General features: G+C 49.8%; 57 protein-coding genes (1 of these 57 running past the window's edge). 33 read left to right on the forward strand and 24 right to left on the reverse strand.

What is annotated here, in order from left to right; translation table 11 throughout:
• The first annotated feature begins 125 nt into the window (after positions 1-125).
• The 3 genes from AGRI_RS14395 to speD all read left to right on the forward strand — a co-directional run bounded on the left by AGRI_RS14395 (position 126) and on the right by speD (position 1872).
• Entirely contained in the window at positions 126-476 is a 351-nt protein-coding gene (locus AGRI_RS14395) for a DUF3802 family protein (RefSeq protein WP_008985618.1), read from the forward strand.
• A gap of 106 nt (positions 477-582) precedes the next feature.
• On the forward strand, positions 583-993 hold the full coding sequence (locus AGRI_RS14400; protein WP_008985619.1) for an OsmC family protein: 411 nt from the start codon (positions 583-585) through the stop codon (positions 991-993).
• 72 nt (positions 994-1065) lie between these two features.
• Complete coding sequence (gene speD, locus AGRI_RS14405; protein ID WP_008985620.1) at positions 1066-1872, forward strand: adenosylmethionine decarboxylase; 807 nt, start codon at positions 1066-1068, stop codon at positions 1870-1872.
• A 57-nt stretch (positions 1873-1929) separates the two neighbouring features.
• Here the strand turns inward: speD and AGRI_RS14410 are convergent, their stop codons facing one another.
• Complete coding sequence (locus AGRI_RS14410; protein ID WP_008985621.1) at positions 1930-2826, reverse strand: phosphoribulokinase; 897 nt, start codon at positions 2824-2826, stop codon at positions 1930-1932.
• 136 nt (positions 2827-2962) lie between these two features.
• Here AGRI_RS14410 and AGRI_RS14415 point away from each other — a divergent pair, with 136 nt between their 5' ends.
• Positions 2963-3355 carry an MAPEG family protein gene (locus AGRI_RS14415; protein WP_008985622.1) on the forward strand — a complete coding sequence of 131 codons (393 nt, stop codon included), beginning with the start codon at positions 2963-2965 and terminating at the stop codon, positions 3353-3355.
• Here AGRI_RS14415 and AGRI_RS14420 read toward each other — a convergent pair.
• From AGRI_RS14420 to AGRI_RS14430, 3 genes are read right to left on the reverse strand one after another with little or no spacing between them, the layout of a single operon-like run.
• On the reverse strand, positions 3352-5127 hold the full coding sequence (locus AGRI_RS14420; RefSeq protein WP_008985623.1) for an ExeM/NucH family extracellular endonuclease: 1776 nt from the start codon (positions 5125-5127) through the stop codon (positions 3352-3354). The two genes, AGRI_RS14415 and AGRI_RS14420, sit on opposite strands and share 4 nt — an antisense overlap.
• Before the next feature lie 56 nt (positions 5128-5183).
• Positions 5184-6473, reverse strand: coding sequence for a phosphoribosylamine--glycine ligase (gene purD, locus AGRI_RS14425; RefSeq protein ID WP_008985624.1), 1290 nt, complete (start codon positions 6471-6473; stop codon positions 5184-5186).
• A 33-nt stretch (positions 6474-6506) separates the two neighbouring features.
• On the reverse strand, positions 6507-7349 hold the full coding sequence (locus tag AGRI_RS14430; RefSeq protein WP_008985625.1) for a class I SAM-dependent methyltransferase: 843 nt from the start codon (positions 7347-7349) through the stop codon (positions 6507-6509).
• Between the two features lie 170 nt (positions 7350-7519).
• On the opposite strand from AGRI_RS14430, the gene trmJ reads away from it, so the two are divergent.
• The 21 genes from trmJ to AGRI_RS14535 all read left to right on the forward strand — a co-directional run bounded on the left by trmJ (position 7520) and on the right by AGRI_RS14535 (position 28961).
• Entirely contained in the window at positions 7520-8263 is a 744-nt protein-coding gene (trmJ, locus tag AGRI_RS14435; RefSeq protein ID WP_008985626.1) for a tRNA (cytosine(32)/uridine(32)-2'-O)-methyltransferase TrmJ, read from the forward strand.
• A 5-nt stretch (positions 8264-8268) separates the two neighbouring features.
• Entirely contained in the window at positions 8269-9072 is an 804-nt protein-coding gene (gene cysE, locus AGRI_RS14440; protein WP_008985627.1) for a serine O-acetyltransferase, read from the forward strand.
• Positions 9073-9155: 83 nt separating this feature from the next.
• A complete protein-coding gene (gene iscR, locus AGRI_RS14445; RefSeq protein WP_008608983.1) occupies positions 9156-9635 on the forward strand; it encodes a Fe-S cluster assembly transcriptional regulator IscR in 480 nt (159 codons plus the stop codon).
• 19 nt (positions 9636-9654) lie between these two features.
• Positions 9655-10869, forward strand: coding sequence for an IscS subfamily cysteine desulfurase (locus AGRI_RS14450; RefSeq protein WP_008985628.1), 1215 nt, complete (start codon positions 9655-9657; stop codon positions 10867-10869).
• 27 nt (positions 10870-10896) lie between these two features.
• Positions 10897-11280, forward strand: coding sequence for a Fe-S cluster assembly scaffold IscU (iscU, locus tag AGRI_RS14455; RefSeq protein ID WP_008985629.1), 384 nt, complete (start codon positions 10897-10899; stop codon positions 11278-11280).
• A gap of 6 nt (positions 11281-11286) precedes the next feature.
• The gene (iscA, locus tag AGRI_RS14460; RefSeq protein WP_008985630.1) at positions 11287-11610 is read left to right on the forward strand and encodes an iron-sulfur cluster assembly protein IscA; all 324 of its coding nucleotides are present in this window, start codon (positions 11287-11289) and stop codon (positions 11608-11610) included.
• 18 nt (positions 11611-11628) lie between these two features.
• Entirely contained in the window at positions 11629-12153 is a 525-nt protein-coding gene (hscB, locus tag AGRI_RS14465; protein WP_008985631.1) for a co-chaperone HscB, read from the forward strand.
• A 7-nt stretch (positions 12154-12160) separates the two neighbouring features.
• Positions 12161-14017, forward strand: coding sequence for a Fe-S protein assembly chaperone HscA (gene hscA / locus AGRI_RS14470; RefSeq protein WP_008985632.1), 1857 nt, complete (start codon positions 12161-12163; stop codon positions 14015-14017).
• Position 14018: 1 nt separating this feature from the next.
• Positions 14019-14357, forward strand: a complete 339-nt coding sequence (fdx, locus tag AGRI_RS14475) for an ISC system 2Fe-2S type ferredoxin (RefSeq protein ID WP_008985633.1) — start codon at positions 14019-14021, stop codon at positions 14355-14357.
• A 70-nt stretch (positions 14358-14427) separates the two neighbouring features.
• Positions 14428-14859 (forward strand): nucleoside-diphosphate kinase, encoded by a 432-nt coding sequence (gene ndk / locus AGRI_RS14480; protein WP_008950043.1) that lies wholly within the window; start codon positions 14428-14430, stop codon positions 14857-14859.
• Between the two features lie 108 nt (positions 14860-14967).
• Positions 14968-16095 (forward strand): dual-specificity RNA methyltransferase RlmN, encoded by a 1128-nt coding sequence (gene rlmN, locus AGRI_RS14485; RefSeq protein WP_008985634.1) that lies wholly within the window; start codon positions 14968-14970, stop codon positions 16093-16095.
• A gap of 23 nt (positions 16096-16118) precedes the next feature.
• Positions 16119-17783 (forward strand): type IV pilus biogenesis/stability protein PilW, encoded by a 1665-nt coding sequence (gene pilW / locus AGRI_RS14490; protein ID WP_008985635.1) that lies wholly within the window; start codon positions 16119-16121, stop codon positions 17781-17783.
• A complete protein-coding gene (locus AGRI_RS14495) occupies positions 17770-18723 on the forward strand; it encodes a RodZ domain-containing protein (protein WP_008985636.1) in 954 nt (317 codons plus the stop codon). Before pilW ends, AGRI_RS14495 begins: the two co-directional genes overlap by 14 nt.
• Complete coding sequence (ispG, locus tag AGRI_RS14500) at positions 18723-19823, forward strand: flavodoxin-dependent (E)-4-hydroxy-3-methylbut-2-enyl-diphosphate synthase (protein WP_008985637.1); 1101 nt, start codon at positions 18723-18725, stop codon at positions 19821-19823. Before AGRI_RS14495 ends, ispG begins: the two co-directional genes overlap by 1 nt.
• Before the next feature lie 93 nt (positions 19824-19916).
• Positions 19917-21182 (forward strand): histidine--tRNA ligase, encoded by a 1266-nt coding sequence (hisS, locus tag AGRI_RS14505; RefSeq protein WP_008985638.1) that lies wholly within the window; start codon positions 19917-19919, stop codon positions 21180-21182.
• Between the two features lie 19 nt (positions 21183-21201).
• The gene (locus AGRI_RS14510) at positions 21202-21831 is read left to right on the forward strand and encodes a YfgM family protein (RefSeq protein WP_008985639.1); all 630 of its coding nucleotides are present in this window, start codon (positions 21202-21204) and stop codon (positions 21829-21831) included.
• A 9-nt stretch (positions 21832-21840) separates the two neighbouring features.
• A complete protein-coding gene (gene bamB / locus AGRI_RS14515) occupies positions 21841-23028 on the forward strand; it encodes an outer membrane protein assembly factor BamB (RefSeq protein WP_008985640.1) in 1188 nt (395 codons plus the stop codon).
• 75 nt (positions 23029-23103) lie between these two features.
• Entirely contained in the window at positions 23104-24600 is a 1497-nt protein-coding gene (gene der / locus AGRI_RS14520) for a ribosome biogenesis GTPase Der (protein ID WP_008985641.1), read from the forward strand.
• Between the two features lie 10 nt (positions 24601-24610).
• The gene (locus AGRI_RS14525; RefSeq protein ID WP_008985642.1) at positions 24611-26866 is read left to right on the forward strand and encodes an arginine/lysine/ornithine decarboxylase; all 2256 of its coding nucleotides are present in this window, start codon (positions 24611-24613) and stop codon (positions 26864-26866) included.
• Between the two features lie 102 nt (positions 26867-26968).
• Positions 26969-28066, forward strand: a complete 1098-nt coding sequence (locus AGRI_RS14530) for a DUF2157 domain-containing protein (RefSeq protein ID WP_008985643.1) — start codon at positions 26969-26971, stop codon at positions 28064-28066.
• Positions 28059-28961 carry a DUF4824 family protein gene (locus AGRI_RS14535; RefSeq protein WP_008985644.1) on the forward strand — a complete coding sequence of 301 codons (903 nt, stop codon included), beginning with the start codon at positions 28059-28061 and terminating at the stop codon, positions 28959-28961. Before AGRI_RS14530 ends, AGRI_RS14535 begins: the two co-directional genes overlap by 8 nt.
• A gap of 52 nt (positions 28962-29013) precedes the next feature.
• On the opposite strand, the gene AGRI_RS16235 is transcribed toward AGRI_RS14535, so the two are convergent.
• The 4 genes from AGRI_RS16235 to AGRI_RS14555 form a co-directional block, all read right to left on the reverse strand.
• Positions 29014-30351, reverse strand: coding sequence for a TonB family protein (locus AGRI_RS16235; protein WP_008985645.1), 1338 nt, complete (start codon positions 30349-30351; stop codon positions 29014-29016).
• A gap of 84 nt (positions 30352-30435) precedes the next feature.
• Positions 30436-31038: a gamma-glutamylcyclotransferase gene (locus tag AGRI_RS14545; protein WP_008985646.1), complete on the reverse strand. Its 603-nt coding sequence runs from the start codon at positions 31036-31038 to the stop codon at positions 30436-30438.
• A 34-nt stretch (positions 31039-31072) separates the two neighbouring features.
• The gene (locus AGRI_RS14550) at positions 31073-32284 is read right to left on the reverse strand and encodes a GGDEF domain-containing protein (RefSeq protein WP_008985647.1); all 1212 of its coding nucleotides are present in this window, start codon (positions 32282-32284) and stop codon (positions 31073-31075) included.
• 1 nt (position 32285) lies between these two features.
• Positions 32286-32930, reverse strand: a complete 645-nt coding sequence (locus tag AGRI_RS14555) for a DsbA family oxidoreductase (RefSeq protein WP_008985648.1) — start codon at positions 32928-32930, stop codon at positions 32286-32288.
• A gap of 281 nt (positions 32931-33211) precedes the next feature.
• Here AGRI_RS14555 and AGRI_RS14560 point away from each other — a divergent pair, with 281 nt between their 5' ends.
• On the forward strand, positions 33212-34261 hold the full coding sequence (locus AGRI_RS14560) for an NAD(P)-dependent alcohol dehydrogenase (protein ID WP_008985649.1): 1050 nt from the start codon (positions 33212-33214) through the stop codon (positions 34259-34261).
• A 73-nt stretch (positions 34262-34334) separates the two neighbouring features.
• On the opposite strand, the gene xseA is transcribed toward AGRI_RS14560, so the two are convergent.
• On the reverse strand, positions 34335-35672 hold the full coding sequence (xseA, locus tag AGRI_RS14565; RefSeq protein WP_008985650.1) for an exodeoxyribonuclease VII large subunit: 1338 nt from the start codon (positions 35670-35672) through the stop codon (positions 34335-34337).
• A gap of 152 nt (positions 35673-35824) precedes the next feature.
• Here xseA and guaB point away from each other — a divergent pair, with 152 nt between their 5' ends.
• Positions 35825-37294 carry an IMP dehydrogenase gene (gene guaB / locus AGRI_RS14570; RefSeq protein WP_008985651.1) on the forward strand — a complete coding sequence of 490 codons (1470 nt, stop codon included), beginning with the start codon at positions 35825-35827 and terminating at the stop codon, positions 37292-37294.
• A gap of 106 nt (positions 37295-37400) precedes the next feature.
• On the forward strand, positions 37401-38978 hold the full coding sequence (gene guaA / locus AGRI_RS14575) for a glutamine-hydrolyzing GMP synthase (protein WP_008608957.1): 1578 nt from the start codon (positions 37401-37403) through the stop codon (positions 38976-38978).
• Between the two features lie 490 nt (positions 38979-39468).
• On the opposite strand, the gene AGRI_RS14585 is transcribed toward guaA, so the two are convergent.
• From AGRI_RS14585 to AGRI_RS14620, 9 genes are all read right to left on the reverse strand, one after another.
• The gene (locus AGRI_RS14585) at positions 39469-39771 is read right to left on the reverse strand and encodes a type II toxin-antitoxin system RelE/ParE family toxin (RefSeq protein ID WP_008985653.1); all 303 of its coding nucleotides are present in this window, start codon (positions 39769-39771) and stop codon (positions 39469-39471) included.
• Positions 39759-40016: a type II toxin-antitoxin system Phd/YefM family antitoxin gene (locus AGRI_RS14590; RefSeq protein WP_008985654.1), complete on the reverse strand. Its 258-nt coding sequence runs from the start codon at positions 40014-40016 to the stop codon at positions 39759-39761. Before AGRI_RS14590 ends, AGRI_RS14585 begins: the two co-directional genes overlap by 13 nt.
• A 137-nt stretch (positions 40017-40153) precedes the next feature.
• The gene (locus tag AGRI_RS14595) at positions 40154-40867 is read right to left on the reverse strand and encodes a hypothetical protein (RefSeq protein ID WP_008985655.1); all 714 of its coding nucleotides are present in this window, start codon (positions 40865-40867) and stop codon (positions 40154-40156) included.
• 66 nt (positions 40868-40933) lie between these two features.
• The gene (locus AGRI_RS14600; RefSeq protein WP_008985656.1) at positions 40934-42772 is read right to left on the reverse strand and encodes an AAA family ATPase; all 1839 of its coding nucleotides are present in this window, start codon (positions 42770-42772) and stop codon (positions 40934-40936) included.
• A gap of 145 nt (positions 42773-42917) precedes the next feature.
• The gene (locus AGRI_RS16240) at positions 42918-43802 is read right to left on the reverse strand and encodes a potassium channel family protein (protein WP_008985657.1); all 885 of its coding nucleotides are present in this window, start codon (positions 43800-43802) and stop codon (positions 42918-42920) included.
• Positions 43803-43972: 170 nt separating this feature from the next.
• Positions 43973-45676 (reverse strand): hypothetical protein, encoded by a 1704-nt coding sequence (locus AGRI_RS14610; protein ID WP_008985658.1) that lies wholly within the window; start codon positions 45674-45676, stop codon positions 43973-43975.
• Entirely contained in the window at positions 45673-46878 is a 1206-nt protein-coding gene (locus AGRI_RS14615) for a HEAT repeat domain-containing protein (protein ID WP_202800803.1), read from the reverse strand. The genes AGRI_RS14610 and AGRI_RS14615 overlap by 4 nt, the downstream gene beginning before the upstream one ends.
• Positions 46879-46974: 96 nt before the next feature.
• Positions 46975-47409: a hypothetical protein gene (locus AGRI_RS16625; protein WP_202800804.1), complete on the reverse strand. Its 435-nt coding sequence runs from the start codon at positions 47407-47409 to the stop codon at positions 46975-46977.
• 104 nt (positions 47410-47513) lie between these two features.
• Positions 47514-48596 (reverse strand): hypothetical protein, encoded by a 1083-nt coding sequence (locus tag AGRI_RS14620; RefSeq protein ID WP_008985659.1) that lies wholly within the window; start codon positions 48594-48596, stop codon positions 47514-47516.
• A 745-nt stretch (positions 48597-49341) separates the two neighbouring features.
• Between AGRI_RS14620 and AGRI_RS14625 the strand changes: the two genes are divergently transcribed.
• Entirely contained in the window at positions 49342-49800 is a 459-nt protein-coding gene (locus AGRI_RS14625; protein WP_008985660.1) for an SRPBCC family protein, read from the forward strand.
• Positions 49801-49834: 34 nt separating this feature from the next.
• The gene (locus AGRI_RS14630) at positions 49835-50350 is read left to right on the forward strand and encodes a GNAT family N-acetyltransferase (RefSeq protein WP_008985661.1); all 516 of its coding nucleotides are present in this window, start codon (positions 49835-49837) and stop codon (positions 50348-50350) included.
• On the opposite strand, the gene AGRI_RS14635 is transcribed toward AGRI_RS14630, so the two are convergent.
• The 4 genes from AGRI_RS14635 to srmB all read right to left on the reverse strand — a co-directional run bounded on the left by AGRI_RS14635 (position 50310) and on the right by srmB (position 53530).
• On the reverse strand, positions 50310-50750 hold the full coding sequence (locus tag AGRI_RS14635; protein WP_008985662.1) for a type II toxin-antitoxin system HicB family antitoxin: 441 nt from the start codon (positions 50748-50750) through the stop codon (positions 50310-50312). The genes AGRI_RS14630 and AGRI_RS14635 overlap by 41 nt on opposite strands.
• Before the next feature lie 11 nt (positions 50751-50761).
• Positions 50762-50944 (reverse strand): type II toxin-antitoxin system HicA family toxin, encoded by a 183-nt coding sequence (locus AGRI_RS14640; protein ID WP_008985663.1) that lies wholly within the window; start codon positions 50942-50944, stop codon positions 50762-50764.
• Positions 50945-51099: 155 nt separating this feature from the next.
• On the reverse strand, positions 51100-52158 hold the full coding sequence (locus AGRI_RS14645; protein ID WP_237713100.1) for a S66 peptidase family protein: 1059 nt from the start codon (positions 52156-52158) through the stop codon (positions 51100-51102).
• A 151-nt stretch (positions 52159-52309) separates the two neighbouring features.
• On the reverse strand, positions 52310-53530 hold the full coding sequence (srmB, locus tag AGRI_RS14650) for an ATP-dependent RNA helicase SrmB (RefSeq protein WP_008608947.1): 1221 nt from the start codon (positions 53528-53530) through the stop codon (positions 52310-52312).
• Between the two features lie 68 nt (positions 53531-53598).
• Here srmB and AGRI_RS14655 point away from each other — a divergent pair, with 68 nt between their 5' ends.
• Positions 53599-54324: a tRNA1(Val) (adenine(37)-N6)-methyltransferase gene (locus tag AGRI_RS14655; RefSeq protein ID WP_008985665.1), complete on the forward strand. Its 726-nt coding sequence runs from the start codon at positions 53599-53601 to the stop codon at positions 54322-54324.
• On the opposite strand, the gene AGRI_RS14660 is transcribed toward AGRI_RS14655, so the two are convergent.
• Both AGRI_RS14660 and fldB read right to left on the reverse strand, forming a co-directional pair.
• The gene (locus AGRI_RS14660) at positions 54309-55406 is read right to left on the reverse strand and encodes an alpha/beta hydrolase family protein (protein WP_008985666.1); all 1098 of its coding nucleotides are present in this window, start codon (positions 55404-55406) and stop codon (positions 54309-54311) included. The genes AGRI_RS14655 and AGRI_RS14660 overlap by 16 nt on opposite strands.
• A gap of 92 nt (positions 55407-55498) precedes the next feature.
• Positions 55499-56011 carry a flavodoxin FldB gene (gene fldB / locus AGRI_RS14665; protein WP_008950009.1) on the reverse strand — a complete coding sequence of 171 codons (513 nt, stop codon included), beginning with the start codon at positions 56009-56011 and terminating at the stop codon, positions 55499-55501.
• A gap of 181 nt (positions 56012-56192) precedes the next feature.
• Here fldB and xerD point away from each other — a divergent pair, with 181 nt between their 5' ends.
• Together xerD and dsbC are read left to right on the forward strand one after the other, a co-directional pair.
• On the forward strand, positions 56193-57104 hold the full coding sequence (gene xerD / locus AGRI_RS14670; RefSeq protein ID WP_008950008.1) for a site-specific tyrosine recombinase XerD: 912 nt from the start codon (positions 56193-56195) through the stop codon (positions 57102-57104).
• Between the two features lie 16 nt (positions 57105-57120).
• Positions 57121-57472, forward strand: the 5' end (the start) of a protein-coding gene (gene dsbC, locus AGRI_RS14675; protein WP_008985667.1) for a bifunctional protein-disulfide isomerase/oxidoreductase DsbC. Its footprint extends 380 nt past the window's final position; the window shows 352 of its 732 coding nt (coding positions 1-352); the start codon lies at positions 57121-57123; the stop codon falls past the right edge of the window.

Here is a 57472-nt window from a genome sequence, read left to right on the forward strand (position 1 = left end):
ATAAATCGGAGCTACGGCTCCGATTTGTTTTCCAGGCAAATATTTGCTTAAATGATTGAAAACCTTTCGCTGTTCGGGCAAGTTATCCGGCAGTCGCTTTTCAGTCAGTGGTGCACAGGTACACTATGGTTATTGATAAACCCGGATATGAACACCTGATCCAGTTTCTAACTGAACATCTGGCACTCTTTACTGCAACCGGGCCGGCGGCAGACAGTGGTAAAACCATAGGTGTGTTGCTGGAAGAAAAAATCGCTGAACAAATTATCGCTCTCTGTACCCAACATACCGAACTGGAAACCAACCACCGCTCGCTGATAATCCGCGAAGTCGATGGTATTATGTATGACTTTCAGGAAATCCTTTCTTCGGTGCTGGATAAACCGGCTACCCAACCGCAACAAGATCTGATCTATGAGATCGCGTTATTAATCAAAAATCTGTTCGATAACGCCATTGCCGCGTTATTTGACTAAGCCGTATCGTCGCTGACGCCTCTTGCTGACGGGGATAATTTTGCTGGCCTGTCTGCCCACTTTTCCGTAGAATACTCAGCCTTAAAATTGAGCTGGGGTCAGTCTGATGGAAGCAACCGTAAGCTGGGTAAATAATCTGACTTTTCTGGGGCGCTCTGGTAGCGGTCATGCCGTGGTGTTTGATGCCGACCGCGACAGTAATACCGCTCCAACGCCAATGGAAATGCTGTTAATGTCTGCTGGGGCCTGCTCCTCGGTGGATGTGGTCGGGATTTTGCAAAAAGCCCGGCAACAGGTGCAGCACTGTGAAGTACAGCTCTCGGCCGAACGGGCAGAGACGGTACCTAAAGTCTTTACCAAACTGCATTTGCATTTTGTGGTAACAGGTACAGATGTCAGTGAAAAGCAGGTTGAGCGGGCCGTTAATCTGTCTGCTGAAAAATATTGCTCTGTATCGATCATGCTGGCTCAAAGTGTCAAAGTAACGCATTCGTTCAGCATTAAACAGGCTGAATAATTAGGGTGACTGCAAGGTCAGGCTGAAAGTTAACTGCGGCGTCTGGTGCGTCGTTAGCGGAGAGCAAAGAAATTGGTTAAGCCTTTTGAAAAACTGAAACTACATGGTTTTAATAACCTGACCAAGAGTTTAAGTTTTAGTCTGTACGATATCTGTTATGCCAAAACCGAACAGCATCGGCAGGAATATATTGAATATATTGATGAGCAATACAATGCGGATCGCCTGACTGATATCCTGACTGAAGTGGTGGATATTATCGGCGCCAATATATTGAATATCGCCCGGCAGGACTATGATCCGCAAGGTGCCAGCGTCACCATTCTGGTTAGTGAAGAGCCGGTATTAATCGATCCGGATAATTCAGAAAACCCCGGGCCGCGGCCGGATGCCGTAGTGGCGCATCTGGATAAAAGTCATATTTGTGTTCATACCTACCCGGAAGTGCACCCGCATGATGGCATCTGTACTTTCCGCGCGGATATCGAAGTATCTACCTGCGGTATTATTTCACCATTAAAGGCGCTGAATTTTCTGATCCACAGTTTTGAATCGGATGTGGTGACAATTGACTATCGGGTACGGGGTTTTACCCGCGATGTCAGTGGTACTAAGCATTATATCGATCATCCGATTACCTCAATCCAGAACTTTATGGATGAAGACACGAAGAAAGCGTTCCAGATGATCGACGTTAACGTCTATCAGGAAAACCTGTTCCATACCAAGATGATGCTAAAAGAAGGGGATTTAAATAATTACCTGTTTGGTATGGGTACCGACTCGATGACGCCGGAAGAGCAGAAGCAAATCACGAAAAAAGTATTTCGTGAAATCAAAGAAATCTTTTACGGTCGTAATCTGCCTGAAGTGAAATAACGGTATTAGCTTACCGCCTGACAGCCAGCGTTATGCTGGCTGTTCTATTTTTAAGATTTAAATATTAAACAATGAGCCCTGGCCGCGGGCTTCCCGTCTTTTCTGCATCAGTGCTTCAATCAGTGGCGTTAGGATCAGCTCCATCGCCAGCCCCATCTTGCCTCCGGGCACGACCAAAGTGTTAACCCGCGACATAAAGGCACCGTCAATCATTTGCAGATAGTACGGGAAATCTACATGTTTGATACCGCGAAAACGGATCACCACAAAGCTTTCATCCAATGACGGGATGTCTTTGGCACTGAACGGGTTTGAGGTATCAACGGTGGGTACCCGCTGAAAGTTGATATGAGTGCGCGAGAACTGCGGTGTAATATGGTTAAAGTAATCTTCCATACTGCGTACTATGCTGGCTTGTACAGCTTCGCGGCTGTGGCCGCGTTCCGACGTATCGCGGATAATTTTCTGAATCCATTCCAGATTGACGATCGGCACCATACCAATCAGCAAGTCGACATGCTGGGCGACATTATGTTGTTCTGTCACTGCGGCGCCATGTAAGCCTTCGTAAAACAGCAGATCGGTATTTGGCCGCAGGTCTTGCCAGGGCGTAAAGGTACCCGGTAGTTGATTATAGGGCACGGCTTCGTCAAAGGTATGCAGGTAATGACGGATGCGGCCGGTGCCATTTTCCGCATAGCTGGCAAAGAAGTTTTCCAGCGCACCAAAATCATTGGCTTCAGCGCCAAAGTAGCTGATATGCCGTCCCTCTTCCTTTGCTTTGCGCACTGCCACATCCATTTCTGGCCGGCTGTAGCGGTGAAAACAATCGCCCTCAACAAAGGCGGCGTCGATGCCGAGGGTACGGAAAATATGTTTAAACGCATTACTGGTGGTGGTGGTGCCGGCACCGGAGGAACCGGTGACGGCAATAATTGGATTTTTGTGTGACATAAGGCATACCTTAAGCTGAACTGAAAAGTACCTTAGCGGATCCTGAGGTCATTACGCAACCTGCCTTTTTGTTGATCCGAAATAGCTGTGCCGAGTACAAGCTGGTATCACAGAGCGTCTAACAGGAGAAATTCGCATGTCTGGCATCTTATTGCCGCTATTGATTATTGCTTTTTTGCCTTACCTGGCCAAGCTACCTTTGGTTTGGGCAATGCAGCGGGCCGGTGGCTACAACAACCATTATCCGCGGCAGCAACAAAGCCAACTCACTGGTTTCGGTCAGCGCTGCACGGCAGCGCACTACAATAGCTTTGAAGCGCTGGCGTTCTTTAGTGTCGCAGTATTGATGGTGATCGCAGTGGGGCAGGTCAGTGACACCATGCAGTTGTTAGCCTGGAGCTTTGTCGCGTGTCGGGTGGCGTACTTATTTTGTTATTGGCTAGACTGGGCAACCGCGCGCAGCCTGATTTGGCTGGCCTCAATGGCCAGTGCCATCAGCCTGATGCTGCTGGCACTGGGGAGTATTTAAAAGCGGAAGGTCGCTAAGATCGGATCGTGATCAGAGGAACGATAGGGCAGCGGGGCAAATAATTGCTCTCGCTGACTGGCCGGTTTAAAGCGGGTGCTGTAATCCAGTAGGACTGGCTCATCGGCATTAATCGGCCAATGTGTAAAGCTCACCAGTTTTCCGGCCAGCGCCGGGGTGGTTAGCAGGTGGTCCAGCGAGCCACTCTGGCCGCGAAACACGAACGAGTAAGAGTCGGCTTTACCATCGTCCAGATACTGCCAGCCCTGCTGTTCAAACCAGCGGATCGGATCTTCCTGCCGGTAGGCATTAAAATCACCCATAATCACCTGATAGTCGGTATTCACACCGGTTGGCTGAGTTGCCAACCAGCTGTGCATTGCTGCCGCCGCTTCCAACCGGGCGGCATTCCAGCACGCCTGACCATCCCCCTGATCGCGTTGTAACAGATAATCGCTACTGCCGCGCCTTGGGCAGCTACCTTTGGATTTGAAATGATTAATGGTGACAGTTACCAGTTCGCCCGAGGCAGTATGACGGAAACTTTGTGCCAGAGGCGGGCGATGCAGACGGGTAAAGGGGGCTGCCGTTTGCGTTGCCGCCTGCCCTTCGGCGCTAACCCGACTTGGGCGATAAAAAATACCCACTTTAATATCGTCACCGCCCGGGGTTACCGGTGCGATCACTTGTTGGTAAGGTTCGCTACTGCGCGCATTAAGCGCCGCCAGCAAGGTCGCACTGGCACTGCCATCAGCATAGCCATTATTTTCCAGTTCTAACAAACCGATAATATCCGCATCCAACGCCAACAGGGCGGCCACCAGTTTCTCCTGTTGACGCTGCAGTTCAGTCGGATTACGGGCACCACGACGGGTTGGAAAGGCTTCAGCCTGGCCATGACCGGTAAAAAAGTTCAGCACATTGTAGCTCGCTATGCGTAGCTCATTGGTTGCTGTTTTTGCCGGCGCTTCAGGTCTGGGGTTGTTGCTAACAAAAGTCGGTTTGGCGGTAGGCAGCAAACGATAGCCGCGCTCATCCTGATGCAGAATACCTTCAATGTTTAACACCTGATCGCCCACTCTCAGCGTTTGATAAGCGCTAAGACTGGGATCCGGATAGGGCAGCGGATCAGGATTCTGGCGATAGCTGCCATCATCCAGCAAGATGCTCCGTCTGGTATAGTCCGCCGCCAGCTGCTGCGCCGCTGCACCGGGTGCTACCACCTGGGTCGGAACCATTAAGCGCTGATCGGCCAACATCAGCTCGCCATAGCGGCCAAGATTAAAACTGTCGGTCACGACCAGCGGTTGCTCGATCCGCAGCCACATCCCTTCGTAAGCTTCCCAGCTCAGCTCTGGCGGCAGCGGTAAGGTCAGCCTTACTGGCTTTGTTTCGCCGCTGCCACAGGTATCGAGCACTGTGGCATCGATCAGGCTGGTCAGCTGCTCAACCTCTGCCACCGTGCCGCTTAGTTGTAGGATTTGACCACTTTGATACTGTTGCGCGTTAGCTAAAGCAACAAAAATGGCCTCGGCGGTTAGCGGATCCTGATCCGGACTCAGGCTCTGTATCATCAGACCGGGCAGAGGACCATCGGCATATACCACGCCCAACACCATCCCCTGGATGGTTACTGTTTTGCCAAGCAGCGGGCTTTCTTCACCCTGGCCCTGAATTTGCGCAATACTGTGTGTTACTGACTGACAAGTCAGCGGTGCCTGTTGACAGCCAGCTGTTAAAGCGCCGGCAACGACAAGCCATAAAAATTTATACATATTGGATGTCCGATAAAAAAAGGTGCCGCAGCACCTTTTGCACCAATGTTTAAATGTTATTGCTGCTGTTCACGTGCCACAGCCCGATAACCAATGTCGGTGCGGTAATACAGCTGCTCCCAGCTAATCGCCGCCGCCAGTTTATAAGCCGCTTGTTGCGCGGCGGTGACAGTATCACCCAGCGCAGTCGCACACAGTACCCGGCCACCGTTCGTCAGCACCTGACCGTCTTTCAGTTCAGTACCGGCGTGGAATACTTTACCCGGCAAGGTCGCAGCTTGTTCCAGCCCGCTAATAACCTTGCCTTTAGCATAGGTATCCGGATAACCACCAGCGGCCAGAACCACACCCACTGCGGCCTGTGGATTGAAGTCAAGCTGCATTTGATCCAGTTTACCGTCCACCGCAGCCTGACACAGCGCCACCAGATCCGACTGCAGCCGCAGCATAATCGGCTGCGTTTCCGGATCGCCAAAGCGGCAGTTAAATTCGAGTACTTTTGCCGAGCCATCCGGCGCAATCATCAGACCGGCATACAGGAAGCCGGTAAACACATTACCCTCGGCGGCCATACCGCGGACGGTCGGATAAATCACCTGTTGCATTACCCAGTCGTGTACTTGGGGGGTAACCACTGGTGCCGGCGAGTACGCGCCCATACCACCGGTATTCGGCCCTTTGTCAGCATTATCACGGGCCTTATGATCCTGTGACGAGGCGAAGGCCAGCGCATGTTGACCATCAACCATCACGATAAAGGACGCTTCTTCACCGGTCAGGAATTCTTCAATCACTACGCGGCTGCCGGCATCACCAAATTTATTGCCACTGAGCATATCGTCGATCGCGGCAAAGGCTTCGGCTTCCGTTTGGGCGATAATCACACCTTTGCCTGCGGCCAGACCATCGGCTTTAATTACGATAGGCGTGCCTAAACGGCGCACATAGTCTTTTGCAGCGCTAATGTCAGTAAAGTTCTGGTAAGCGGCGGTTGGGATCTGATGCCGGGCTAAAAAGTCCTTCGCAAAAGCTTTGGAGCTTTCCAACTGCGCGGCTGCCTGAGTTGGGCCGAAAATCGCCAGTCCGGCGGCACGGAATTTATCCACCACACCTTTTGCCAGCGGCGCTTCCGGACCAACGATAGTTAGCGCGATCTGCTCTTGCTGAGCAAAGGCCAGCAAGGCATCAACATCATCTGCGGCAATGGCCACATTATGTAAATTGCTTTCCAGTGCCGTACCAGCATTCCCCGGTGCTACAAACACCTGAGTGACCAGCGGCGATTGCGCCGCTTTCCAGGCCAGAGCATGTTCGCGACCACCACCACCTATTACCATTACTTTCATCAGTTTTTCCGTTTTTAGTCAGGACGCCCGACATCAGGGCGTAGCAGGTTTCCGAAACTTCAGGGTCATGCGGTCACTTTCACCGATGGCCAAATATTTTTCCCGATCCTGATCACCCAGTCGCAGACTAGGCGGCAAGGTCCAGACCCCGTTAGGGTGATCTGCCGTATCTTTAGGGTTCGCATTAATCTCACTGCGCGCTTCCAGCGTAAAGCCAGCCTGTTCTGCCAGTTTAATGGTCAGACTTTCCGGCATATAGCCGCTGCGGGTCCAGTCGCTGTCAAGCTTACTTTCAGGTAAACGGTGTTCGACGATACCGAGCACACCACCAGGCTTTAAAGCGGTATAAAAATGGGCAAAGGCGGTCAACATCGCTTCTTCACCGCCGGCAATATACCAGTTGTGCAGGTTGCGGAAAGTCAGCACCACATCTGCGCTGCCAGCAGGCGCAATTTCTACGCCGGGACGGGGAGCGAACTCGGTGACCCTAACTTTGCTGTAGGCTGGATCGGTGGCCAGCTTTTCAATAAAGGCCTGCCGGCTACGTTGGCCATAACCTTCTGCGCTGGCCGGGAAATGGGCAGCGTAATAAATACCCTCTTCCGCCAGCAGCGGGGCCAGAATTTCGGTATACCAGCCGGCACCCGGGGAAATTTCTACCACCGTGGCTTGCGGCGTTATCTCAAAAAACTGCAGTGTCGGCAGCGGATTGCGATATTGGTCGCGCGCAACATTAGCGGCAGAGCGCAAAGGGTTGTTATTGACGGCCTGTTCAATGCTGGCTGCGGGGGTGGTTGCAACCACTGCAGATGACAGTAACAGGCTGCTTAACAGCAGGGTAGGACGACTCAGAACACGGCTCAGTTGGGTTAACATCAACAGCTCCTTCTAAAAGTGGCGATAGTTTAGCAAAGCAGCCGTCGAAATGCAGCGGCTTTTGGCAATGGCTTACTTCTGACGATTTGGGTGGCTAGACTGCTAAATTTCAATCTACAATACCCAATGGCTATGTTAGAATAGCCGACCTTTTTAGTGCAGGTTGTCCTATGTTAGATCAGATTAAAGTCGTATTAGTTGGCACCACGCATACGGGTAATATCGGTTCAGTGGCGCGAGCCATGAAAACCATGGGCTTATCGCAACTGTGTCTGGTAGCACCAAAGACGGCACCGGATGGGCAGGCTTATGCGTTGGCGGCCGGTGCCAGTGAAATTCTGGCTGCAGCCAAAACCTTTGACACCCTTGAACAAGCCATTGCTGATTGTGCGCTGGTGATAGGCAGCAGCGCCCGCTCCCGTACCCTAAGCTGGCCGATGTTATCCAGCCGCGAATGCGGTATCAAAGCCGTGCAGCAAGCTGCGACAGCACCGGTGGCGCTGGTATTTGGCCGCGAAAGTAATGGTTTGAGTAACGAAGAATTACAGCTGTGTAACTACCATGTTTGTATCGAGGCCAATCCGGAATACAGCTCACTGAATCTGGCGATGGCGGTACAGATTTTTTGTTACGAAGTACGCATGGCGTATTTAGCTTCGCAGCAACAGACGCAGGAAAGTGATCTCGCGGTTTATCCGACGTCGCTACAAATGGAAAACTTTTTTCAGCATTTGGAAACGGCGCTGACGCATACCGGCTTTATTATCAAGCAACATCCAGGTGTAGTGATGACCAAGTTGCGTCGCTTGTTTACCCGGGCGCGGCCGGAGGAAGCCGAATACAATATTTTACGCGGTATCCTGACCTCGATGTTGCGGTTGGAAAAAGTGGATCAGACTACTCACAAGGAGTAATTGGCATGTTTTCCGGTATCAAAGAAGATATTCGCAGTGTATTTGATCGCGATCCGGCGGCGCGCAGTACTTTTGAGGTATTAACTACCTATCCGGGTTTACATGCCATCTGGCTACACCGGCTGAGTCATAAATTATGGCGGGCGAATTGGAAATGGCTGGCGCGCTGGTTAAGTACTATTGGCCGCTGGTTAACGGGCGTTGAAATCCATCCCGGCGCGCGGATTGGCCGGCGTTTTTTTATCGATCATGGTATGGGTGTAGTGATCGGGGAAACGGCAGAAATTGGCGATGACTGTACCCTGTATCATGGCGTGACACTAGGCGGTACCAGTTGGAGCCCTGGCAAGCGCCATCCGACCCTGGGGAAAGGTGTAGTGATTGGCGCCGGCGCCAAGGTGTTGGGGCCCTTATATGTTGGTGAAAATGCCCGTATCGGTTCGAATGCCGTGGTGGTAAAAGATGTGCCGGCGGGTTGTACTGTGGTCGGTATTCCGGGGCGGATTGTTGCCAAGACGGACGCTGAAACCTCAGCGCAGCGGCAACAACTGGCGAAGAAGTTTGGCTTTGATGCTTATGCGGTGTCGGCAGATAACCCGGATCCGGTGGCTAATGCGATTGGAAGTTTATTGGATCATATCCATTTTCTGGATAACAAGGTTACCGAGCTGTGCCAGAGCGTCAATCAGCTGGGGGGGAATGTCTGTTCTGAGCTGCCGCAAGTGAAGATTGACGAAGCCGAATTTAAACTGGCCGAACAACGTGCCGCCGAGCAGCGGCGTAAAGAAGATGAAACTAGCGGCGCTTAATACCTGACTGTTTTAGTCGGGTTTATACTTGACTAAAATAGTCAGGAATGTACAATAGCAGCATTCTGCAACAGGAGTTGACTATGCGTTTAACCTCCAAAGGCCGTTATGCTGTTACCGCCATGCTGGACGTGGCTTTGCACGCTGTCAAAGGCCCAGTACCGCTAGCTGATATCTCTGAGCGGCAAGGTATTTCATTGTCTTACCTTGAGCAATTATTTGCCCGTTTACGTAAGCAGGGCCTGGTCAGTAGTGTGCGAGGCCCGGGCGGGGGCTATCAGTTAGGTCTGCCGGCGGCGGCAATTTCTGTTTCTGCAGTGATTGCGGCGGTAGATGAGTCAGTTGATGCCACCCGCTGTCAGGGCAAGTCAGATTGTCATGGCGGTGCCCGTTGTCTGACCCACACCCTGTGGAGCAATCTAAGTCATCGAATTGAAGACTTCCTGACCAATATCAGCCTTGAAGAGCTGGTCAATCAGGAAGAAGTGCGGCAAACCGCTTTGCAACAAAGCCGTAAAGTAAAGAATCCGGCAACTGATATCGAAGTCAGCTGTCAGCTGTAAGCGCAACACGGAGCCAACAATGAAGCTACCCATTTATTTAGACTATGCTGCGACTACCCCGGTTGATCCGCGGGTTGCTGAGAAAATGATGCAATTCCTGACAATGGATGGCCAGTTTGGTAATCCGGCGTCACGTTCTCATCGTTTTGGCTGGCAAGCTGAAGAAGCGGTAGAAATTGCCCGCAGTCAAATTGCGGAGCTGGTCAATGCCGACCCGCGCGAAATCGTTTTTACCTCAGGCGCGACCGAGTCGAATAACCTGGCGATTAAAGGCGCTGCCGAGTTCTACCATAAAAAAGGTAAACACCTGATCACCGTCAAAACCGAACACAAAGCGGTGTTAGATACTATGCGCCAGTTAGAGCGTGACGGCTTTGAAGTGACTTATCTGGACGTGGAAGCCAATGGTCTGGTTGATCTGGCTAAATTAGAACAAGCCATGCGCCCGGATACCACTGTCGTCAGCATTATGATGGTGAATAACGAAATTGGCGTGGTGCAGGATGTTGCGGCAATAGGTGAACTGTGTCGCAGTAAAGGTATTATTTTCCATGTTGATGCCGCTCAGGCCACCGGCAAGGTTGAGATTGACCTGCAACAGCTGAAAGTCGATTTAATGTCGTTCTCTGGTCATAAAACCTATGGCCCTAAAGGTATTGGCGCTCTGTTCGTGCGTCGTAAGCCTCGGATTCGTTTAGAAGCACAAACCCATGGTGGTGGTCATGAGCGCGGTATGCGTTCAGGCACCCTGGCGACACACCAAATCGTTGCGATGGGTGAAGCCTTCCGCCTGGCCAAAGAAGAAATGGCCGCAGAGCAGCAGCGGATCACCGCACTGCGTGACCGCTTGTGGAACGGCATTAAAGATATTGAACAGGTATTTTTAAACGGTGATGCCCAAGCTCGGGTACCGAATATTACTAACGTTAGCTTTAACTATGTTGAAGGTGAGTCGCTGATTATGGCGCTAAAAGATATCGCCGTGTCTTCAGGTTCAGCCTGTACCTCTGCCAGCTTAGAGCCATCTTATGTGCTGCGGGCTCTGGGGCTGTCAGATGAATTGGCACACAGTTCAATTCGTTTTAGTATCGGCCGTTTTACTACTGAAGAGCAGATTGACCACACCATTAAAATTGTACATGAAGCTATCGCCAAGCTGCGCGAAATGTCGCCGCTGTGGGATATGTACAAAGACGGTATTGATTTAAACACTGTAGCCTGGGTCGCGCACTAAGCGCACACCAGCAAAGAGGTAATTATCATGGCATACAGTAACAAAGTAATTGATCACTACGAAAACCCGCGTAACGTTGGTTCTTTCGCTAAAGATGATCCCAGTGTTGCCACCGGTATGGTCGGCGCGCCTGCTTGCGGTGACGTAATGAAGCTGCAAATTAAGGTTAATGAACAAGGCATCATTGAAGATGCCAAGTTTAAAACCTATGGTTGTGGCAGTGCTATTGCCTCCAGTTCACTGGTAACCGAATGGGTTAAAGGTAAGACACTGGACGAAGCCCAGCAGATCAAAAACACCGACATTGCGCAGGAACTGGCGTTGCCGCCGGTAAAAATTCACTGCTCAATCCTGGCTGAAGATGCCATCAAAGCTGCAATCGCTGATTACAAACAGAAGCGCGGAGGCTAAGGCCAGATGGCGATTTCTATGACAGCGGCGGCAGCTGAGCGGGTCAGTAGTTTTCTACAGAACCGTGGCAAGGGGGTCGGATTACGGGTTGGCGTAAAAACTACCGGTTGTTCTGGTTTGGCCTATGTGCTGGAATTTGTCGATGAGCTGAACGAAGATGACCAGGTGTTTGAAGATCACGGCTTAAAGCTGGTGGTGGATGGCAAAAGTCTGGTCTATATCGACGGTACTCAGCTGGATTTCGTTAAAGAAGGTCTGAACGAAGGCTTCAAATTTAACAACCCGAATGTTAACGGCGAGTGCGGTTGCGGCGAAAGCTTCACGGTATAAGTCAGGCACTGAGGCACGATGAACTATTTTCAGTTGTTTGATCTGCCAGAACAGTTTGAACTGGATCTGGCAGAGCTGGGCTCGCGCTATCTGGCACTGCAAAAGCGGTTTCATCCGGATAACTTTGCCGCCGGTTCAGAGCGGGATCGGCTGCTTGCCGTGCAGCAAACCGCCAATATTAACGATGCTTATCACAGCCTGAAACACCCGCTGCTCCGCGCTGAGCACATGCTGGCGCTGCGCGGTATTAAGCTCAGTAACGAACAACGCAGCTTTACCGATCCAGAGTTTTTAATGCAACAAATGGAATTGCGTGAGCAGTTGGCTGAATTATCGGCCGAGCCGGATCCCGAGCAGGCACTGTTTGCAATCGAACAGCAGTTACAGCAACAACGCAAAGCCTTACTCAAAGACTTACATCAGGCTCTGGCTGCTACTACGGCAGAGCAGGATCAGCTGGCAGCAGAACTGGTACGTAAGCTAAAATTCTTCTACAAACTGCAGCAAGAGCTGGAGTTAATCGAACAGCAACTACAAGACTGAATTCATTATGGCGTTATTACAAATTGCCGAGCCGGGCCAGAGCGCGGCGCCGCATCAACATAAATTGGCTGCCGGTATTGATCTGGGCACCACCAACTCGCTGGTGGCGACAGTCCGCAGTGGCGAAGCCAAAGTACTGCTGAATCAGGCGGGTGAGGCGATGGTACCCTCAGTGGTGCAATATGGTGCAGCGCAGGTTGTGGTGGGCTCCGCAGCCGTCGCGGCCGCCGTCAGTGATCCGGAAAATACCATAGTGTCGGTAAAGCGTCTGATGGGCAAAGGCTATCAGGAAACGCTGGCGCTGAACGAAAAATTACCCTATCAGCTGATTGAACAAAGCGGCTTGGTAGCGATTGAAACGGCTGCCGGCGTGAAAAACCCGGTGGAAGTCTCTGCAGAAATTCTGGCTACCCTGGCTAATACCGCCAGTCAAACCCTCGGCGGTGAGCTTAATGGTGTCGTTATTACGGTGCCAGCCTATTTTGATGATGCCCAGCGTCAGGCTACCAAAGATGCCGCCAAACTGGCCGGTCTTAATGTGTTGCGCTTGTTAAACGAGCCGACGGCAGCGGCGCTGGCTTATGGCCTCGATTCTGGGCAGGAAGGCATTATCGCCGTTTATGATCTGGGCGGTGGTACCTTTGATATTTCAATTCTACGCTTACGGCGTGGCGTGTTTGAAGTGCTGGCAACCGGCGGCGATTCGGCACTGGGCGGTGATGATTTTGATCAGGCGCTGGTGAATTTTTTGCAGCAGCAACATGACCAGCACAGCCTGTCGGCCAGTGCCCGCCGGCAATATCAGCAACAAGCCAAAGCCATTAAAGAGCGGCTGACAGACAGCGAGATCACCGATTACAGCTTTAGTGCTGACGGCCAGCAGCTAAGTGGCAATGTAAGCCGCCAGCAATTCGAAGATTTGATTAGCCCGCTGGTTAAGCAAACCATCCGTGCTTGCCGCCAGAGTTTACGCGATGCCGGTTTAACTACCGATGAGGTGTTAAAAGTGGTAATGGTCGGTGGTTCAACCCGGGTGCCCCTGGTACGTCAACAAGTGGCAGCTTTTTTTGGTACTGAGCCATTAACCTCCATTGATCCGGATCAGGTCGTTGCTATTGGCGCGGCGATTCAGGCCAATGTACTGGTTGGCAATAAGGCCGATAATGAAACCCTGCTGCTGGATGTGATCCCGCTGTCGCTGGGCATTGAAACCATGGGTGGCCTGACCGAAAAAATTATCCCGCGTAATACCGTGATCCCGGTGGCGCGGGCGCAGGAATTTACCACCTTTAAAGATGGTCAGACGGCGATGGCGATCCATGTGGTACAGGGCGAGCGTGAGCTGGTCGAAGATTGCCGTTCACTGGCCCGCTTTGAACTGCGCGGTATTCCGCCGATGCCGGCTGGCGGTGCCCATATCCGCGTCACGTTCCAGGTCGATGCCGATGGTTTGCTTAGCGTCAGTGCGATGGAAAAATCCACCGGCGTGCAGGCCAATATTCAGGTGAAGCCTTCTTATGGCCTGACTGATGATCAGGTGGCGCAGATGATTAGTGGCTCGATGCAATATGCACGGCAGGATATGCAGCAGCGCTTATTGCGTGAGCAGCAAGTCGAAGCGGAGCGGGTGCTGGAAGCGGTCAGTGCCGCGCTGGCCACTGATGCCTCACTACTGAACGAACATGAATTAACCACCATCCGCGAGGCACTACGCCAGCTAGCGGAGCTGAAACAGCAAGGCGATACGGCAGCCATTAAAGCCGCGATCGAACACACTAACCAATTAACCGATGATTTTGCGGCACGACGGATGGATAAATCGATCCGGCTGGCGCTGCAGGGTCATAAAGTCGACGAGGTCTAACATGCCCCAAATCGTATTTTTACCCCATCCAGAGTTGTGCCCTAAAGGGGCGGCACTTGAAGCCAAAAGCGGTGAGACGGTATTGGATGTGGCGTTGAAAAACGGTATCGCGATTGAGCATGCCTGCGAAAAATCCTGTGCTTGTACCACCTGTCATGTGATCGTGCGCGAGGGCTTTTACTCGCTAAATCCGAGTGACGAGCTGGAGGATGATATGCTGGACAAAGCCTGGGGTTTAGAGCCGGAATCACGTTTAGGCTGTCAGGCTATTATTGCCGATGAAGATCTGGTAGTCGAAATTCCAAAATATACCGTCAATATGGTTAGCGAAGGGCATTAGGTTTTTTTTCGATTTTAGCGTATACTTTGCCGCCCAAAATTTTAACCCTTTAGACTAACAGGAGCCTGACATGGCCTTAGAACGTACTTTCTCTATCGTGAAGCCGGATGCCGTAGCGAAGAATCTGATCGGCGCAATTTACAGCCGCTTTGAAGCCGCTGGCCTGCGCATTGTTGCTGCCAAGATGTTACACTTAAGCCGGGAACAGGCTGAAGGTTTCTACGCTGAGCACAAAGAGCGTCCATTCTTCAACGCGCTGGTATCTTTTATGACGTCTGGCCCGGTAATGGTACAGGTATTAGAAGGTGAAGACGCTGTACGTAAGAACCGTGAAATCATGGGTGCCACTAACCCGAAAGATGCTTTAGCCGGTACTTTACGTGCGGATTTCGCTGCCAGCATCGATGAGAATGCGGTACACGGTTCAGACGCTGCGGCTTCTGCAGCCCGTGAAATTGCCTACTTCTTCACTGACGCTGAGCTGTGCAGCCGTACCCGTTAATCCGGTAGCTGTCTGCAAAGAGACTAAGGGGGCAGCAGCCCCCTTAGTGCATTAAGCACTGCAGGAAGAAAGTTTTTTGTTGATATTGGTTAGCTGGAGTTTACTGGCATGAGCAACACCCCCGAAGTCGTCAATTTGCTGGACCTGACCCGGTCGCAAATGCAAGAGTTCTTTGTCAGTCTTGGCGAAAAGCCATTCCGCGCTGATCAGGTGATGAAGTGGATTTATCACTTCTGTGTCGATGATTTCGACAAAATGACCAATATCAACAAAAAACTCCGCGATCTGTTAAAGGCACGCTGCGTGATTAAAGCGCCGGTCGTGGCCACCCGTCAGGACAGTGCTGATGGCACCATCAAGTTTGTGATGGCGCTGGAAGGCGGTCAGGAGGTGGAAACCGTCTGGATCCCGGAAAAAGATCGTCGTACCCTTTGTGTGTCGTCGCAGGTGGGTTGTGCGCTGGACTGTTCCTTCTGCTCCACGGCGCAGCAAGGCTTTAACCGTAACCTCAGTGTTTCAGAAATCATTGGTCAGGTGTGGCGGGTATCACAGATTATCGGCAGTTTTGGTGATACCGGTGAAAAACCGGTCACTAACGTGGTGATGATGGGCATGGGTGAACCTCTGCTCAATCTGAACAACGTGGTGCCGGCGATGGAACTGATGATGGAAGACTTCGGCTTTGGCTTATCCAAGCGTCGGGTCACGCTCAGTACCTCAGGTGTAGTACCTGCCCTGGATTTACTGCGTGAAAAGATTGATGTGGCCTTAGCGATCTCGTTGCACGCGCCGAATAATGCGCTGCGCGACGAGCTGGTGCCGGTAAACAAAAAATACCCAATGGAAGAATTTCTGGCGGCCTCGCGGCGTTATATTGAGCATTCTAAGGCCAATGATAAGGTCACGGTGGAATATGTGATGCTGGAAGGCATCAATGACAGCACTGATCAGGCGCATGAACTCGCTAAAGCATTGAAAGATACGCCATCTAAGATTAATCTTATTCCATTCAATCCGTATCCGGGTTCGCCGTATAAGCGCTCCAGCAATTCACGGATTGATCGCTTTAACAAGGTCTTACAAGAACACGGTTTTACTGTTATGGTACGTAAAACCCGCGGTGATGATATCGACGCCGCCTGCGGACAGCTGGTGGGCGATGTGATCGACCGGACGAAACGTTTACTGAAAAAGCAGCAAAAAGGCGAGAACATAGCGGTAAAAGTGCTGCAATAACAACAAATGGATGGCCAGTGGTAATGCAGAAACTTCCTGTGGTAACCGCGCTGACGGCATTGTGTTTACTCTCGGCCTGTGTGTCAGAGAGCACTTATGTGGCGAATGACCGCCAGGTCACGCAGCGCAATGTGGATAACACTGAAGCGGCTAAAACCCGTATTTCACTGGGCTTAAACTATTTGCGTCGCGGTGATAGCACCCAGGCACTGTTCAATCTGGAGCGTGCCCGGACTATGGCCCCTAATTTGCCAGAGGTGTATAACGCTCTGGCTTTTTATTATCAAACGGTAGGTGAGCATGTGCAGGCAGAAAATGCCTACAAGCAAGCCATTGCCCGTGATGCCAATAATGCTGACGCCTACAACAACTATGGTGCCTTCTTATGTCAGATTGGCAAGTTCGAAGACGCCGAACGTTTGCTGCTGACGGCTATCGCTAAACCCGGGTATATCCGTGTCGCCGAAAGTTACGAAAACCTGGCCTTATGTCAGTTAGAACAAGATGGTTTTGAACGCGCCCGTAACTTCCTGGCGTCGTCGCTAAGTCATAATGGTACCCGTATCACAGCGCTGATTAACAGTGCCTCGGTCAATTACGCGATGGGGAATTTGCAGGATGCGAAAGCCGATTTGCAACGGATCCAGCGCTTAGGGCGGGTATCGGCGCGCAGCACCTTGCTGAACTATCTGGTGTCAGAGAAACAGGGCGATCTGTCGACGATGAAACACGCCGAGCAGTTGTTGCTGACGTTGTATATTGATAGCAACGAAGCGCGGCTGTTACTGCAACAACGCTTGCTTGAAAGCGAGTTTGAACAGTTACGTGAGCGTTATAAGCAACATCTGCTGGCGGATTTTCTACCGGCAGTGCAGTCGGATAACGCTAAAGCGGCGGGGAATCAACCGGTCGCCAATCCACAACTGCGGATCCGACGCAAAGTCGCTGAACCCGCTACTGTAGTGGCGAAGGAGCAACAGGTAGCCGAGCCAAATCAGAACCGCCGGCCAGAACCAAGCGTCCAGGCCGGGCCAGCCCCGGCAACTTTTACTGAGCAGCAACAAGTACAAGCCTTGGCCCAACCTGCTGCTTTGCCGGAAGAACGTGAACTCGTTCAGCCAGAGCCGGAGGTGCCTGCTACACCGCCTGCCACTAACCCTGCTAATGTAGAGACGACAACACAACTTACCTTAGCGGAACCTGCTGCCAGCAATGCCGTCCCTGAGTCTGAAGCCGCAGTCGCGGCGCCAGCATATAGCAGCAGCGGTCTGCAGTATGCCGATACCAATGCTGAAGCTGCTGCGGAGGTGCCGGTGCATTTGGTCACCGAGGGCGAATCGTTACATAGTATCTCGGTACAATATAATATTGTGTTAGCCCGGCTGTTAGAATGGAACCATCTGACTGAGCAATCACGGCTTAGAGTCGGACAAAAAATTTATCTGGGGCCCAATGATGCGCCGCCAGAACCCAGTGCACCGCCGGTTCGTTTGGCCGCAGCACAACCCGTTGATAATTATTTTCATCAGGTAGCAGAGGGCGATACCATGTTTGCCATCTCATACCGTTATAATATTCGTCTCGAACGTTTTATGGCCTGGAATAATCTGACAGAAGAAAGTCGCCTGTCGATCGGCCAACGTTTATATATCGTGGATCCGGCAACTATTAATAATGAATCAGAATGATGTCACTCCGGCACAGGAATTAAGTGTTGGTCAAATTTTACGCCAGGAACGCGAACAGCGGCAGCTCAGTCTGGAGCAAGCTGCGCAGCAACTGAATCTTCGGGTTGAAGTGCTGCGTAGCCTGGAAGATGATCAGCCAGACAGCAGCATTTTACCGACTTTTATGCGCGGCTATTTAAAAGCCTATGCCCGGTTTTTAAAACTGCCAGCGCAGCCGCTATTGCAGCAGTTTGAGCAACAGCATCAGGTAAAAAGCGCGCCGGTAAAGCAGATGCGTACTTTCTCCAACCGCTCAGCACGACAACGCACAGAAAAACGCTTTATGTGGCTAACCTGGCTCATTGTCTCGATCATTATGTTGTCATTGGCGCTGTGGTTTTGGCAGAGTGCCCGCGACAGCGGTCTGAGTGTCGCAGACGCCTTGAATAGTCAGGCAGCCAGTAACCCGTCGGATCCGGCCGCAGTCGTCACAGTACCTACCGAGATGGTTGTGCCGACGTCGGAGCCGACAACTGAGCTTAGTAATGAACCTGTACCAGAACAAGATAGCGGCAATGTCAGCAGTGAACAGTTAGTGGCTGATCTGGCGCAACTGCCGGTAGCGACGCAGCAACAACTACTGGCATTGTCTCAGCCAGCGGTAGAGGAGCCGGCGGCGACGGAAAGCTTTGGCGATAGCCGCAATGCCGGTTTAGATGTATTGAAGATGACCTTTACTGACAACTGCTGGATTGATGTGGTCGATGCCAATGGCGAGCGCATCGCTTACGGCACCAAACAAGCCGGCTACGTAATGGAACTGAATGCTAAAGCGCCATTCGTGATTACGCTGGGCAATCCGGGGGTGGTGAGTATTGAGTTAAATCAGCAGCCCTATGATATGTCCCGCTTTCCCGGGAATCGCGTCGCCAAGTTCACTTTGCCAGGACAACCTGATTAATGTTTGCAGAAAATCCAATTAAACGCCGGCCCAGCACGCAGATTAAGGTCGGCAATGTATTGATCGGTGGCGATGCGCCTATCGCCGTACAATCAATGACCAATACCCGTACTACCGATGTTGACGCGACCGTGGCGCAGATCCGTGCTATTGCTGCGGCCGGCGCCGATCTGGTGCGGGTATCAGTGCCAACTATGGAAGCGGCTGAGGCCTTCAAGCTGATCAAACAGCAATCGCCGATCCCATTGGTAGCAGATATTCATTTTGATTACCGCATCGCTTTGAAAGTTGCTGAATACGGTGTCGACTGCTTACGGATTAACCCCGGCAATATCGGTCGTGAAGATCGGATCCGCGCTGTGGTCGATGCGGCGCGTGATCACAATATCCCGATCCGCATCGGCGTCAACGGCGGTTCGCTGGAAGCCGATATTCAGGAGAAGTACCGCGAGCCAACACCGGAAGCCCTGGTGGATTCGGCAATGCGGCATGTTGATATTCTCGATCGGCTGAACTTTGATCAGTTTAAAGTCAGTGTTAAAGCGTCAGATGTGTTTTTAGCAGTAGGTGCTTATCGTTTGCTGGCGCAGCAAATTAAACAACCACTGCATTTAGGGATTACGGAAGCGGGTGGCGCCCGTGCTGGTGCGGTGAAGTCAGCCATTGGCTTAGGTATGCTGCTGGCGGAAGGCATTGGCGATACGCTGCGCATTTCGCTGGCTGCTGATCCGGTGGAAGAAGTCAAAGTGGCCTTTGATATTCTGAAGTCGCTGCGTATCCGCTCGCGCGGCATAAACTTTATTGCCTGCCCCAGTTGTTCGCGGCAGGAGTTTGATGTGATTAAAACCATGAACGAGCTGGAGCAGCGGCTGGAAGATGTGGTGGAGCCACTGACCGTCTCGGTAATTGGCTGTGTGGTCAATGGTCCGGGTGAAGCCTTGGTGTCGGATTTAGGTGTGGCCGGTGCCAGTAAAAAAAGCGGCTTTTACCTCAATGGCGAGCGCCAGAAACTGCGACTTGATAACGACAATATCGCTGAACAACTCGAGCAGCAGGTGCGGCAGTATTTGCAGCAGCGGATCGCGGTAAAGCAAGTCTAGGGCGACATTTCAGCCACTACCGATTATAATCACGCTTTTTTATTAACCTATTGCATCTGGGCGCTGCGGCGCCCCCCTAATGGAAGCAAAATTTTGTCAAAGCAAATTCAGGCAATTCGCGGCATGAATGACTGCCTGCCGCAGGACAGTGCCCTCTGGCAATATGTAGAAACGACCTTGCGCGACACGGCTGCCAGTTATGGTTACAGCGAAATCCGTTTCCCGATCGTCGAAATGACCGAGCTGTTTAAACGTTCAATTGGTGAAGTCACCGATATCGTTGAAAAAGAAATGTATACCTTTACTGATCGCAATGGTGACAGCCTAACCTTGCGCCCAGAAGGTACCGCTTGCTGTGTCCGCGCCGGCAACGAACATGGTTTACTGTACAATCAGGAACAACGGCTGTGGTATACCGGCCCGATGTTCCGCCACGAACGGCCGCAAAAAGGTCGTTACCGCCAGTTTCATCAGTTTGGGCTGGAAGCCTTTGGTATTGCCACCCCGGATATTGACGCTGAAGTAATTATCCTGACGGCGCGGATTTGGCAAAAACTGGGTTTAACGCCGTATGTGAAACTGGAACTAAACTCACTCGGCTCCAACGAGGCCCGTGCCGCCTATCGCGATAAGTTAGTAGCTTACCTGGAACAACATAAAGATTTGCTGGATGAAGACAGCTTGCGCCGGCTGTATAGCAACCCACTGCGGGTGCTGGATAGCAAGAATCCGGCGCTGGCGGAGGTGTTAGCCAAGGCACCAAAACTGGCAGAGCACCTGGACGAAGAATCCGCAGCGCATTTTGCCTCCTTGCAGCAGCGTTTAACGGCGGCAGGTATTGAGTTTGTGATTAACCCACGCTTAGTGCGCGGCCTGGATTATTACAACAGAACGGTATTTGAATGGGTCACTACTGAGCTGGGCGCTCAGGGTACCGTCTGTGCCGGTGGTCGTTATGACGGTCTGGTTGAGCAACTGGGTGGCAAAGCGACCCCTGCGGTGGGCTTTGCGATGGGGCTGGAGCGGTTAATCCTGTTACTGCAAAGCCTGAACCTGGCCCCGGATTTACCGGCGCAAGCGGATATTTATCTGCTGGCAATGGGTGAAACTGCGGAACTTGCCGCCATAAGTGTTGCCGAAAGGCTGCGTAGCGAGTTACCGGCAAAACGTGTTATCTTGCACTGCGGTGGCGGTAACCTGAAAAAACAATTTAAGAAAGCAGACAAGTCAGGCGCAGCCATAGCCCTGATTTTAGGTGATGAAGAACTGGCGCGGCAGGAAATTACCGTTAAATGGCTGCGCGAAGACAAGCCACAACAAACGCTTAAGCTGAGTGAACTGGCTCAGCAGCTGGCCTGAAAGTATACGGAGTAGTTAGGTGGAAATTTATAATAGCGAAGAACAACAGGTTGAGGCCATTAAACGCTTTTGGAACGAATACGGCAAAGCCATAGTCGGTGGTGTGGTTATTGGTTTGGCGACACTCTACGGCTGGCGTTACTATCAGGCAGAGCAGCGCGCCAGTGCCGAAGCCTTATCCAGCAGCTACAGCCAGTTATTGCAACAACAAAGCAGTGACGATGCCTGGTTAACTCAGGCGCAAAGCTTTATCAGCGCTCAGGGCACCAACAATTATGCCATTTTTGCTGCCCTGCTCACTGCAAAAGAAGCTGTTGCTAAAGGTGATCTGGCGTTGGCCAGCCAGCAGCTAAGCTGGGTAGTACAGAACAGCAAAGACAGTAGCGTCAAGGCCATCGCTCAGTTACGTTTGGCGCGTATTCAGCGCGAAACTGGTGATCTGACCGCGGCACTGGCGACTGTCAATCAGGCGATGCCTGCCAGCTTTGCTGCGGCGCAAGCAGAACTTAAAGGCGATATTTTGCAGCAAAGCGGTGATTTAGTGGCGGCGAAAGCAGCCTATCAGCTGGCGTTTGATAATGCCGGTCAGAATACCCAGCTGTTACAAATTAAACTGGATGAGCTGGCGCACATCTCTGCAGCGAATTAAGGGGCAGGCATGAGATTTTCGGTAAAACAGGCGGCAGTTGTCCTGTTCAGCTTCAGTTTGCTGGCGTGTTCAAGTAAAGAGAAGCTGGTACTGCCTGAAGTAGAGAACCAGATCAAACCGCGTGAGGTCTGGAGTGCTCAGGTCGGTAACGGCGTTGCGCATTATGAGTCAGGGTTAAAACCACTGATCCTGAATGACAAAGTCTACATGGCCAGTCGTGAAGGTCTGGTTGTGGCCTTTGAGCTGAGTTCCGGTAAAAGATTATGGACCTTCGACCTGCGTAAGGACGATACCTTATCGACGTTACAGAAACTAAGACAGCGCTTCAGTGCTGATAATGCACGGATTGCGGGTGGTATTAGTCACGGCTTCGGTAATATTTATCTGGGTACCGAAAATGGTGATCTGGTGGCCTTGAATGCCGAAACCGGTGCCTTAGCCTGGCGGGTACAGGTTCCGGGCGAAGTGCTGGTCAGTCCGGCTGTCGGTGATGGTTTTGTAGTTGTTAAGCTGGGTACCGGCTCGCTGATTGGTTTAAGCCCTGACAATGGTGAGCAGCGCTGGATTTTTGAAAACGAGCAACCGCCGCTGACTATCCGTGGTGTTAGCGAACCAGTCATCGATAGCGGTGGTGTGGTTTATGGCACTGCTAATGGCCGGGTTGGCGTACTGGTAGTCGATCGTGGTTTCCAGGCGTGGGAAGAAAACATTGCTACGCCAAAAGGCAGCACAGATTTATCCCGTCTGGTCGATGTTGATGCCAAGCCGATCGTCATCGCCGGAACCATCTATACTATAGCCTTTAATGGTGAACTATTTGCATTGGATCTGCGCAGTGGTCAGCAGCTATGGAAGCGCGATTATGCCAGTTTCCGCAATATGACAGTACAGGGTACGGTGTTGTATCTGGTGGATTCTGAAGGCCGGATTTATGCCATCGATCGGCGCAATGGTACTGAACTGTGGAGCCAAACCGGTTTACACCGTCATTTCCTGACCGGGCCAGCGGTCTATAAAGACTACCTGGTGGTGGGTGATAATAAAGGCAATCTCCACTGGTTAGATCGTAACAGTGGTGATTTTGTCGCCCGGCAGAGTTTTGACAGCTCCGGCTTTTTCCGTGAGCCGGTCAGCAACAATGAGGTACTGGTGATCAGTACCCGCGATGGCGAGCTGACCGTTCTGCAAACGCCTTAATACAGGCGGGTTGCGTATTTAAACTGAAAACAGGCCTGAGTCAGGCCTGTTTTGTTATTTTTTGAGGTTGACACCATGTTACCTGTTGTGGCCCTGGTAGGGCGCGCCAATGTTGGCAAATCGACGTTATTTAATCGCTTAACCCGCAGCCGTGATGCCTTAGTGGCAGACTTTCCTGGCTTAACCCGTGACCGCAAATATGGCACGGTAAAGTTTGAAGGCATGGAGTTTATTGTGGTGGATACCGGTGGTATCGATGGCAATGAACAAGGCATTGAAGTGGAAATGGCGGAGCAGTCATTAAAGGCCATTGCTGAAGCGGATGTGGTGCTGTTTATGGTCGATGCCCGTGCCGGTGCCACTGTGGGTGATACGGCTATTGCGGCGCATATCCGTAAAGTCGAAAAGCCGGTGTTCTTGGTGGCGAATAAAACTGACGGGCTGGATGCCGATACTGCAGTCGCGGATTTCTATAGTTTGGGTTTGGGTGAGGTCTATCCGATTGCTGCGGCGCATGGTCGCGGTGTCACCTCATTACTGCAACTGGCATTATTGCCGTTTTTACAGCAGCAGCTGCCCTCCGCAGTGGATGGCGAAGCCCAGGAAGACGCTGAGTTTGCCGAATCGGCCGATTTTAAAGAAATGACAGAGGAAGAAGCCGAGGCTGAAGCCGCGCGCTTACGTTCCGAGCATATTAAACTGGCGATTGTTGGCCGGCCGAATGTCGGTAAATCGACGCTGACCAACCGCATCCTCGGTGAAGAGCGGGTGGTAGTTTATGACATGCCGGGCACCACCCGCGATTCGATTTATATCCCTATGCAGCGCAATGGCCGTGACTATACGCTGATCGATACCGCTGGCGTGCGTCGTCGTGGCAAGATTGACGATATGGTAGAAAAATTCTCCGTGGTGAAAACCCTGCAGGCGATTGAAGATGCCAACGTGGTGGTGTTGGTGTTGGATGCGCGCCAGGGCATTTCTGATCAGGACTTAAGTATCCTCGGTTTTGTGCTTAATGCCGGTCGCTCACTGGTATTGGCAGTGAATAAATGGGATGGCCTGAACGACAATGTCAAAGACGAAATAAAACGTGAGCTGGACCGGCGCTTAGGTTTTATCGACTTTGCCCGGCTGCACTTTATTTCGGCCTTGCATGGCTCTGGCGTCGGCAATCTGTTTGAGTCGGTGGAAGAAGCCTTTGATTCTGCTACCAAGCGGGTCAGTACCTCGCTGCTGACGCGGATTATGAAAATGGCGCAGGAAGATCACCAGCCGCCAATGGTTGCCGGACGGCGGGTGAAGTTAAAATATGCCCACGCCGGTGGTTACAATCCGCCTATTGTGGTGATTCATGGTAACCAGGTAAAAGATCTGCCGGATTCCTACAAGCGCTATCTGATGAATTATTATCGCAAGGCGCTGCAAATGATGGGCACGCCAATCCGCATTGAATTCCGTGAAGGTGAAAACCCCTTTACCCCGACCAAAAAGAACACTGAAACCGCGTTGCAGAAATATAAGCGCGAGCGGCTGTTAAAAGCGCGGCAAAAACTGGCGCAGAAGAACTAAGGATTAACTGATGAAATTTCGTTTTCCGGTCATTGTAATAGATGAAGATTTTCGCTCTGAGAATATCTCAGGCTCAGGGATCCGTGATCTGGCTGAAGCTATCGGCAGCCATGGTTTTGAAGTCATTGGCTATACCAGCTATGTCGATCTGACCGCCTTTGCCCAGCAAGCCAGCCGCGCCTCCTGTTTTATTTTGTCGATTGATGATGAAGAGTTTGGCAGTGGCAGCGAGCAGGAAGTCAGCACGGCGCTGACCGAGCTGCGCGCCTTTATCAAAGAAGTGCGCAAACGTAACGCCGATATTCCGATTTTTCTGTATGGCGAAACCCGCACCAGCCGGCATATCCCGAATGATATTCTGCGCGAGCTGCATGGCTTTATTCATATGTTTGAAGACACGCCGGAGTTTGTGGCGCGGCATATTATCCGAGAAGCACGTAAATATCTGGATGCATTAGCGCCACCGTTTTTTACTGCCTTAATGGATTACGCTGAAGACAGCTCATACTCCTGGCACTGTCCGGGTCACTCTGGCGGTGTCGCCTTTTTAAAGAGTCCGGTGGGGCAGATGTTCCATCAGTTCTTTGGTGAGAATATGCTGCGTGCCGATGTCTGTAACTCGGTGGATGAGTTAGGTCAGCTGTTAGACCACACTGGCCCGGTAGCAGAGAGCGAAGCCAATGCGGCGCGGATCTTTAATGCTGACCATTTATTCTTTGTCACCAACGGTACTTCAACCTCGAATAAAATGGTCTGGCACTCAGTGGTCGCGCCGGGTGATATCGTCGTGGTGGATCGTAACTGTCATAAATCCATTCTGCACTCGATAATTATGACCGGTGCCATTCCGGTATTTTTAATGCCAACCCGTAACCATTACGGCATTATCGGCCCGATCCCGAAAAGCGAGTTTTCACCTGAAGCCATTGCGAAAAAGATTGAGGCTAATCCCTTTGCCCGCAATGCGAAAAATAAAAAGCCACGTATCCTGACCATTACCCAGAGTACCTATGACGGTATTTTGTATAACGTGGAAGAAATTAAGCAGGAGCTGGGTTCGACTATCGATACGCTGCACTTTGATGAAGCCTGGCTGCCGCATGCCAGCTTCCATGAGTTCTACCATAATATGCATGCCATTGGTAAAGATCGGCCGCGCTCAGAAGACACCCTGGTGTTCTCGACCCAGTCGACGCATAAACTGTTAGCCGGTTTATCGCAGGCGTCGCAAATCCTGGTGCAAAATGCCGAAAAGCGCAGCCTGGACACCCACCGGTTTAATGAATCCTACCTGATGCACAGCTCGACCAGCCCGCAATATGCCATTATTGCCAGCTGTGACGTCGCGGCCGCAATGATGGAGCCACCAGGCGGTACAGCCTTGGTTGAAGAAAGCCTACTGGAAGCGATCGATTTTCGCCGTGCCATGCGCAAGGTTGATGCCGAGTTTGGTGACGATGACTGGTGGTTTAAAGTCTGGGGTCCGGATCGTTTGCCGGAGGAGGGCATTGGTAACCGCGAGAAGTGGGTACTGCACGCGCAGGACAGCTGGCACGGTTTTGGTGAAATTGAATCCGGCTTTAATATGCTGGATCCGATTAAGGCCACTATCATTACACCGGGCATGAACCTGCAAGGCCAGTTTGATGATACCGGTATTCCGGCGGCCATCGTTAGTAAGTATCTGGCTGAACACGGTATTATTATCGAGAAGACCGGTCTGTATTCGTTCTTTATTATGTTTACTATCGGTATTACCAAAGGGCGCTGGAACTCGATGGTGACCGAACTGCAGCAATTTAAAGACGACTATGACCAAAACCTGCCAATGTGGCGGGTCATGCCGGAGTTTGCTGCCAAGAACCCGCGCTACGAGAAAGTTGGCCTGCGTGATCTGTGTCAGCGCATCCACAATATGTATCGCAAGTATGACGTAGCCAAGGTCACAACGGAGATGTACCTGTCGCAAATTGATACCGCTATGACCCCGGCAGATGCCTGGGCCAAGATGGCGCACCGCGAAATTGAGCGGGTATCGATTGATGATATTGAAGGCCGCGTGACTGCCATGCTGGTGACGCCTTATCCACCGGGAATTCCACTGATGGTACCGGGCGAGCGCTTTAATAAAACCATTATCAACTATCTGAAATTCACCCGCGCCTTTAACAGCGAGTTCCCGGGCTTTGAAACCGACGTGCACGGTTTAGTACGGGAAACCATCGATGGTGAAGTGAAGTACTTTATTGATGTGGTAAAAGAGTAAAATGCAGGCGAACTGTTGCATCTGGCAACAGTTCGCCTATGCTGCATGGAGGCAGGACGGTAACAAGAGTATTACCGTTGCGAACAGGGAACGGCCACTATCTTGGATACACATTCTTCAATAAATAAAACTCAGGCTCAGGCTCGCGTTAATCAAATCCGCGCCTTTCAGGCCGAGCAGCAGTTGTTGTCTGAACAAGGCATCCTCCAACTGGACGACAACGCCAGTCAGCAAATTCAGCGCTATCACCAAGCAGTGTTACAGCAATTACAGCAGAGTCAGGATATTGATCTGAGCGCACAAGCCAGTCATTTATCTTTGGGCATGCAAATCGTCTCCTTTTTAGGTGCTGTGGCGCTGGCGGCGAGTTTATTCTTTTTGTTTTATCAGTATTGGGGCTACTTTGACACGCCACTGCAGGTTGGCATCCTAATCAGCGCGCCCTTATTAAGTTTAGCGCTGGTCAGTTGGCTGCAACGGGTTGACCGCACCGGCTATTATGCCAAGTTAGCCGCGCTGGTGTCGTTTGCGGCCTGGGTGCTGAATATTGTGATGCTGGGCAGTATTTTTAATTTACCGGCCTCGCCAAATGCTTTTGCCGTCTTTGCGCTCTATGCCTTTATGTTGGCTTACACCCTGCGGGTGCGTCTGCTGTTGGCGGCGGGCATGCTCTGCTGTTATTTGTTTATTGGCGCCCGCTTTGGCAGCTGGATGGGAAATTACTGGGTGTCGACCGGCGAATATCCGGAGCATTTTCTGCTAACCAGTCTGTTATTCTTTGTGTTGCCGCTTAAATTTAAGCAGCAGCGCTATGAGGGGTTTGCCGCGCTGTACCAGATTTTGGCGGCAGTCGTGTTTTTTATTGCGGTACTGATCCTGGCGAACTGGGGCAGTGTCAGTTATTTACCCTGGTCGCATGGCGTTATTGAGGGGCTGTATCAGGTGCTGGGTTTTGTTTGCAGTGCTTTGCTGGTGCTGTACGGTATCCGGCAACAGGCCGCAAAGTTAATGCTCACTGGTAATGTGTTCTTCGCGTTGTTCCTGTATACCAAGTTTTTTGACTGGTGGTGGCACTGGTTACCGAAGTACCTGTTCTTTTTCCTGTTGGGGCTGACCGCCATTCTGGCACTGTTAATCTTTAACCGGTTACGGCTGGTGGTACAAACCGCAGCCAAGCCAGATGAGGTGGCCAATGTCTAAGCCAGAGGCAAAAAAGCTGCTACTGTTAGCGGTGATAACCGTACTGGGCGTCAACGCTTTTATCCTTGGCAAAGTCTGGCTAAACCGCAGTGTGGTTGTGGCTGAGCTGACGCTGAGTGAGCGGGAGCTTGACGTGCCATACCACTGGGGTATGGCCAAAGAAGATTCATCATTACGCCTTAATATCGCCTGGACCACGCCCTGGCTAACGCCAAACGAGGATGACTGGCAATATTTGTCTCGGCAGCAACAACGTATCCTAAGGTTGCAGCAGCCGCAGTTTGCCAGTTTTCGATTCGGTAGCTGCACAGATGGCTATCAGCGGCAACAGCGTTCAGGCTGGGTGTTGCTGGAGTTTAATGGTCAGAGTTATCAGGACTACCTGAAACAAGCGGAACAACATTATGCTGTGATACAACAACGGCTGGCAGCAGAAGCGGCTGCGGAGTTAAATACGGGCTTGGCACAGGACAGGCTGCAGGCAGCAGCAAAACGCCGGCAGGAGCAGCAGCAACGTGCCGAAGAGCAATGGCGGGTTGCCCGCGAGGAGGCAACCCGCCTCTTTGTGATTGATGCCGCCGCCGACCGCAACTTATTACAGCAAACACTGGCAAAACATAGTGGGCCGACAGCCGGTCAGCTATTGCTAGTGCCGGCAGATATCCAGCTTAGCTATACCTGGTGTCAGGACGATAAAGCAGAAAAACAGCCCGAAGTGCTGATAAACCGCTTGGCGGTGCAGTCGCTTTATGTGGCCAAGCCGTATGCGCAACGCTTGCCAATAGATACCGATCGTCAACAGAAAATTCGCTTTCAGGCTCAGGTGTACTATGGCCGTTTTGCAGAGCCCTGGATTGCGAATTTGGCGCTAGCATCAGGCGCTGTTTCAGATTAGCGATATTTCACTGCAAGGAAAGTGGCGCCGTCAGGTTAATCAAGAAGCAGTGTTATGGCATACTTTGTAAGTGTTTTTTAAGTTCATGCGCGGTCGGATAATCTTTGGCGATAGCCGCATCTAGGAGCTCGTGGCCGGCCTGATATTCGCCATTTATAATAGTTCTGCCCGCAAACCATGCCATCGTCTCAGCATCTTGTTCAGCAATCAAAATTTGCGCCCAACGTTCATCATACACAGCGATAATTCGCTGTGCTGATTTGCTTCCGTTTCTTGCCGCTTTCTCCCACCAAAAACGAGACGTTAAACTGGCGGGAATTGTTACTATGGGTATGACATTTATTGGTCGCCGCGAACTTGTCGATGCTTTGCTGAGCCGATATCGATAAGTTGCATCAGGCTTGCCCGATAATTTCAGACCAATTAACGATTCCAGCGTATTTTCGGCAGCAAAATGGACATTGAATTGTTCGGTAATAGTACCATCAGCAGCCACCTGCACCTCAGCATGACCGACAAAGCCAGCAAAATTCGCCCTGACTTTAGCTTTCGGTGTGAAAACCGTTAGGTCTAGCTCCTTCTCAACCGGTAAAGTTGGATCAACAACAATTAGCAGATCTTTCTGCGTATCCAGCAGCTCTAACAAACTGGCGAGCAAAAATTGATGGTGCGAAGAGCCAAGCCAGGCACCCCGCCAGAGTTGATGTTGTTCGATTAGCGCAGCGACAGCATCGATATCTAAGGTCTCATTTAACTTAAAGTCAAAACGCCAGAACCGAATATACTTTTCCCCGGTCGCTTCGAACTGCCAATCTTTAATCGCCCTCAGCGCGCTTTTGTTGAAGGTATGTTCCGGATAGGCATCCAGTACATCAGCGGTGGCAACCTTTCCCTGTTCATCTACTAAAAAGCGCACATTGACGTAACCTACCACCCCGGCTTTAAACGCATTTATTGGATAAATCGGGTAATCCCCTTTGAGCCGGGCGGGCAGGTACACTGTTTTCGCCGGACCTTGCTCAGGCAACAACCACCACTTCGCATGCTGTGCTAAAGTCAGGAAATGTTGCTCCGCCAGGGCGAGTTGTTCAGCGCTTACTAACTGACGTAATTGAGCTAATCCCTCAGCCGTGCCGTGATGCCCCAATTTTTCCGCCAAAGTAAAGTAGGCAATAGCCATACTCTCATCAGCACTGACGCCCTCTCCCTGAAGATACATCAAAGCCAGGTTAAAGGCGGCGTCTGCATGACCATAAGGGATTAGCTTTTGAAAATGCTCTTTAGCTGCTTGATAATTTTGAGTTTGATGAGCTTTTATTGCCTGCGCCCAGTCTGCTTGTATTGGACTGGCCATTGCAACGGCCAGAGCAATAAAGAGTACCTTTTTCATTAAGAATGTCCGTTTCAGCAAACTGATGTTTTATCTTAATATAGGCCAAGCAATTGTTAAGTACAAAAGTAATTTAATTGTAGTTTAATCGTGATTTTTTAACCCTAACAGCAGCTGCTCCAGCGTAAATACATGTTCATCCTGCTCATTAAGTTGGCGCAGTGCCTGCGCCAGTTGCAGCAAATACTCGCTATTGGCGCCGCTCGGGCCATGGCTTTTGGCAATCTGTCTGGCAATATCGGCTTCCGGTGCCGGCCCTAAATAGGCGGCATTATCCGGATTGGCAATATAGACCACGCCTTGCTCGATGCCTGAGCTATCCGCTGTGGAGTGGGAACCTGCGTTATCCAGCCAGTGTAGTTCGGTAAAAAAGCGCAGATAGCCGTTTTTCTCCCGTTGATCTAAATGGGCAAAGGTATCCGGTGTTACCTGATACGCCATACCAACACAGCGCTTAGCGGCCGCTTCCACCAGGGTAACAACCCGGCCCGGTGCCTCTGGCGTACCACGGTGATCGTGCGAACCTTGCCAGAAGCGGCGCTGCCAGCCATAAATACAGGCCGGCCGGCAAGCGAGATAGGGAAAATCGGTTTTATAAATTAAAGACCCATAACCGAACAGCCATACCGTATTCAGATGATCTAAGGGTTGGCGTTGTTGGTTTAAGGCGATGGTATTAACAGGCATAAAGTTTCTGCGTTATCCGCGTAGTAATCCGGGTTTATTTCATCGTATTTGAGTATGGCAATGGTTCGGGTATTGCTTGGTCGCCAGGCCTGTTGTCAGTTGAGAAGCTAGCCTGAGTAACGGTATTGCGGCCGGCCTGTTTGCTGGCATATAAAGCCTCATCAGCCCGCTTAACCGCCTCCATTGCCGGATGTTCTGTGGGGATAACATGCACCATACCAATACTGATGGTCAGGTTAACCTGATCCTCGTCAAGCCATACCAGCTGTTGTGCTACCTGTTGGCATAAACGCTGCCCGACTTTTAACGCCGTTTGTTGGTCGATATCAATAAGTAGCGCGGCATATTCCTCACCGCCGATCCTGCCAATAATATCGTTGCTGCGTAATTGCTTTGACAGCAGCCTGGCAACTGCTGTTATGGCCTTGTCTCCCACCGCATGACCAAAAGTATCGTTAATACGCTTAAAAAAATCGATATCGATCATCATAACGGCAGCGGGGGTTGTCGGATACTGTCGCCAGTAACGCTCAAGTTGATAGAAAAAATGCTCGCGGTTGGCCAGCCGGGTTAAACCATCGCGTTGGGATTTTAGCGTCAGTTTGCGTTCCAACTTTAAAAAGCTTAACCAGGGCAGCAGTAAAGCAGTTAGCGTTGTCAGCAGAATATGGCTAAGTAAGGTGTAAATTGACGCCTCCGGCAAGCCATGCAGATTCAGTTGCTGCCAATTCATCAGCACCAGCGTCGCCTGGATAAACATCACAATCGCATGGCTAATAAAGACGCCTTGCAGGGTACGGGTAAAAGTCGGCTCGGTGATCACCGATTTTTGCAGTAAACCCGCGCAAAGGCAGAATGTGATGCCGATCGAGATCGCGGCGACCAGGCTAAGCAAGCCGGGATGCTGATAACTGAGTAACATCAGTAACAGCGCCAGAGTAAGCAGCCAAATTGCTTGTTGGCGGCGCTTTCTGGTGTAGCGAAAACGGGAAAATTGTACTAAGCCGGCGAGTACATAAACCGGCGCCAACAATAACAGGCTATCGGCAATAAAGAAGCTGAGCCAGGGCGGTAGCGGGTAGGGCCGAAGCACCACCAACGCCGAGCCCAACACAAAACTGCCGCATGAATAGGCCCAAAGCTTAAAACAGCGATCCTTAGGTTTGCGGCGGTACAGCAAATAAAGATAAAGACCGACAGTTAAATTGGTGGTTAACGCCAGGGTGATAACTGTCGGCAGATGCATGCTAGCTGACCTGAGCGGCGATTTGCCGCAGCGCTGCCGCCAGTTGTTGCGGCTCCTGGGCGCCGGAAATCAGGTATTTATTATTGATAATAAAGGCCGGCACGGAAGAAATGCCAGCATGCTGATAGCGGGCGATATCCTGTTGTACCTGCTCGCTGTAGGCATCTGAGGCCAGAATTTGCGCTGCCGTTGTCACATCTAACCCCAGTTTAGCCACACAGTCGAGCAGCACCTGATGCCTGGAGACATCGGCAGCCTCACCAAAATAGGCGTTAAATAATGCCATTTTCATTGCCGTCGCCTGGCCTTGCGTCTCTGCCCATTTCACCAGCCGGTGTGCATCAAAGGTATTGCAGGTAAAGCGCTGCTGCATCTTGCTGAAATTTAAGCCAAGCTCTGCCGCCACTTCCATAATGTAAGCCTGACTTTGCCGCATCTCGGCTTCGGATTTACCGTATTTACGGCTTAGCGCTGGCAGGATCGGCTCTTGCGGCGCGTTTTTATCCGGATTGAGCTCAAAGGCATGCCATTCCAGTTCAATCTTAAGTTCAGGCAGACTGGCCAAAGCGCGCTCTAAGCGGGCATAACCCACAGCGCACCAGGGGCAGGCGATATCGGAGACAAGATCAATTTTTAGATTAACCATTTTGGGGTTCTCTTATAGTCACTTAACAGGTTGGGGTGATACTCATTACCACCATTACCCTGAGGTTGAGCTGGCGCCCAGCTTTTTAATAAACGCAGTATAACGTTAAAACCGTAGAGCGGGCATGCACATTCTGGGTCGTTATTTTAGTAACAGCGCCGCTGTTAGCTTGCTGTTTGATAGTATGGCCTCTATTCTTCAACCTAACACCGCACTCGCGCGATGAGCAAAAGCAAAGTGCTAATGCTGCAGTATCTAAACTAATCTTTGGATGAAATCACATGAAAACAATTGGTTATGCAGCTTTTTCTACTGATGCAGTTATGGCCCCTTATCATTTTGAGCGGCGGGCCTTGCGGCCTAATGATGTCGCCATTGAGATTTTATTTTGTGGTGTCTGTCACTCAGATTTACATACTGTAAATGGCGATTGGGGGCCACAGCCGTATCCGTTAATCCCGGGACATGAGATTGTGGGCAGAGTGCAGGCTGTCGGATCTGCGGTAGTACATTATAAAGAGGGAGACCGGGTGGCGGTTGGCTGTTTGGTTGATAGCTGCCAGCAGTGTGATCAGTGCGAAAAGCATGCGGAACAATATTGTCGTACCGGTATCACCCCGACCTATGGCGCGCCGGATCGTGTTGATGGTGTTATTACTCAGGGTGGCTACTCTAAGCACATCGTCGTGCGGGAAGAGTTTGTGCTGCGAATTCCGGAAAACATGGATCTGGCAAAGGCCGCCCCTATTCTCTGTGCTGGTATCACCACCTATTCGCCACTTCGTACCTGGCAGGTCGGCCGCGGCAGCCGGGTTGGGGTAGTTGGGTTAGGGGGCCTGGGGCATATGGCGGTGAAATTGGCTCATGCGATGGGTGCTGAGGTAACCGTCATTAGCCGCTCAGATCAGAAAAAAGCGCAAGCCATCGCTATGGGTGCGAAAGCCATGCTGATTTCATCTGATACTGCAGCGATGAACGCTGCCGCTAGCGCCTTTGATTTAATTATTGATACAGTACCAGTCAAACATGATGTAAGTATTTACACACCGCTGCTGGATGTTGATGGCACTCTGGTGATCGTCGGGCAGGTTGGTCCGCTAAATGAGCTGATGACCATTCCGTTAATTATGGGGCGGCGGCGAATTGCAGGATCATTAATTGGTGGTATTGCTGAAACACAGGAAGTTTTGAACTTCTGTGCCGAGCATGATGTTTATCCTGATTGCGAGATGATTCGCATGGACCAGATCAATGAGGCCTTTAGTCGATTAAAAGAAGGCGACTTAGCTCGTCGTTTTGTAATTGATATGGCCTCCCTCAACCCGAACTAAGCAAATAAGCGCTGCGGACACAGGCTGCAAATGCAGCTGTGTCCAATGTTGCCAGCACTGTTATTAGCTGTGGTTATTGTGTGGTAAGTTTTTTCACCTCAGCTTCAAAGGCCCCTTCGGCCAGCTTAACCGTGACTTTATCACCAGGCGCTAACTGCGAGTTACGAGTAACTACCTGTTGCTGAGCATCAAAGGCGATACTATAGCCCCGAGCTAAAGTAGCCAGAGGGCTGACCGTATGCAGTTGTTTACTCAGTTGTATTAAATTGAATTTATGCTGTTTTAGTTGCTGCAACTGCGCCTGCTGTAAACGCTTTGCCAGCTGCTGTAACTGCAGTTGTTGCTGCTTAATGGCCTTGGCCGGCGATAAATGCTGCAAGCTTTGTTGTAAATAACTGTGTTGCCGCCGCGCGGTTTGCAGTTGTTGCTGCATCCGCCGTTGCAAACGCAGCTGTAATTCATCCAGCCGCTGCTGCTGTTGCTCCAGCCGCCGCTGTGGATGCAGTTGCTGCAGCCGTTGTTGCAGTTGCATTAAACGTGGTTGCTGCTGCGCCAGTTGCCGGCGTACAGCACGGCTAAGGCGTTGCTGCAGCTGTGTTAACGCCGTCAGATACTGGCTTTGGTCCGGTGATACCAGCTCTGCCGCGGCCGATGGCGTGGCGGCCCGCACATCGGCGACAAAATCGGTTAGCGCAAAATCAATTTCGTGGCCCACTGCACTGACAATCGGGATCGGACAGTCGGCCACAGCACGGGCCAGGGCTTCATCATTAAAACACCAGAGATCTTCAATCGAGCCGCCGCCGCGGCCGATAATCAGCACATCGACTTCGTTGCGTCTTATCGCGGTACTGAGCATATTTCGAAGCTGGGCAGCGGCGGTTTCCCCCTGCACCTGACAAGGATAAATAATCAGCTCAATTCCCGGCGCCCGGCGCGCCAGCACGGTAATAATATCGCGGACGGCGGCACCGGTAGGCGAGGTAATCACCCCCACACGCCGCGGATTGGCAGGTAACGGCCTTTTCCGTTCAGGGGCAAATAAGCCCTCGGCTGCCAGTTTGGCTTTAAGTTGTTCAAACTGTTGTTTTAACAGGCCAGCACCGGCCGGTTCAATAAATTCGGCCAGCAACTGATATTCACCACGCGGCTCATAAACACTAATCCGGGCCCGGATCAGCACTTGCTGACCATTTTGCGGCCTGACAGTGGCATAGCGGTTGGCTTGCTTAAACATCGCTACCTTAACCTGTGCCGCCTGATCTTTGAGGCTGAAATACCAGTGGCCGGAGGCGGCCGCGACAAAGTTTGATACTTCGCCAACCAGCCATAGTTGCTGAAACTGCAACTCCAGCGTCAGTCGTACTTCAGAATTCAGGCGTGATACCGTATAAATATCCGGGTTTTGCATAGCGTCATTCAGTTAAGCAACCAGGCTACTAGTGTACCCAGAGTGGGGCTACCTGACAAAAAGAAAAAAAGCCTTTGTCCTAAAGCCCGCTTTGCGCTAAAATTGCACCGCAACATTCCCTATCATTTCACCCAGAAAGCGAGATTGTTGCAATGCTCAGGATCATCAAAGAAGCCCTTACTTTTGACGACGTGTTATTAGTACCGGCACACTCTAGTGTTTTACCCCACACTGCGGAATTACGCACTAAACTTACCGCCTCAATCACGCTGAATATCCCGATGGTATCCGCTTCTATGGATACGGTTACCGAAGCCCGGCTGGCCATTGCGCTGGCGCAGGAAGGCGGTATCGGTTTTATTCATAAAAATATGACCATTGAAGAGCAGGCTGCCAACGTACGTAAAGTGAAAAAGTACGAAAGCGGTGTGGTATCTGATCCGGTAACAGCCTCTGCTGAGATGACGGTACGTGACGTGCAGGCACTGGCGCAGCAGCATGGTTTCTCCGGCTTTCCGGTACTGGATAAACAGGGTGAATTAGTCGGCATCGTTACCGGCCGGGATATGAGCTTTGAAGCTAATCTGCAGGCGAAAGTGACCGATGTCATGACGCCGCGTGAGCGTCTGGTGACCGTAAATGAAAATGCCCCACGCGAGCAGGCACTGAAGCTGATGCATCAACACCGTATCGAGAAGGTACTGGTGGTGGATGATCACTTTAAACTGAAAGGCTTGATCACCGTGCGTGACTACTACAAAGCCGCCAGTAAGCCAAATGCCTGTAAAGATGAATTAGGCCGGTTACGGGTCGGTGCGGCAGTGGGTGTAGGCCCCGGCACTGACGAGCGCATTGCCGCTCTGGTAGAAGCCGGTGTTGATATCCTGCTGATTGATACCTCACATGGCCACTCGCAAGGTGTCATTGACCGCGTTAAACAAACCCGCGCCCAGTATCCGGATTTGCAAATTGTTGCCGGTAATGTGGCAACGGCAGAAGGCGCTAAGGCGCTGGCCGAAGCCGGTGCCAATGCAGTGAAAGTGGGTATCGGTCCGGGTTCAATCTGTACTACCCGTATTGTTACCGGCTGTGGTGTACCGCAAATTACGGCCATTTCTGATGCAGTAGAAGGGGTAAAAGGCACCGACGTTTGCATTATCGCCGATGGCGGCATCCGTTTCTCTGGTGACATTGCCAAAGCCTTAGTGGCTGGCGCTAACTGTGTAATGGTAGGCTCGATGTTTGCCGGTACTGAAGAAGCGCCGGGCGAAGTTGAACTCTATCAGGGCCGCTACTACAAATCTTACCGCGGTATGGGCTCGTTAGGTGCGATGGCGCAGCGTAACGGTTCCTCTGACCGCTATTTCCAGGGCAGCAACAACGCGGAAAAACTGGTACCGGAAGGCATTGAAGGCCGTGTTGCCTATAAAGGCCCGATTGAAACCATTATCCATCAGCAAATGGGTGGCCTGCGCTCTGCGATGGGCTTAACCGGTTCACCGGATATCGATACCCTGCGCACCAAGCCCAGCTTTGTCAAAGTGACAGCCGCCGGTATGGGCGAGTCGCATGTGCATGATGTGCAGATCACCAAAGAAGCACCGAACTACCGTTTGGGTTAAGTTGGCGGTTAGGTAAATTTAGCGTTTAGGTTAGCTTGGCGTTTTCGCAAAGCCAATACCCGAATCCGGCTGGCGCAAGCCAGCCGCCTGAGCATACAAGGTTACTATGAACAAAAATATTCATCATCATCGTATTCTGATCCTCGACTTTGGTTCGCAATATACCCAGCTGATTGCCCGCCGGGTGCGCGAAATCGGCGTTTACTGCGAGCTGTGGGCCTGGGATGTGACCGAAGCCCAAATCCGCGATTTTAATCCAACCGGTATTATCTTATCTGGCGGCCCGGAAAGCGTTACCGAAGCCGGCTCACCACGGGCACCGGCTTATGTATTCGAAGCGGGCGTGCCGGTACTGGGCGTGTGCTATGGTATGCAAACCATGGCAGAGCAGCTGGGCGGTAAGGTGCAGGGCTCAGAGGAGCGTGAGTTTGGTTATGCCCAGGTCGAAGTGCTGGCGCCAAATGAACTGTTCGCCAAAATTGAAGACCATATCGGCGCTAACGGCAATGCCTTGTTAGATGTGTGGATGAGCCACGGCGATAAAGTGGTACAGATCCCAGCCGGTTTTACCACTATTGCCCAAACCCCAACCTGCCCGCATGCCGCCATGGCGGACGAAGCGCGGCAGTTCTACGGTGTACAGTTCCACCCTGAAGTCACCCATACCCGCCAGGGCCTGCGGATGCTGGAGCATTTTGTGGTGGATATCTGTGGCTGTGACAAGCTGTGGACGCCAGCCTCGATTATTGAAGATGCCATCGTACGCTTAAAACAGCAAATCGGTGATGATCAGGTGATCCTGGGCTTATCCGGTGGTGTCGACAGCTCCGTGGTTGCCATGCTGCTGCACCGTGCTATCGGCAAAAACCTGACCTGTGTCTTTGTTGATAACGGCCTGCTGCGCCTTAACGAAGGCAAGCAAGTCATGGATATGTTTGGCGATCACTTTGGTTTAAATATTATCAAAGTCGATGCCGAGCAGCGTTTCCTGTCGGCCTTAGCCGGCGTGGATGAGCCGGAAGCGAAGCGGAAAATTATCGGCCGCGTCTTTGTTGAAGTGTTCGACGAACAAGCGCAAAAGCTGAGCAATGCCAAATGGCTGGCACAGGGCACTATCTATCCGGATGTGATTGAATCCGCCGGTTCCGCAACCGGTAAAGCCCATGTGATTAAATCGCACCATAACGTCGGCGGCTTGCCGGAGCATATGAAGCTGGGCTTAGTCGAGCCACTGCGCGAACTGTTTAAAGACGAAGTGCGCAAAGTCGGTTTAGAGCTGGGCTTACCGTACGATATGCTGTACCGTCACCCGTTCCCGGGACCAGGTTTAGGGGTGCGGGTACTGGGCGAAATCAAAAAAGAATACTGCGACTTACTGCGCCGTGCCGATGCAATCTTTATCGAAGAGCTGCATAAAGCCGATCTGTACAATAAAGTGAGCCAGGCGTTCGCCGTGTTCCTGCCGGTTAAATCGGTAGGTGTAATGGGCGATGCCCGTAAGTACGACTGGGTAATTTCGCTACGCGCGGTAGAAACCATCGACTTTATGACCGCACACTGGGCACACCTGCCATATGAGTTACTGGGTAAGGTATCGAACCGGATTATTAACGAGATCAATGGTATTAGCCGCGTAGTCTACGATATCTCAGGCAAGCCACCAGCAACCATCGAATGGGAATAATTTTGGCGTTGTCAAAATCGTAACGCCATTCTAAACACTACCCCAAACCCAGGACTCCGGTACGCTAGCCGTACCGGAGTCCATCCTGCGATAGTGATAGCAGCACCAATCTTATCGTTACCCCGATCCAGGACTCCGGTACGCCCGCCGTACCGGAGTCCATCCTGCGATAGTGATAGCAGCACCAATCTTAACGCTACCTCAAATCCAGGACTCCGGTACGCGCGCTGTACCGCAGTCCATTCTGCGATAGTGATAGCAGCGCCAATCTCAACGCTACCCCAAACCCAGGACTCCGGTACGCTCGCCGTACCGGAGTCCATTCTGAGATAGTGATAGCAGCACCAATCTCAACGCTACCCAAACCCAGGACTCCGGTACGCTTGTCGTACCGGAGTCCATCCTGCGATATTGGGATTGGAGCTTTAGTTGATGTAGTGGCTAGATTTTGAGCGCCGCTAGTACCGCAGGCCACGAATGGCGCTGATTGTTAGCTGTGTTCCAGCATAAATGCACGAAGCTGTCGTTCCTCTCGCATGACAAAGAGCACAAAAACCCGCTGCTCATCCTCACGATAAAAAATGCGACAAGGTGGAACCACTATCTCCCTGTATACCGAATCTGGTAGCTCAGGAGGAATCCGCCCGGATTTGGGGAAACTCGCCAAACGTTCTATCTTGTCGAAAATAGCCTTTACCAGATTGCTTGCGGCGGCAGGATTGTCCAACGCAATATACTCAGCAATCGCATCCAGTTCCTGGAGTGCTGGCTCTGTCCAGATTATTTCAGCCATTTACTCATTTTCTGTTTGGCCTCACTTTGGCTAAGCGTTCTTCCTTCAAGTACCGCACGCTCACCCCGAGAAAGTCCCTCAAGCAGCTCAAGCCGACGCTGCATAAATTCATAATCCTGCACATCAACAAGGTATGCAGATGGCTGACCATGCTCCGTAATCAATACGGGCTCTTTCGACAGGTGCAGATCTGCCAGAATCTTGGTAGCTTGGCGCTTTAGATTCGTAACTAACTCGACTTTCATAATTTCAACCTATGCTAAGTGAAAAGTGATACTATAGTATCACTTTTCGAGTGGGCAATCCCAGCTAATGCCAGCCATAACCGGACGCAAAAAGCAGAGCAAAGCGGCGCTTTTTGCGGTCCGAGTTTATGGTATTGTTAGCCATTATTATAATCGGTAAAACCAATTTGCTTGAGTATCATTCGCCCAATTGGCGTCAAATCTCTATACGATACGGATGGCTTCCCGGAAAACTTGTCGAATTCTGGCATACCGGTATTCCTATCCATACGGTAATGAGGCCTAATAAGGCCAATGTGCTCCAGATGTCCTTTATAGCTATCTTGTAGAGAGGCCTTCTCTATTGTGCGCTCATCCGACCCGAGATGCGCAGGCACTGGCTCAAGGATATTTCTATGTTTTCCCCTAAACTCTTCGTCGCCACCAATTGTCGGAACCATGAAGAACCTTAGCCAAATAATCTCTTGTTCGTTCAGCTCTTGAAGTAACTTCAAGATGTATTTTGACTCTGAATATTCAATTGTCTCGTCATCCACCCCATTAGCTACAACGTTGGCAACATACTTTCTACGCTCATCTGTTAATGATCGAGATGCTTGAACAAAGCCTTCTTCAAATAGATCAATTCCTTCTTCACTTCTCAAGGCGTTGTCGATTTTTTCGCGATCTATACGGGAAAGCCGAGCCTCAAGCTCTTTAACGTAATTTGTTAATCTATCTACTCTCTGATTTGGTATTAAGTTACCAACTAATTCGGAAAGCAGTGGTCCGGCAAAAGGCACAGTACCCAAAACAGATTTGACTGTTGCGACCAAAGCGTCTGTTTTGTCTTGTTTTAAATCATCCGCCATAGACAAATTGCTCTCGTTGACTACGCCTAGGTTAACCGGCGTCCGCGTTGAACCGACAGTTAGACGTCACGCTTTATTTTGCTCTTGCTTTAAATGATCTAGATGTGGTGAGCAGAGCTTGAGAAAGACCGACTTCCATGCTTCTGGCAGCAAATCAAAATTACCTCCCCAGTTTGCTTGAATGTGCTCGTGAGCCTTGTATGGTTTTTCTTTTTGTGGTGCAGGATATCCAAGGATATCTTCAATACACTCCTCAATCATGATTCTTCGCTCATCACCTGTCTGCAAGCGTATTGGCTCATTCATCGCCTCAGCTTTCTCAGTTCCTTTGTCGCGGTCATGCATGAGTATGTAATTTATATCAAGCGCATTTAAGTATTTTGCTATGGATATCAATACGGCCTTGCCTCTTGCTCGGAGAAACTCGCAGTTGCCAACTACTCTGGCTTTATCTTCCTTCGATAATCTTTTAATGGTCTCTCTAATTACAACCTCTTCGGTGTCTCCCTCGACGAAAATGCATTTCTTTGCAAAGAACATTCTAGAGATGTAGTCGTCTACCTTGAGTAGCATTTTCAGGTTTTGGCGCTCATCTTTTTGAAGACTCTCGAATGCTTTCTCCAAGTTGAAAGAGTGCGTCTTTGAGAATTCATCCTCGTCGGAGGTGAATTTTGTGAGGCTAATGCTCTGCTCTGTTCCAAGATTCACCATGAATGGTGAATGTGTTGTGGCCACAATCTGGCAACCAGTCCCGGCTAGGTCATAGAGCGCATCTCTCATTTGATTCGCGGCCGCAGGGTGAAGGTATATTTCCGGCTCTTCGAAACAAAAAATTGTTGTTCGAGGCACATCGGAGTTTTTGTTTACAAAATCATTGGTAAATCTCAAGAGCTGGAATGCGGTAGCTCTGATCATTCCGTGGCCCTGATAGGGCACCGCAGTCTTGACGTTGCTTTCCATTTCCACATTGAATAGTGGCTTAATGGATTTTTCAGGTTGATCTAATGATGCACTAACGTGGATGGATGATTCCGGGAATAAGTTGTGAGTCATTCCGTTTAGATCCTGGATAAGTCTTCCAAAATCTGTATTTCCATCGCTGGGATTTAGTTCTTTGGCTAGTTCGTTAAGGAGTTTTTGCGCCTGCTCGTAGTTGTTTGATTTTTTCCTTACTTGGTCGAACAGTTCCGTAAGCAGGGAATAGAGGGCTCCATTATTACTGGTTAGCTCCGAAACGCAAGATTCTGCGGGTATAACTACTACTCGCGGGAGCTTGGAAAGGACATTGCCTGGTATTCCACCAGGGTTTTCAACCCAAGTCGCATCTTCGTCTGTCTTTATGTCCCAAAGTTGAGGCAAGTCTAGAATTTTTTGCTTCGCTGCGGCCGTAGTTAAGGATTTCTCCAGATCTTGCTCTTCGAAGTGTTCTTTTAAAAACTCCTCGGTGAAGTCATCCCCTTTGAGGTCATTAATCTTTTTGGCATTCGCGTACTTCTCACTGCGAGTTCTTTCATGCTCAAGCAAGTAGACTTTGGGTTTGGTTTGGCTTATTGACCAAATTTTTTTGTAAGTAATCGCGTAGCCAGTATCGCCAGGGGTTGGTGGTGCTTTCTTGGTTATCCGCCCACGAAATCCAATCCAATTGTTGGCATCTTCCGGAATATTGCGGTACTCGGCAATTATTTCAATTTCTTCTGCATATTTATAGGATTCGTCTTCCGGGATGAATGTCTTAGAGTAATCCTCCCGAGATACATTTGTATTTTTGTGGAGATTATTGAGCGCTGCAAAGACGCTAGATTTACCTGCATTGTTGGAGCCAATCAGGAATGTCGCATCTTTGAAAATAATCTTGCAGTTCTTTAGTTTTCTAAAATTCTTGATTTCTACGGAGTGCAGTTTCATTTTTTCCTCTTGGCTTTAAGATGTGTGCGCATGATTGTGCAAATAACTTACCAATGACGTCTAACGCCGCCAGCACGCGCGGCTTTGTAGTGAAGGCGAAGCCGCAACGGAAAATACGCCGCCGTGACTTGCTTTGTTAAGTCGCCTAAACACATATTTTCTGCAAAGCACTATCAATACCAACCACGAGGTTATACTTTGTGTTTAAGGTAAGAGAAAAAATCAAAGCAGGATGTAGTTCAGATTTCGTAAAGCCTTCTTTGAAATGTTCACCGTCCTCATGGTTTGCAAAAGCAGCTTTCATAATCATAGCTCCTTTCCCTTCGTGTCCCCCTTGTGCATAAAGTAACAGGGCTCCCCGCGATTGGTCTGAGTGATAATGCCCTATGTAGGTAATAATGTCTTTTTGCAATTCTGGATGATGGTCCAACTCAAAATTGGATAATAGAAACTTCAGTTCAGTTACGAAGGCATCTTCATTGGCATAAAAACACTCTATGGATGTATTAAAGCCATTTCGATACTTAAGTGATATGTCAAACATTCCCGATAGATCTTTCTCTCTATACTTCTCATCAAACTTCCAATGCTTTCCTTCTCTCATTGTTGCTGGAGTTGTTACTTCAAAGAATGAATTCTCCAAATTACTGAAAATCCAAGAAAGGGTGGTTCCGTATGATTTTAATTTTCTGTCATTTGTTAGTATTGACTGTTGTTTCAATGCTTCTTTAGTTTTACTTTCTATCTTCCTTGCGTGGCCTGTCCAAATCGCATTGATAAAAAGCCCCAGAATTGTTATCCCAAAGAGAGCCTGAAAAGATATCGCAATCTGAGCAACTGATGATGTAGGAATAATGTCCCCATATCCGAGTGTAGTTATCGTCACTACACTGAAATATAGAGCATTAACAGGAGTTAGATCCTTATTTAATTGTCCGTGCGGTAGGAAGTAATAAAAAATGGCAAAGACGAGTATGCAAGCCACGTAGGAACAGAATAGCGCCTTAATAGATATTGAAACAAATCGCATAACTCTCCTTTGTGACTTAACGCCAGGCTTAAGGGCGGTTTTGTAGCCGCGAAGCGGCGGAAAGGCCGTCCCAGGCCCTAGGGGCGATAACAGCCGATTATTAACTGTATGTTTTAAAAAGGCTTGAATGCTTAAGATTCTTCAGCCTCTCTACCACTTGCAGCTTCATGCTATTTTTTTTGTTTGAAAATATCAATTATAAAATGCATTGGAACGGGTAGCCTGTAATGCCTACAGCCAGTTAAGATAATCGGCCAAAAAGAATATCTGAAAGCAGTCATATCATAAATTTTATCTGACTGATCACACTCACTAACCAACTGCTGAATCAATTCATCTGGCGCTTCAGTCACGCAAACATTAGATAATGTTGCACCATGCATTTTATCGAATCGGTAAAAATGATTTTCAGAAGAATCATCAAGAAAATATACTTGAAAATTACAGTGTGATAGAAACTCTTCTTTAATTTTTTTAACCATCTCATATGGCTCCGGAAATCCCATAATCGCTGAAAAAGCAGATATATAGGGGTATAATATTGAGCCTTTAGTTACGCTTTTCTTATAATCTTCAGTTTTATCAAGGGGGTGCTCTATTAATTCGGCGTAGCTTCTTATGGTTGTCGGGTATTTATCGCTGAACTTAAACATTTGATATATCTCCCGTGACATATTGCTCAACCAAGAGTTGATATCATTCCAATGTTTGTGATCAAGAGAAAGGAACCAAACGGCTAATACTAAATCTATTGCTTGTTCATCCTTGTATGGTGTAAACAAAATAGGGTTGTTTACGATTAACTGCTTGATGCTGTCTTGATATTTAGTTACTGCTTCTGAAAAAAATATGCCAGCCTCTACATTTTCATCACTAACTTGGCCTAAATACCAATAAGACCAGCAACCTGTAAGGGCTAGCCGACCTAGAACATCAAATAACTTTAAGTTTACATCTGCGGCACAAGACGGTTTTACAGCATGTGATATAGCATAAAAATTATTGCAATGAGGTATGATTCTTTCTTCAATATATTGATTTGATACTTGCAGATTTAGCCTAAGAATTGAATCCAAAGTTATCAGTGTAGAAACTGCTACATTATTTTTTTTGCCGAAAGCAAATTTCGCAGCTTCCCAAGTATTTAGCATTGTAAATTCAGCTGATAGGAATGCGCTCTCTAGATTATCCCCATCTCTACACCATGAGTATAATATCCAAAGACATAAATATAATTGGCGAATACCTGTTAAAACGTCTTTTGGTTTTTTGTCATCAGTGCAAGTGAGGCTAATGGCAAGCTGTCTAAAGTGTTTAAATGATACTTCGGGCTCGTCAATCATCGCCAGTGACTTGCGAAGTAGACTGCGACAATTATCGGGTAACAGTTCCTCTCGAAGCATGTGCTGCTCCACTAAATCAGCAAGCCTGTCGCCATTCCATTCAGAGAAGCTTAATTCATCTGTTTTTAATTTACCTAAAAACATACTTACGTTAGATCTTACCTCTTCTTTAACTTCACCACCAAAGCATAAACAAATCTCAACAGGTTTATCTTTGTATTCTGCTGGAATTCGAGTAGGAATAAATACATCGATTATTTCATTGATAGAAGGACGCAAATCCTGTGGATTACCGCTATCCCAATCCTTTCTGTCCAAATCCCCAGACTTTACTGAGAATAAGTAAACAGTGCTTTCAGATTCGCTAGTCAGTTTACCAAAAGCTGCAACATCTACTCCGAACTGTCTGCTGCCGACGCCAGGTTTTAAAAATACTTCCAACCCCATTTGCGACAGTAAGTCGGGCAATAAGGCATCTAATTCACCTCGTTCTTTCAAGGATGCTAAGTATTGTCTAATCACTAATTTCATGACGTACAACCCTCAGCTCTGAACTGCCAGATCATATTTTCTAGTCCGTGCGGGTCGAGGTTAAGCATTGATGCAAATTCAAATGATGTACTAATTTCACTAAGAGAGACTTCCTGGCGTGTCTTTTGTTCACCATGATGTATATAGTGAATCGACTTATTTCCATAGAGTAATACGGATTCATTCCCACCAAATAAAGAAGTAAAAAGTGATTTTTTTCTGGCCTTCTTCATAGACTCGTTCATTAACTTATTGTGATGCCTCCAGTACGTATGTCTATCCTGCTCACTGGGGCTCAATTCATTTATTTTTAGAGCCACTTTCACTGATGCTTGATATTTTTCGTATTCAGACAAAACATCAGATGCTATCTGTTTGCATCTTTCTTCTTTTGACTCGTTCATTGTTTCCAAGTGGTTACGAATACTTCCAGGGTAACTCACACAAAGCGGGTGAAAAATGAGCTGCTGAATATCCTTTAATTCATCATTAGGAGCATCAAGGATCAAGGACTCAATTAAACTAATAGCTGTTTTAGGCTGATTAAAGAACCATCCACAAGCTTTTCTTGCTAAAAATAGGTGTACGCCTTTTTTTTCTTTAGTTACGTATGAATAGTCAAAACCAATAGAAATACATTTATCTGAATCCCGAAGAAGATCAGAAGCATATTTTCCTAGCTTTACTTTTTTTGACAATAACCATCGTGTAATTAATGAGGATAGATGAGTATCTCTGTGATTATGCAGCTCCCGAACAAAACTATTGAAATGCCTTATAGATAGCTTGTATCTACTTAATTCAAATAATTTTTCCAGAAAAACAACGCAATCATCAAATCTGTTTCTTTTTAATATTCTCCCCAGAGCGTAATCAATATTTTTAATGGTTCCTTGGTTTTCTGGTTTGGTATGGCTGCAAATATTCAACAACTCAGGTTCAATATTGTTGCTTACTTTCTTCTCGTCATAAAGTAATATTTCTGAAGCAGCATGAATATATCGATAATCTAAGTGGTCTGAATGCGTTTTTAGAAAATCTAAGAACAAGCTCTCTAAATCATCAGATTGAGAAGTAATGTTAAACAACGCTCTAATTGATTCCGCTAAAATAACATCCGTTGGCGAAGACGCGGATGATTTTTTGATGGCTATTGCAACTGGCTTTAATAGAATTTTTTCTTGGTAATTAATTCTACCCAATGCAAAAATGGATCTTTGTATAATTAAATCGCTCTCATGAGCAAGTAGTTCAATCGCTTGATTAACGTATTGAAATTCATCATTGCTTGCGCCTGCTTAAATAGCAGTAGATAAATAGTCAAAATCTTTGTCAATATTATTTAAAGCGATATAAAATAGCTCTTTTGCTCTATCTGTATGTTTTTTACAGAACTCTTTAAATGAGGGGGAAAGCATATGTGCGGCCATATTTTGGCCAGCTTCTAGCGTAAGATGCTTTACGCAATCAGCAACGTCTTTTACCGGAGCATTAATATTCGGTAAAACCTCTTCAAAAATATGTCGAACTGAGAAAAAATCATAATTTTCAGTTTTATTTTTAAGACTAGCGAATAACTCTACAAGATCTAGCGGCCCTTCATTATGTAATTCAACCAAAAGGCTAGGCAGAAGATTTTGACCTCTTCGGTCTTCATAATAAACTTCTTGGATGAGCTCAAAAAAATTACCATCCATATTGGCTTTCAACAGTTTTTCTTTGAGTTCATCCACGACGCTCATTCCTATAACTATAATCTGGGCACTCTTGACAGTTAACGCTCGGCTCAGCGGGCAATTGGAGCGAAGCGGAAAATTTGTCCGACAGCAACGCATTGTTAAAGCTTTCTGACGCCAAGTACAATTCTATTTTTTGAATCGATGAGCGTTCTAATAGAATCATCTCGATAGATTGATTCGTTTGAATCATAGGAATCCTTCGTGGACCATATTGGCCCTGTTAAAGCGGATTTTACTTGCAGCGGAACTTGATCAATTACATCAACCACTTTATTGATGTAATGCTCTATACGGTCATTGAATTTTGGCAGCACTGCATATTGACTATTTGCTAGAGCAAGTGCGCTCGCACATTGAAGTTCTTTTGATGCATTAGGATCATTTGCATAGGCATCGCTCACGGCCATTACTGCTGTTTGCAGTAAATTTACAGGGTCATCTTCTCTCGCCAAACCTGAGATGAGATTTACATCTTTGAGATACTTTGATAAACAAATGATTAAAGAACTGTATTCACCTTCGAACACAAATGGTGTTAGACAATCACCTTCAGACAGCCAAAATTTGACTTGCCCCTCCGGTATAAGCCCATCATGAGGATGTACAGTTCCGAAATTGGGCAGATCAGCTTTGAAATCATCCCATTTCAATCCATGAATGCTTACATGATCTACAGAGTGGGCACCAAGAAAACCATCATATTCACTGGGCAGGAAGACAGTAACCTCTGTTTCGCCCCCGGTATAATGATCCCATGCGCAAATCCAAAACACTCTGGTAGTAGCCGTTCGAACGGAAGAACCAACTCGGCCAATAGAACGAGTTACAATATCGTTAACAGCCAATTTCAGATTTTCTTGTAGCTCCTTAACCTGGAGTATGCTTATGACACTATTTGGATCATGTTTGGCATCATTATATGCAAGCCTGAGATTGTGAATGAAATCGACTTTAGATTGGCTTATAGCGTGCGATTTTAATTCTTCAATAAATGAGTAGAAATTATCCCTGTTGTTTTTCGAAGGGAACACATCACGTTTAAGAAATAGCTCTGTAGCTGAAGCGATCTTTGATAGTAGATTTTTAATATCTGATCCATCATAGCCCTCGATCATGTATTGATTCAGTAACCGCAATGCCTCATCTATTTCAGAGACCATTGCTCGTCCATAAGTACTCAATTTTTGAACTCCTGGTGCTTTTGAGCTTTAGCTTATTCGACGGAAAGCCCCGTATTTAAAAACAGATGTTTCCGCTTTTGTAAATTTAATGTTTGGAACATTACATCGGTTTTTTATTGCGCACAATAGGTTATAGGTACAGCTGGTATTTGTATTTGCTGCAAATACGGACTAATCCGTCTAAGAGCATTGGCTATGCCTAGAACAGGATATTTTTACAGCTCCAACATTCGCTTTTACGACTACAACATGTTTCTACTCCATATCGCAGATTGTGACTCCGGTACGTCAAGCATACCGGAGTCAGGTGGAGTAGCGAGGGCTGTTGCAAAGGCTTGGTGCCATCTCCCCTAAACCAAATCCGTGTTCCATACTGCGGCATCGGTAAAACGACGACATTGGTTTTCTGCTCTAGCTCGCAGATGTGACTCCGGTACGGCAAGCATACCGGAGTCAGGCGCAGTAGCGAGGGCTGTTGCAGAGGCTTGGGGCCATCTCCCCTAAATCAAATCCGTGTTCCATACAGCGGCACAGGCAAAACGACGACATTGGTTTTCTGCTCCAGATCGCAGGTGTGACTCCGGTACGACAAGCATACCGGAGTCAGGTGTAGTAGTGCAGGCTAAGATTCCCAAGTTGGCGCCACTGTGCTACTTTTATCTGGCTGACCAACTCCGGACGGGATCCGTAGCCGCGTGCACATACTCAACGCCGGCTTCGCATTGCATAATAAGAGGAAAAACCGATGCGTAACGTCAAAGTCATCCAGCATAGTATTGTGATAAAGGCACCAGTCGAACATGTCTGGCAACGGATGTTTGACCCACAGGCTTACCGGCAGTGGACGGCGGCTTTTTGCGAAGGCTCTTATTATCAGGGCGAATGGCGGCAAGGTGAGACGATACGCTTTCTCGATCCCGACGGTAATGGCATGGTCGCGCATATCGCCGAGGTACGGCCGTTGGAGTTTATGTCAATCAGCCATCAGGGTTTTGTGTATGCCGGGCGTGATGATCTGGACAGCGAACAGGTAACAAGCTGGGCGCCAGCCTTCGAAAATTTCCGTTTTCTGCGCCATGGCGACATCACCGAGCTGCAGGTTGAGCAGGAAGTGGCTGCGGAGTACGAAAGCTTTATGCAGCAAGCCTGGCCCAAAGCACTGGAAAAACTCAAGGCCCTGTGTGAGTCATCCCAAGCGCTATGACGCTGTCTTTTTTGCGTATTAATACCGGTATGCTATGAGCAGTCCTGATCTGATCCTGCTTAAGTATTTGCCTGAGCTGATCCCTGAGCTGGCGCATTGGCATTATCTGGAGTGGGGCGCCCTGTTTCCGGAAAAAACCGAAGCCGACTTTGCCGCCGATCTGGCCGCCAGTTTAAATGAGCAGCAATTGCCGATCAGTTGGGTGGTGGTGTATGAACATCAGGTGGTAGGCACCGCCTCGCTGTTACTGCACGATATGCAAACCAATCGTGAGTTATCACCCTGGCTGGCCAATATTTATCTCGCACCCTTGGTAAGAGGTAAAGGGCTTGGCAAATGGCTGGTGCAGCAAGTGATGACAGAAGCCCGGCAGCTGGGACTGACGCAACTGTATTTATTTACCGAAGATCAGGCGGCGTTTTATCAACGCCTGGGCTGGCAGGTACTCAAGCAGGAGCTGTATCAGGGCAAGGCAGTGACCATTATGAGCTGGTGCTGTAACGGAATGGCTAATTGCTTGCCGTCTCCAATTCATGCCGCGCCGCTGTAGCCAAAAAGTGACTGCGATCACGATAGCGTTCCGGTGAGGTTTTAACTTTCTGGTCGATGCGGCTGATTAACGTATCGGGCATACTGACATTGATCCGCTTTGGTTTACCTTCATAAGCTGACAAATCAATGTAAAGTAATAGCCAACTATTGCAAAACGCATACTCAGTTTGTTGTTGATAGTACAAAGGCCCCAGATCCTGAATATCACCTATTGCCCATCCTTGCTCCTGCCAAGTTTCTAACGCCATAGTGATAGCTTCTGTTACAGCTGGCGCAATTTCTGCCTGGCTGTCAGCAGCACTGATACAGCTAAAGTCGGCGGTACAAAGCGCAGGCACCACCAGACCATAAGCGGTTTTATCATCTGTTGGTTGTTCAATACCCACCGAAAAATACATAGTTTACCTCGTTATATACCAGCGGCTTTTCTGATCGCTTTTAATGTGCCAATAGGTAAGGCACCTTTGGGATGGGGAACGACAAAGGTTTTACCAGTAAGTGGTGAATACCACAGTTGATGGCTGCCTTTGCCTTGCCGCTTTAGTTCGCAGCCTGCAGCTCTCAGTTCCCTGATCAGATCTATGGATTTCATTATAGCTCCGTTTCGCAAGCTTGCACACACCAATACACACACTCTGGTAAGCAGACTTACCAGAGCAGGCGGGTAACAAACGAAGTGTAACTTTAATGTAAAAAGCTTAGCAGGTTCTGGCTAAGCTTTTATCAGGCAGGAAAAGTTTATCGCGCTTAGTTCTGAAACACCGGCTCCAGCAGGCGGAAGGTGCCGGCGTCGGCATCCATTTCTGCCATAGCGCCAACCGGCACAATAAACTGCTTTGGAATATGGCCAATCATGGCGCCGCGGTAAGCTGGAATACCAAGCGGTTTAATAAAGTCCGCAAAGATTTCATCTAAGGTTAAACTGCCCCAGCCGTTGCCCGGAGTACAGCGGTTACAGTCGCCAAAAATAAAGCCTTTAATTTTATCCAGCGCACCCATTAGCTTTAAGGTGCTCATCATGCGGTCGATTCGGTATGGCTGCTCTTCAATATCTTCGAGGAATAAAATCTTATCCTGAAAATCCGGCAGGTAAGGCGTGCCTGCCAGTGCCGTTAATACCGTCAGATTGCCGCCGATCAGCTGGCCCTGTGCTTTGCCGCCGGTAATGACCCGGGTACGGTTTTCGCGCTGCACCAGCTCACCTTTCAGATCCTGCTCGTTCTGGTATTGCATCAGCTCTTGGTTAAAGAACAGCCGCTCAAACTGATCGACATTAAAGGCATTCCAGCTGCCAATGCCATTCGGGCCATGAAAACTGACCAGACCGCACTGTGCCAGCAAGGCATTATGCAGGGCGGTGATATCGGAATACCCGAGCAGTGGCTTAGGATTACGGCGGATCATCTGATAATCCAGCAGCGGTAAAATTCGTGCTGCGCCAGAGCCACCCCGGGCACAGATCACGGCTTTAACCTCCGGATCGGCAAACATCGCGTTCAGATCCGCGGCGCGATCTTCATCTCTGCCGGCTAAATGGCCACGGCGTTCGTTATAAAAGCGGCCGCTTTTTACGTTAAAACCCAGGGCTTGCAGGGTTTCGCGCGCGATGACCAGATCTTCAAGATCGGCGACGGCAGCCGATGAGGCGATTAAGCCCACGGTATCGCCCCTGCGCAGCGGTTTTGGCAGAATGCGGCCAGTAGCTTGCGGCCTGGCCGTGGCTGCGCCAGCCGGTACAGCGCAGGCGGTAAGCGGAAGCAGGCTTAAGGCCAGCGCACTGTGTTTTAGAAATTGTCGTTTGTCCATCAGCGGCACCATGCTTATTAGTAATAATTTATTCCTATTGGTAGCATAACTTTGGAATAAATGCAGCAGCTATGGCGGAAAATCAGGCGTTTTTTCGAAGGGAAGCCCGGCGCAGAGCGCGGCCGGGCTGAATAATGGCAAGTGACAAAGCTTACTTTTTGGCTTTCGGTGCCAGCTTTTTCGCGGCAACCCGGCCCGGTTTTTTCTTTTTCTTGGTGACCTTGGCTTCTTTATGTTTTGGTCGCAGCTCGTCGATAACCCGGCGCTTTAACGGCTGCTCGGTATAACGCTCAACCTTGCCAACCACCGCCATATCATGGGCTTCCACCAGCGAAATCGCGGTACCTTTTTTACCGGCGCGGCCGGTGCGGCCAATGCGGTGCACATACACATCGGCGCTACGCGGCATATCATAGTTAATCACATGGCTGATATCGTCGATATCCAGACCACGCGCGGCGACGTCGGTAGCCACCAAAATCCGTACCTGATTATTGGTAAAACGTGCCAGCGCCTGCAAGCGTTTATCCTGCGGCATTTCGCCCTGTAGCCAGCAGCATTTAATACCGGCGGTTTCCAGCTGACCGGTTAGCGTTGCCAGGCGCTCGCGGGTTTTGACAAACACTATGGCTTTACTGACGTCGGGCTGCTTCAGAATATGGGTTAGCAGCGCCAGCTTATGGTTGGCATCATCGGCCAGATGGCACCACTGCAAAATTTTGGCTTTTTCTTTGCGCGATGGGTTGGCTTCGACATGCTCCGGCTCTTTGAGTGCTTTTTCGGCAAAGCGCTCTAGCGAAGCGCCTTCCAGCGTGGCAGAGAACAGGAATGTCTGGCGGCGACGGCGCGCTTCCAGCACAATACGGTTCATCTCACCGATAAAGCCCATATCCAGCATGCGGTCAGCTTCATCGAGGATCAGCAGTTCTACTTCATCGGCCTGAAAGCTCTCGGCATCCAGATATTCAATTAAGCGGCCCGGGGTGGCAACCAGAATATCGTTGTTCTTTTCCAGCGTATCTTTATGGCTGCCGTAATTGATACCGCCGGTGATCAAACCGACATTGAGCGTGGTGAACTGGCTGAATTGTTTAAAGGTATCGTAAACCTGATACGCCAGCTCGCGGGTCGGTGTCATCACCAGTACCCGGGCAAAGCCCGGATCGCGGCGCGGGAAATCCAGCAGATACTGAATCGCCGGTAACACAAAAGCCAGGGTTTTGCCGGTACCGGTGGGGGCACTGGCTAACAGATCACGGCCTTCCAGCGCCGGCGGGATCGCCAGTTGCTGTATTTGGGTAGGCTGATCAAAACCGGCACTTTCCAGCGCCTGATTTAAGGCGTCATCCAGTTGGAACTCGGCAAAACTCATGTTATTTCCTTAAGCTGTTATATTGTGACATTAGCGGCTGGCGCGTTACACTCCGCGCCGGAGGGCTTATGTCAGCAGGTTTTCAGTGTAAACAATTTTATATCGGCCATCAGCACTGTGCGATGAAAGTCGGCACCGATGCACTGTTATTGGGCGCCTGGGCGGCTTTGCCCACCGCGTTACAGGCGACACCCGCCATGCTGGATATTGGCTGTGGCAGTGGCATTTTAAGTTTAATGCTGGCACAGCGCACCGGGGGCCAAATTCCGATCACGGCAGTGGAGCTGGATACCAATGCTGCTACCCAGGCTGCCGCTAATGTGGCACTCAGCCCCTGGCCTGACGCTATTCGCGTGATAAAGGGCGATATTCTAACCTATAGCACCGCCGAGCGTTACGCTTTAATTATTTCTAACCCGCCTTTTTTTCAGCATGCGCTGCCAAGTCAGGATGCCACGCGGCAACAGGCCAGGCATACTGATAGCTTGCCCTTTGCGGCCTTACTTGATAAAGCCGCCAGTTTATTAGCACCGGCAGGTGAGTTTAGTTTGGTATTGCCGGCCGCCAGCCAGCAGGCTTTTACCGCAGCGGCGACTGCGCGCGGTTGGCAGTGTCTGCGGCTTTGTCAGGTGCAAACCACGGCTGGCAAGCCGGTGAGTCGTTATCTGCAAAGTTGGAGCAGGTCAACCATAGCGACCTTCGCAGAGCCGGCAAGCTTACTGATCCAGGATGGCGCTGGCGTTTACTCGGCGCAATATCGTGACTTGCTACGGGATTTTTATCTCAAGTTTTGAAGCGGTGCGGTGCGATGTTCATCCCGCTTAGCCACTAAATCTGAGTGGACAAAGTCAGCCAGTACCGCCTGATGTTGCTGTGCCCATAACCGGATAGCCCGGTCATCACCGGTAATTAGGCGTTCGATAAAGGCGCTGGATAACGCCTGGGTCGCCGCCTTGATCACCTGTTGTTGTGCTGTACTATCTGAGTTGCGGCGCCAACCGGAAAAAATATTGTGGCTACCGGCACTGAATACCGCCAACACCTTATAGTTACTGGCCATGGCATTGAACAAGTCGAAGCGGTCTTGTGGTGACGAGTAGAAACCGGGCACCCGAATTTCGTCTTCCGTGGTGGTGATATGTAAGGTGGGGATCCTGACTTCGGCCAGTATGCTGTCTAGCGGTTGGTCGTTATAAAACGGCGGCGCGGAAATCAAAATGGCGGCTTTAATGCGCTCATCTCTTAAACTTACCAGCACACCGTCCTGTTCGACCTGAGCGCCGCTTAATAACATCGAGGTATTGGCACCGTAAGAATGGCCGGCCATCACAATCTGCTGTGCATCAAAAGCCAAGGCATACTCCGAGGCTAACAGCTGATCCAGCGCAAATTTCACATCCTGCACCCGGGCCAGCGCTTCACTGGCAGCAGCCGCGTCTTTTAGGCGAAACGGCAAGGTTAGCCGGCTACCGCGCCAGACTTTGCGGTCACTACCGTCATGTTGCAAATGCAGGCTGGCATAACCCTGGCTGGCCCAATACTGGCCAAGATAAGAGTACCGTTCTTTCGAGCCACCTAAGCCATGGGAAAAAATAATCAGCGCTTTGGCGGGTTGCTGTGTTGCGGGTTTAAATAGCAGCGCCGGTACTATCCGCTCCCGGCTTTGATCCCACCAGTCGAAATTTACCACCTCAACCTGTTGTGACAGCTGCTTTACAACGTCAACTGAAGCTTGAACCGATGGCAAACTCAGTTGCTGTTGCCAGACACTATCGTCTGGCACGGGTGGTTTTTTTGCGCATCCGGCTAAAGCCAGCAGCAAGGTAAAGGCAATGGCGGCAACGCTTGCCGCTTTGAAAAGGCTAACAGCTTGCATTAAAGGTCCTCGTTACGACATCTTTGTCTGCTCTTGCTAGCTTATATGTCCGCGCGCGGCTTTGGGTTTAGTCTGCGCTCAATAAAGCCGCTTTATGCAGCGCACTCCAGCAAAATTTGCTCTACCCACTGCGCCAGCCGCGCATCGGTTTGCTCGTATTGGTTTTCATCATCCAATGCCAGGCCATAAAACCACTCGCCATCCGGTGTGACGGCTTTTGAGGCGATAAAGTCGTAGCCCTGATTTGGCCAAAAACCAACCCGTTTTACCTGCTGTTTCGCGATTTCATGATGCAGCATACCGAGCGCATCCTGAAACCACTCAGCATAGCCCAGCTGATCGCCCATGCCATACAGCGCGATGGTTTTACCGCTCAGGTCCACCTGATTAATCTCGGGCCAGTGCGCTTCCCAGTCTTCCTGAATTTCACCAAAGTCCCAGGTCGACAAGCCGAGGATCAGAATGTCATAGTCGGCCATCGCAGTTAACGGCGTATCTTTTAAGTTATGCAGCGCCACATATTCCGGGCCAATCAGGGCCTGAATTTTTTCTGCCACCATTTCGGTGTAACAGGTGGTTGAGCCGTAAAACAAGCCAATCTTCATCTGGCAGACCTTTTTATCGAGAGTGTTGTTGCATGCTAAAAACGGGCGGCAGTTTAGCATAGTGTGCGCCTTGCGCCCATCAGCAAGCTGGAGTAGTTGACGTCTGGCTGCAGATCAGCACCCTTGTTCCCCAAGGGGGGCCTCCGGTACACTAGTCGTACTCAGTTAAGAAAGAAGTGCCATGCCAACACCACCGCTGTCCGCCGAAAATCTGCACCTGATCCAACAGTTTCAGGAACAACTGGAACTGGAGCAGGCCGCCAGCGTGCATACGCTAAGTGCTTATGGCACGGATCTGAAACATTTCGCCCGTTTTTGCCAGCAACAGGGGCAACCGCATCTTACGGCAGTGAGCAGTGATCTGATTAACCGCTATCTGGCGAAACGCTATGACGAGGGTTTTAACCCGCGCAGCACTTCGCGGCTACTAAGCAGCCTGCGCCGTTTTTATCGTTATCTGGTGCAACAACAGCAGCTTGCGCAAGACCCAACCACTGAGCTGATTAACCCCAAAATTGGTAGCAGCTTACCGAAAACGCTGTCGGAGCAGGATGTTGAAGCCCTGCTGGCCGCGCCGGATATCAGTGAACTGATCCAGTTTCGCGATAAAGCCATGTTGGAGTTGTTATATGCCACTGGCATCCGGGTAACTGAGCTGGTGACACTATCGATGCAACAACTGTATTTGCAGCAGGGCATAGTGCGGGTGCTCGGTAAAGGGCGCAAAGAGCGCTTAGTGCCCATGGGCGAAGAAGCGCAGTACTGGCTTAGCCGCTATTTAAAAGAAGCACGGCCGGCGCTACAGAGTCAGCTTAGTGATGTGGTGTTTCCCAGTAGCCGGCAACAGCTGATGACACGGCAAACCTTCTGGCATCGGATTAAGTTTTATGCGAAAGTAGCCGGCATTCGGGCTACCTTGTCGCCCCATACGGTTCGGCATGCCTTTGCCACGCATTTGCTGAATCATGGTGCGGATTTACGGGTGGTGCAGATGTTGCTGGGGCACAGTGATCTCTCTACCACACAAATTTACACCCATGTCGCGCAGGCGCGCTTACAGCAATTGCATCAACAACATCATCCGCGCGGTTAGCGGAGTGGGAAGCATTATGAAAAAGTCAGTTAAAACCCTGTTATCGGTACTTGTTGCCAGCATGCTGCCACTAACGGCGGTGGCCAATGAAAAAATCAGCCAGGCGTTGTCAGAAGTTGGGCTAAATGTGCAGGAAGTCAAAGCGTCGCCGATGACCGGTGTCTCTCAGGTGATCACCGACCAGGGGCTGTTTTTTATGTCGGATGATGGCCGTTATCTGATTGCCGGTAATGTGCTGGATCTGCAGCAATGGCAAACCATTCGTGGCCAAAAAGTGCCGACCAATTTAAAAGATCAGCTGATGGCGCCGATTATCGTGCAAAAACTGGCGGAGCAAAAAGATCAGGTTATCGAATACAAGTCGCCAA

It is taken from the genome of Alishewanella agri BL06, from assembly GCF_000272005.1.
GTDB classification, from domain to species: Bacteria; Pseudomonadota; Gammaproteobacteria; order Enterobacterales; family Alteromonadaceae; genus Alishewanella; species Alishewanella agri.

Bases quoted from the DNA above. Each gene is read 5' to 3' on its own strand.
- AGRI_RS14395 (WP_008985618.1), top strand. From the start codon at position 126: ATGGTTATTGATAAACCCGGATATGAACACCTGATCCAGTTTCTAACT.
- AGRI_RS14400 (WP_008985619.1), top strand. From the start codon at position 583: ATGGAAGCAACCGTAAGCTGGGTAAATAATCTGACTTTTCTGGGGCGC.
- AGRI_RS14410 (WP_008985621.1), bottom strand. From the start codon at position 2,826: ATGTCACACAAAAATCCAATTATTGCCGTCACCGGTTCCTCCGGTGCC.
- AGRI_RS14415 (WP_008985622.1), top strand. From the start codon at position 2,963: ATGTCTGGCATCTTATTGCCGCTATTGATTATTGCTTTTTTGCCTTAC.
- AGRI_RS14420 (WP_008985623.1), bottom strand. From the start codon at position 5,127: ATGTATAAATTTTTATGGCTTGTCGTTGCCGGCGCTTTAACAGCTGGC.
- purD (WP_008985624.1), bottom strand. From the start codon at position 6,473: ATGAAAGTAATGGTAATAGGTGGTGGTGGTCGCGAACATGCTCTGGCC.
- AGRI_RS14430 (WP_008985625.1), bottom strand. From the start codon at position 7,349: ATGTTAACCCAACTGAGCCGTGTTCTGAGTCGTCCTACCCTGCTGTTA.
- trmJ (WP_008985626.1), top strand. From the start codon at position 7,520: ATGTTAGATCAGATTAAAGTCGTATTAGTTGGCACCACGCATACGGGT.
- cysE (WP_008985627.1), top strand. From the start codon at position 8,269: ATGTTTTCCGGTATCAAAGAAGATATTCGCAGTGTATTTGATCGCGAT.
- iscR (WP_008608983.1), top strand. From the start codon at position 9,156: ATGCGTTTAACCTCCAAAGGCCGTTATGCTGTTACCGCCATGCTGGAC.
- AGRI_RS14450 (WP_008985628.1), top strand. From the start codon at position 9,655: ATGAAGCTACCCATTTATTTAGACTATGCTGCGACTACCCCGGTTGAT.
- iscU (WP_008985629.1), top strand. From the start codon at position 10,897: ATGGCATACAGTAACAAAGTAATTGATCACTACGAAAACCCGCGTAAC.
- iscA (WP_008985630.1), top strand. From the start codon at position 11,287: ATGGCGATTTCTATGACAGCGGCGGCAGCTGAGCGGGTCAGTAGTTTT.
- hscB (WP_008985631.1), top strand. From the start codon at position 11,629: ATGAACTATTTTCAGTTGTTTGATCTGCCAGAACAGTTTGAACTGGAT.
- hscA (WP_008985632.1), top strand. From the start codon at position 12,161: ATGGCGTTATTACAAATTGCCGAGCCGGGCCAGAGCGCGGCGCCGCAT.
- fdx (WP_008985633.1), top strand. From the start codon at position 14,019: ATGCCCCAAATCGTATTTTTACCCCATCCAGAGTTGTGCCCTAAAGGG.
- ndk (WP_008950043.1), top strand. From the start codon at position 14,428: ATGGCCTTAGAACGTACTTTCTCTATCGTGAAGCCGGATGCCGTAGCG.
- rlmN (WP_008985634.1), top strand. From the start codon at position 14,968: ATGAGCAACACCCCCGAAGTCGTCAATTTGCTGGACCTGACCCGGTCG.
- pilW (WP_008985635.1), top strand. From the start codon at position 16,119: ATGCAGAAACTTCCTGTGGTAACCGCGCTGACGGCATTGTGTTTACTC.
- AGRI_RS14495 (WP_008985636.1), top strand. From the start codon at position 17,770: ATGAATCAGAATGATGTCACTCCGGCACAGGAATTAAGTGTTGGTCAA.
- ispG (WP_008985637.1), top strand. From the start codon at position 18,723: ATGTTTGCAGAAAATCCAATTAAACGCCGGCCCAGCACGCAGATTAAG.
- bamB (WP_008985640.1), top strand. From the start codon at position 21,841: ATGAGATTTTCGGTAAAACAGGCGGCAGTTGTCCTGTTCAGCTTCAGT.
- der (WP_008985641.1), top strand. From the start codon at position 23,104: ATGTTACCTGTTGTGGCCCTGGTAGGGCGCGCCAATGTTGGCAAATCG.
- AGRI_RS14525 (WP_008985642.1), top strand. From the start codon at position 24,611: ATGAAATTTCGTTTTCCGGTCATTGTAATAGATGAAGATTTTCGCTCT.
- AGRI_RS14535 (WP_008985644.1), top strand. From the start codon at position 28,059: ATGTCTAAGCCAGAGGCAAAAAAGCTGCTACTGTTAGCGGTGATAACC.
- AGRI_RS16235 (WP_008985645.1), bottom strand. From the start codon at position 30,351: ATGAAAAAGGTACTCTTTATTGCTCTGGCCGTTGCAATGGCCAGTCCA.
- AGRI_RS14545 (WP_008985646.1), bottom strand. From the start codon at position 31,038: ATGCCTGTTAATACCATCGCCTTAAACCAACAACGCCAACCCTTAGAT.
- AGRI_RS14550 (WP_008985647.1), bottom strand. From the start codon at position 32,284: ATGCATCTGCCGACAGTTATCACCCTGGCGTTAACCACCAATTTAACT.
- AGRI_RS14555 (WP_008985648.1), bottom strand. From the start codon at position 32,930: ATGGTTAATCTAAAAATTGATCTTGTCTCCGATATCGCCTGCCCCTGG.
- AGRI_RS14560 (WP_008985649.1), top strand. From the start codon at position 33,212: ATGAAAACAATTGGTTATGCAGCTTTTTCTACTGATGCAGTTATGGCC.
- xseA (WP_008985650.1), bottom strand. From the start codon at position 35,672: ATGCAAAACCCGGATATTTATACGGTATCACGCCTGAATTCTGAAGTA.
- guaB (WP_008985651.1), top strand. From the start codon at position 35,825: ATGCTCAGGATCATCAAAGAAGCCCTTACTTTTGACGACGTGTTATTA.
- guaA (WP_008608957.1), top strand. From the start codon at position 37,401: ATGAACAAAAATATTCATCATCATCGTATTCTGATCCTCGACTTTGGT.
- AGRI_RS14585 (WP_008985653.1), bottom strand. From the start codon at position 39,771: ATGGCTGAAATAATCTGGACAGAGCCAGCACTCCAGGAACTGGATGCG.
- AGRI_RS14590 (WP_008985654.1), bottom strand. From the start codon at position 40,016: ATGAAAGTCGAGTTAGTTACGAATCTAAAGCGCCAAGCTACCAAGATT.
- AGRI_RS14595 (WP_008985655.1), bottom strand. From the start codon at position 40,867: ATGGCGGATGATTTAAAACAAGACAAAACAGACGCTTTGGTCGCAACA.
- AGRI_RS14600 (WP_008985656.1), bottom strand. From the start codon at position 42,772: ATGAAACTGCACTCCGTAGAAATCAAGAATTTTAGAAAACTAAAGAAC.
- AGRI_RS16240 (WP_008985657.1), bottom strand. From the start codon at position 43,802: ATGCGATTTGTTTCAATATCTATTAAGGCGCTATTCTGTTCCTACGTG.
- AGRI_RS14610 (WP_008985658.1), bottom strand. From the start codon at position 45,676: ATGAAATTAGTGATTAGACAATACTTAGCATCCTTGAAAGAACGAGGT.
- AGRI_RS14625 (WP_008985660.1), top strand. From the start codon at position 49,342: ATGCGTAACGTCAAAGTCATCCAGCATAGTATTGTGATAAAGGCACCA.
- AGRI_RS14630 (WP_008985661.1), top strand. From the start codon at position 49,835: ATGAGCAGTCCTGATCTGATCCTGCTTAAGTATTTGCCTGAGCTGATC.
- AGRI_RS14635 (WP_008985662.1), bottom strand. From the start codon at position 50,750: ATGTATTTTTCGGTGGGTATTGAACAACCAACAGATGATAAAACCGCT.
- AGRI_RS14640 (WP_008985663.1), bottom strand. From the start codon at position 50,944: ATGAAATCCATAGATCTGATCAGGGAACTGAGAGCTGCAGGCTGCGAA.
- AGRI_RS14645 (WP_237713100.1), bottom strand. From the start codon at position 52,158: ATGGACAAACGACAATTTCTAAAACACAGTGCGCTGGCCTTAAGCCTG.
- srmB (WP_008608947.1), bottom strand. From the start codon at position 53,530: ATGAGTTTTGCCGAGTTCCAACTGGATGACGCCTTAAATCAGGCGCTG.
- AGRI_RS14655 (WP_008985665.1), top strand. From the start codon at position 53,599: ATGTCAGCAGGTTTTCAGTGTAAACAATTTTATATCGGCCATCAGCAC.
- AGRI_RS14660 (WP_008985666.1), bottom strand. From the start codon at position 55,406: ATGCAAGCTGTTAGCCTTTTCAAAGCGGCAAGCGTTGCCGCCATTGCC.
- fldB (WP_008950009.1), bottom strand. From the start codon at position 56,011: ATGAAGATTGGCTTGTTTTACGGCTCAACCACCTGTTACACCGAAATG.
- xerD (WP_008950008.1), top strand. From the start codon at position 56,193: ATGCCAACACCACCGCTGTCCGCCGAAAATCTGCACCTGATCCAACAG.